General features: G+C 28.7%; 57 protein-coding genes (2 of these 57 running past the window's edge). 25 read left to right on the forward strand and 32 right to left on the reverse strand.

Going from position 1 to position 57,671, the window contains the following annotated elements; translation table 11 throughout:
* The 4 genes from rnr to ACJJVK_RS05255 form a co-directional block, all read left to right on the forward strand.
* Positions 1-228: the 3' portion of a ribonuclease R gene (rnr, locus tag ACJJVK_RS05240; protein ID WP_405563919.1), read on the forward strand. Its footprint begins 1,992 nt before the window's first position; the window shows 228 of its 2,220 coding nt (coding positions 1,993-2,220); its start codon lies off the left edge, out of view; it ends in the stop codon at positions 226-228.
* A 10-nt stretch (positions 229-238) separates the two neighbouring features.
* Positions 239-562 (forward strand): YbjQ family protein, encoded by a 324-nt coding sequence (locus tag ACJJVK_RS05245; RefSeq protein WP_405563922.1) that lies wholly within the window; start codon positions 239-241, stop codon positions 560-562.
* Positions 563-685: 123 nt separating this feature from the next.
* Complete coding sequence (locus ACJJVK_RS05250; RefSeq protein ID WP_405563925.1) at positions 686-1,375, forward strand: head GIN domain-containing protein; 690 nt, start codon at positions 686-688, stop codon at positions 1,373-1,375.
* A 42-nt stretch (positions 1,376-1,417) separates the two neighbouring features.
* Positions 1,418-1,612, forward strand: a complete 195-nt coding sequence (locus ACJJVK_RS05255; RefSeq protein ID WP_289851794.1) for a twin-arginine translocase TatA/TatE family subunit — start codon at positions 1,418-1,420, stop codon at positions 1,610-1,612.
* Between the two features lie 509 nt (positions 1,613-2,121).
* Here the strand turns inward: ACJJVK_RS05255 and ACJJVK_RS05260 are convergent.
* The 4 genes from ACJJVK_RS05260 to gltX all read right to left on the reverse strand — a co-directional run bounded on the left by ACJJVK_RS05260 (position 2,122) and on the right by gltX (position 6,191).
* A complete protein-coding gene (locus tag ACJJVK_RS05260) occupies positions 2,122-2,922 on the reverse strand; it encodes a LytTR family transcriptional regulator DNA-binding domain-containing protein (RefSeq protein WP_405563928.1) in 801 nt (266 codons plus the stop codon).
* 117 nt (positions 2,923-3,039) lie between these two features.
* Complete coding sequence (locus ACJJVK_RS05265) at positions 3,040-3,963, reverse strand: SPFH domain-containing protein (RefSeq protein WP_405563930.1); 924 nt, start codon at positions 3,961-3,963, stop codon at positions 3,040-3,042.
* 161 nt (positions 3,964-4,124) lie between these two features.
* Positions 4,125-4,667, reverse strand: coding sequence for a hypothetical protein (locus tag ACJJVK_RS05270; protein ID WP_405563933.1), 543 nt, complete (start codon positions 4,665-4,667; stop codon positions 4,125-4,127).
* A 3-nt stretch (positions 4,668-4,670) separates the two neighbouring features.
* Positions 4,671-6,191 (reverse strand): glutamate--tRNA ligase, encoded by a 1,521-nt coding sequence (gltX, locus tag ACJJVK_RS05275; protein WP_405563936.1) that lies wholly within the window; start codon positions 6,189-6,191, stop codon positions 4,671-4,673.
* A gap of 103 nt (positions 6,192-6,294) precedes the next feature.
* Between gltX and ACJJVK_RS05280 the strand changes: the two genes are divergently transcribed.
* Positions 6,295-6,819: a hypothetical protein gene (locus tag ACJJVK_RS05280; RefSeq protein WP_405563939.1), complete on the forward strand. Its 525-nt coding sequence runs from the start codon at positions 6,295-6,297 to the stop codon at positions 6,817-6,819.
* Here ACJJVK_RS05280 and ACJJVK_RS05285 read toward each other — a convergent pair.
* On the reverse strand, positions 6,816-7,670 hold the full coding sequence (locus tag ACJJVK_RS05285; protein WP_405563942.1) for a hypothetical protein: 855 nt from the start codon (positions 7,668-7,670) through the stop codon (positions 6,816-6,818). The genes ACJJVK_RS05280 and ACJJVK_RS05285 overlap by 4 nt on opposite strands.
* Before the next feature lie 161 nt (positions 7,671-7,831).
* On the opposite strand from ACJJVK_RS05285, the gene ACJJVK_RS05290 reads away from it, so the two are divergent.
* From ACJJVK_RS05290 to ACJJVK_RS05310, 5 genes are all read left to right on the forward strand, one after another.
* Positions 7,832-11,215, forward strand: coding sequence for a DUF4175 family protein (locus ACJJVK_RS05290; RefSeq protein ID WP_405563944.1), 3,384 nt, complete (start codon positions 7,832-7,834; stop codon positions 11,213-11,215).
* 2 nt (positions 11,216-11,217) lie between these two features.
* Positions 11,218-12,693 carry a hypothetical protein gene (locus ACJJVK_RS05295; RefSeq protein ID WP_405563946.1) on the forward strand — a complete coding sequence of 492 codons (1,476 nt, stop codon included), beginning with the start codon at positions 11,218-11,220 and terminating at the stop codon, positions 12,691-12,693.
* Positions 12,690-13,112: an rRNA maturation RNase YbeY gene (ybeY, locus tag ACJJVK_RS05300; protein WP_405563948.1), complete on the forward strand. Its 423-nt coding sequence runs from the start codon at positions 12,690-12,692 to the stop codon at positions 13,110-13,112. The genes ACJJVK_RS05295 and ybeY overlap by 4 nt, the downstream gene beginning before the upstream one ends.
* Positions 13,113-13,141: 29 nt before the next feature.
* The gene (mnmG, locus tag ACJJVK_RS05305; RefSeq protein ID WP_405563951.1) at positions 13,142-15,019 is read left to right on the forward strand and encodes a tRNA uridine-5-carboxymethylaminomethyl(34) synthesis enzyme MnmG; all 1,878 of its coding nucleotides are present in this window, start codon (positions 13,142-13,144) and stop codon (positions 15,017-15,019) included.
* 113 nt (positions 15,020-15,132) lie between these two features.
* On the forward strand, positions 15,133-15,990 hold the full coding sequence (locus tag ACJJVK_RS05310; protein ID WP_405563952.1) for a class I SAM-dependent methyltransferase: 858 nt from the start codon (positions 15,133-15,135) through the stop codon (positions 15,988-15,990).
* A 144-nt stretch (positions 15,991-16,134) separates the two neighbouring features.
* Here ACJJVK_RS05310 and ACJJVK_RS05315 read toward each other — a convergent pair whose 3' ends face one another.
* The 6 genes from ACJJVK_RS05315 to panB all read right to left on the reverse strand — a co-directional run bounded on the left by ACJJVK_RS05315 (position 16,135) and on the right by panB (position 19,905).
* Positions 16,135-16,533, reverse strand: coding sequence for a DoxX family protein (locus tag ACJJVK_RS05315; protein WP_405563955.1), 399 nt, complete (start codon positions 16,531-16,533; stop codon positions 16,135-16,137).
* Positions 16,534-16,537: 4 nt separating this feature from the next.
* Positions 16,538-16,897, reverse strand: a complete 360-nt coding sequence (locus ACJJVK_RS05320; RefSeq protein WP_215994503.1) for a hypothetical protein — start codon at positions 16,895-16,897, stop codon at positions 16,538-16,540.
* Between the two features lie 38 nt (positions 16,898-16,935).
* Positions 16,936-17,322: a VOC family protein gene (locus ACJJVK_RS05325; protein ID WP_405563957.1), complete on the reverse strand. Its 387-nt coding sequence runs from the start codon at positions 17,320-17,322 to the stop codon at positions 16,936-16,938.
* Between the two features lie 3 nt (positions 17,323-17,325).
* On the reverse strand, positions 17,326-17,784 hold the full coding sequence (locus tag ACJJVK_RS05330) for a DUF1801 domain-containing protein (RefSeq protein WP_405563959.1): 459 nt from the start codon (positions 17,782-17,784) through the stop codon (positions 17,326-17,328).
* Positions 17,785-17,808: 24 nt separating this feature from the next.
* Positions 17,809-18,747: a 2-hydroxyacid dehydrogenase gene (locus ACJJVK_RS05335; RefSeq protein WP_405563962.1), complete on the reverse strand. Its 939-nt coding sequence runs from the start codon at positions 18,745-18,747 to the stop codon at positions 17,809-17,811.
* 339 nt (positions 18,748-19,086) lie between these two features.
* Positions 19,087-19,905: a 3-methyl-2-oxobutanoate hydroxymethyltransferase gene (panB, locus tag ACJJVK_RS05340; RefSeq protein WP_215994507.1), complete on the reverse strand. Its 819-nt coding sequence runs from the start codon at positions 19,903-19,905 to the stop codon at positions 19,087-19,089.
* A gap of 137 nt (positions 19,906-20,042) precedes the next feature.
* Between panB and ACJJVK_RS05345 the strand changes: the two genes are divergently transcribed.
* The 4 genes from ACJJVK_RS05345 (at position 20,043) to ACJJVK_RS05360 (ending at position 22,158) form a co-directional block, all read left to right on the forward strand.
* On the forward strand, positions 20,043-20,522 hold the full coding sequence (locus ACJJVK_RS05345) for a nuclear transport factor 2 family protein (protein ID WP_405563965.1): 480 nt from the start codon (positions 20,043-20,045) through the stop codon (positions 20,520-20,522).
* Between the two features lie 28 nt (positions 20,523-20,550).
* The gene (locus ACJJVK_RS05350) at positions 20,551-21,117 is read left to right on the forward strand and encodes a sigma-70 family RNA polymerase sigma factor (protein ID WP_215994509.1); all 567 of its coding nucleotides are present in this window, start codon (positions 20,551-20,553) and stop codon (positions 21,115-21,117) included.
* Positions 21,118-21,120: 3 nt separating this feature from the next.
* The gene (locus ACJJVK_RS05355; protein ID WP_215994510.1) at positions 21,121-21,384 is read left to right on the forward strand and encodes a hypothetical protein; all 264 of its coding nucleotides are present in this window, start codon (positions 21,121-21,123) and stop codon (positions 21,382-21,384) included.
* 132 nt (positions 21,385-21,516) lie between these two features.
* Entirely contained in the window at positions 21,517-22,158 is a 642-nt protein-coding gene (locus ACJJVK_RS05360) for an O-methyltransferase (RefSeq protein WP_405563969.1), read from the forward strand.
* A 1-nt stretch (position 22,159) separates the two neighbouring features.
* Here ACJJVK_RS05360 and ACJJVK_RS05365 read toward each other — a convergent pair whose 3' ends face one another.
* Positions 22,160-22,441: a twin-arginine translocase TatA/TatE family subunit gene (locus tag ACJJVK_RS05365; protein WP_215994512.1), complete on the reverse strand. Its 282-nt coding sequence runs from the start codon at positions 22,439-22,441 to the stop codon at positions 22,160-22,162.
* A 270-nt stretch (positions 22,442-22,711) separates the two neighbouring features.
* On the opposite strand from ACJJVK_RS05365, the gene ACJJVK_RS05370 reads away from it, so the two are divergent.
* Positions 22,712-23,209 (forward strand): hypothetical protein, encoded by a 498-nt coding sequence (locus tag ACJJVK_RS05370; protein WP_405563971.1) that lies wholly within the window; start codon positions 22,712-22,714, stop codon positions 23,207-23,209.
* Positions 23,210-23,351: 142 nt separating this feature from the next.
* On the opposite strand, the gene ACJJVK_RS05375 is transcribed toward ACJJVK_RS05370, so the two are convergent.
* Positions 23,352-23,813: an RNA methyltransferase gene (locus ACJJVK_RS05375; protein WP_405563973.1), complete on the reverse strand. Its 462-nt coding sequence runs from the start codon at positions 23,811-23,813 to the stop codon at positions 23,352-23,354.
* Positions 23,813-26,386, reverse strand: coding sequence for a DNA mismatch repair protein MutS (gene mutS / locus ACJJVK_RS05380; RefSeq protein ID WP_405568314.1), 2,574 nt, complete (start codon positions 26,384-26,386; stop codon positions 23,813-23,815). Before mutS ends, ACJJVK_RS05375 begins: the two co-directional genes overlap by 1 nt.
* Before the next feature lie 124 nt (positions 26,387-26,510).
* On the opposite strand from mutS, the gene ACJJVK_RS05385 reads away from it, so the two are divergent.
* The gene (locus ACJJVK_RS05385) at positions 26,511-27,044 is read left to right on the forward strand and encodes a TrmH family RNA methyltransferase (protein WP_405563975.1); all 534 of its coding nucleotides are present in this window, start codon (positions 26,511-26,513) and stop codon (positions 27,042-27,044) included.
* 126 nt (positions 27,045-27,170) lie between these two features.
* On the opposite strand, the gene mgtE is transcribed toward ACJJVK_RS05385, so the two are convergent.
* The 5 genes from mgtE to ACJJVK_RS05410 all read right to left on the reverse strand — a co-directional run bounded on the left by mgtE (position 27,171) and on the right by ACJJVK_RS05410 (position 32,660).
* Positions 27,171-28,520 carry a magnesium transporter gene (mgtE, locus tag ACJJVK_RS05390; RefSeq protein WP_215994517.1) on the reverse strand — a complete coding sequence of 450 codons (1,350 nt, stop codon included), beginning with the start codon at positions 28,518-28,520 and terminating at the stop codon, positions 27,171-27,173.
* The gene (gene rsmA, locus ACJJVK_RS05395) at positions 28,510-29,313 is read right to left on the reverse strand and encodes a 16S rRNA (adenine(1518)-N(6)/adenine(1519)-N(6))-dimethyltransferase RsmA (RefSeq protein ID WP_215994518.1); all 804 of its coding nucleotides are present in this window, start codon (positions 29,311-29,313) and stop codon (positions 28,510-28,512) included. Before rsmA ends, mgtE begins: the two co-directional genes overlap by 11 nt.
* Positions 29,314-29,315: 2 nt before the next feature.
* Positions 29,316-30,437: a tetratricopeptide repeat protein gene (locus ACJJVK_RS05400; protein WP_405563978.1), complete on the reverse strand. Its 1,122-nt coding sequence runs from the start codon at positions 30,435-30,437 to the stop codon at positions 29,316-29,318.
* 12 nt (positions 30,438-30,449) lie between these two features.
* Positions 30,450-30,779, reverse strand: a complete 330-nt coding sequence (locus ACJJVK_RS05405; RefSeq protein ID WP_215994520.1) for a DUF4286 family protein — start codon at positions 30,777-30,779, stop codon at positions 30,450-30,452.
* 72 nt (positions 30,780-30,851) lie between these two features.
* Positions 30,852-32,660, reverse strand: a complete 1,809-nt coding sequence (locus tag ACJJVK_RS05410) for a tetratricopeptide repeat protein (RefSeq protein WP_405563981.1) — start codon at positions 32,658-32,660, stop codon at positions 30,852-30,854.
* A gap of 126 nt (positions 32,661-32,786) precedes the next feature.
* Here ACJJVK_RS05410 and ACJJVK_RS05415 point away from each other — a divergent pair, with 126 nt between their 5' ends.
* Entirely contained in the window at positions 32,787-32,930 is a 144-nt protein-coding gene (locus tag ACJJVK_RS05415; protein ID WP_215994522.1) for a hypothetical protein, read from the forward strand.
* A gap of 60 nt (positions 32,931-32,990) precedes the next feature.
* On the opposite strand, the gene serS is transcribed toward ACJJVK_RS05415, so the two are convergent.
* Both serS and ACJJVK_RS05425 read right to left on the reverse strand, forming a co-directional pair.
* A complete protein-coding gene (gene serS / locus ACJJVK_RS05420; protein ID WP_405563984.1) occupies positions 32,991-34,265 on the reverse strand; it encodes a serine--tRNA ligase in 1,275 nt (424 codons plus the stop codon).
* 91 nt (positions 34,266-34,356) lie between these two features.
* A complete protein-coding gene (locus ACJJVK_RS05425) occupies positions 34,357-35,325 on the reverse strand; it encodes a bifunctional riboflavin kinase/FAD synthetase (protein WP_405563987.1) in 969 nt (322 codons plus the stop codon).
* Positions 35,326-35,514: 189 nt separating this feature from the next.
* On the opposite strand from ACJJVK_RS05425, the gene ACJJVK_RS05430 reads away from it, so the two are divergent.
* The gene (locus tag ACJJVK_RS05430) at positions 35,515-38,313 is read left to right on the forward strand and encodes a TonB-dependent receptor (RefSeq protein ID WP_215994525.1); all 2,799 of its coding nucleotides are present in this window, start codon (positions 35,515-35,517) and stop codon (positions 38,311-38,313) included.
* A 19-nt stretch (positions 38,314-38,332) separates the two neighbouring features.
* Positions 38,333-39,832, forward strand: a complete 1,500-nt coding sequence (locus tag ACJJVK_RS05435) for a G-D-S-L family lipolytic protein (protein WP_405563990.1) — start codon at positions 38,333-38,335, stop codon at positions 39,830-39,832.
* A 59-nt stretch (positions 39,833-39,891) separates the two neighbouring features.
* Here the strand turns inward: ACJJVK_RS05435 and ACJJVK_RS05440 are convergent, their stop codons facing one another.
* On the reverse strand, positions 39,892-41,106 hold the full coding sequence (locus ACJJVK_RS05440; protein ID WP_405563992.1) for an aminotransferase class V-fold PLP-dependent enzyme: 1,215 nt from the start codon (positions 41,104-41,106) through the stop codon (positions 39,892-39,894).
* A 99-nt stretch (positions 41,107-41,205) separates the two neighbouring features.
* Here ACJJVK_RS05440 and ACJJVK_RS05445 point away from each other — a divergent pair, with 99 nt between their 5' ends.
* From ACJJVK_RS05445 to ACJJVK_RS05465, 5 genes are all read left to right on the forward strand, one after another.
* Positions 41,206-42,525 (forward strand): serine hydrolase domain-containing protein, encoded by a 1,320-nt coding sequence (locus ACJJVK_RS05445; protein ID WP_405563994.1) that lies wholly within the window; start codon positions 41,206-41,208, stop codon positions 42,523-42,525.
* A gap of 819 nt (positions 42,526-43,344) precedes the next feature.
* Positions 43,345-44,706: a PcfJ domain-containing protein gene (locus ACJJVK_RS05450; protein ID WP_405563996.1), complete on the forward strand. Its 1,362-nt coding sequence runs from the start codon at positions 43,345-43,347 to the stop codon at positions 44,704-44,706.
* A 57-nt stretch (positions 44,707-44,763) separates the two neighbouring features.
* Positions 44,764-45,456 carry a peptide chain release factor H gene (gene prfH, locus ACJJVK_RS05455; RefSeq protein ID WP_405563998.1) on the forward strand — a complete coding sequence of 231 codons (693 nt, stop codon included), beginning with the start codon at positions 44,764-44,766 and terminating at the stop codon, positions 45,454-45,456.
* A 1-nt stretch (position 45,457) separates the two neighbouring features.
* Positions 45,458-45,988: a tetratricopeptide repeat protein gene (locus ACJJVK_RS05460; protein WP_405564001.1), complete on the forward strand. Its 531-nt coding sequence runs from the start codon at positions 45,458-45,460 to the stop codon at positions 45,986-45,988.
* A gap of 1 nt (position 45,989) precedes the next feature.
* Positions 45,990-47,381, forward strand: a complete 1,392-nt coding sequence (locus ACJJVK_RS05465; RefSeq protein ID WP_405564004.1) for an RtcB family protein — start codon at positions 45,990-45,992, stop codon at positions 47,379-47,381.
* Positions 47,382-47,431: 50 nt separating this feature from the next.
* On the opposite strand, the gene ACJJVK_RS05470 is transcribed toward ACJJVK_RS05465, so the two are convergent.
* The 7 genes from ACJJVK_RS05470 to tyrS form a co-directional block, all read right to left on the reverse strand.
* A complete protein-coding gene (locus tag ACJJVK_RS05470; RefSeq protein ID WP_405564007.1) occupies positions 47,432-47,635 on the reverse strand; it encodes a hypothetical protein in 204 nt (67 codons plus the stop codon).
* 88 nt (positions 47,636-47,723) lie between these two features.
* The gene (gene sufD / locus ACJJVK_RS05475) at positions 47,724-49,040 is read right to left on the reverse strand and encodes a Fe-S cluster assembly protein SufD (RefSeq protein WP_405564010.1); all 1,317 of its coding nucleotides are present in this window, start codon (positions 49,038-49,040) and stop codon (positions 47,724-47,726) included.
* A gap of 80 nt (positions 49,041-49,120) precedes the next feature.
* Positions 49,121-49,870 (reverse strand): Fe-S cluster assembly ATPase SufC, encoded by a 750-nt coding sequence (gene sufC / locus ACJJVK_RS05480; RefSeq protein ID WP_215994539.1) that lies wholly within the window; start codon positions 49,868-49,870, stop codon positions 49,121-49,123.
* 62 nt (positions 49,871-49,932) lie between these two features.
* A complete protein-coding gene (gene sufB / locus ACJJVK_RS05485; protein WP_215994540.1) occupies positions 49,933-51,381 on the reverse strand; it encodes a Fe-S cluster assembly protein SufB in 1,449 nt (482 codons plus the stop codon).
* 48 nt (positions 51,382-51,429) lie between these two features.
* On the reverse strand, positions 51,430-51,759 hold the full coding sequence (locus ACJJVK_RS05490; RefSeq protein WP_215994541.1) for an iron-sulfur cluster assembly accessory protein: 330 nt from the start codon (positions 51,757-51,759) through the stop codon (positions 51,430-51,432).
* A 105-nt stretch (positions 51,760-51,864) separates the two neighbouring features.
* Positions 51,865-52,881 (reverse strand): cytochrome-c peroxidase, encoded by a 1,017-nt coding sequence (locus tag ACJJVK_RS05495; protein ID WP_405564013.1) that lies wholly within the window; start codon positions 52,879-52,881, stop codon positions 51,865-51,867.
* A 121-nt stretch (positions 52,882-53,002) separates the two neighbouring features.
* The gene (gene tyrS, locus ACJJVK_RS05500) at positions 53,003-54,295 is read right to left on the reverse strand and encodes a tyrosine--tRNA ligase (protein WP_405564016.1); all 1,293 of its coding nucleotides are present in this window, start codon (positions 54,293-54,295) and stop codon (positions 53,003-53,005) included.
* A 62-nt stretch (positions 54,296-54,357) separates the two neighbouring features.
* Between tyrS and ACJJVK_RS05505 the strand changes: the two genes are divergently transcribed.
* Complete coding sequence (locus tag ACJJVK_RS05505; protein WP_405564019.1) at positions 54,358-55,356, forward strand: NAD-dependent epimerase/dehydratase family protein; 999 nt, start codon at positions 54,358-54,360, stop codon at positions 55,354-55,356.
* Here the strand turns inward: ACJJVK_RS05505 and ACJJVK_RS05510 are convergent.
* The 3 genes in view from ACJJVK_RS05510 to ACJJVK_RS05520 are tightly spaced (at most 7 nt apart) and all read right to left on the reverse strand, a layout consistent with a single transcriptional unit that may run on beyond the window.
* Positions 55,349-55,819 (reverse strand): DUF4296 domain-containing protein, encoded by a 471-nt coding sequence (locus ACJJVK_RS05510; protein WP_405564021.1) that lies wholly within the window; start codon positions 55,817-55,819, stop codon positions 55,349-55,351. The two genes, ACJJVK_RS05505 and ACJJVK_RS05510, sit on opposite strands and share 8 nt — an antisense overlap.
* 2 nt (positions 55,820-55,821) lie before the next feature.
* The gene (locus ACJJVK_RS05515; RefSeq protein ID WP_405564024.1) at positions 55,822-57,159 is read right to left on the reverse strand and encodes a dihydroorotase; all 1,338 of its coding nucleotides are present in this window, start codon (positions 57,157-57,159) and stop codon (positions 55,822-55,824) included.
* Positions 57,160-57,166: 7 nt separating this feature from the next.
* Positions 57,167-57,671 carry the 3' portion of a polyprenol monophosphomannose synthase gene (locus ACJJVK_RS05520; protein WP_405564027.1) on the reverse strand. 215 nt of this gene lie beyond the right edge of the window, so 505 of the gene's 720 nt are visible here — the last part of the coding sequence; the start codon falls outside the window, past its right edge — the gene reads right to left on this strand; its stop codon occupies positions 57,167-57,169.

Raw genomic sequence — 57,671 nt, forward strand, 5'->3', positions numbered from 1 at the left:
GGAGTTACTGAATGGGGAATTTATGTAGAAATTTCAGCAAACAAATGCGAAGGAATGGTTAGAATTAGAGATATAAAAAGTGATTATTATATTTTTGATGAAGAGCAATATGCAATTGTAGGTCAGTCTACTAAACATTTATATCAATTAGGTGATGATGTAAAAGTACAAGTTAAAAAGACAGATTTAGAACGTAAACACTTAGATTTTAACTTGATTGAAGATTAAATAAAATATTATGATATTAACAACAACACCCAATATAGAAAACTTTAAAATAATAGATTATTTAGGTATTGTAACAGGTTCTGCTTACGATTCTAGTTATACTTCTAATGGAACAAAATTGTCTTTTAAAGATATGTTTAGTATGTCTAAATATTATGAAAAATATACTTTAGGATTAGAGTCTATAAAAGAAAAAGCTTTTCAAAATTTAAAAGATAATGCTACAAAATTAGGTGCAAATGCTGTTGTAGGTATTCAATTAGATGTAGAACCACTTGCAAATTCATCAACTTTATTAGTATCTATAACAGGCACAGCAGTTAAAGTAGCTTAAAAATTTAGCAAGAATTATTTACATTCTCACGTTAATTTTTAATCTTTACCACAATAAATAAAACAAAATGTCTTTATAGTGGTATGCTTATTGATTTAAGTACATTAATCAAACCTAAATAAAATGAAAAAAATAATATTTATATGTGTTTTAATGATGAGCTTATCATTTGTAGCACAATCTACAGTAAACAAAAAATTAGGAGATTTTTCTACTCTAAAAGTTTATAATGGTATAGAATTAGAGTTAATAAAATCTAACGAGTCTAAAATAGAAATTACAGGTCTAAAATCTGAAAAAGTTAAAATAAAGAACGTTAACAACACTTTAAAAATTTCTTTACCTTTCTCTTTAAAACCAGAAAATAATGCAGCAAATGGAGAGGTTTTAGTAAAATTATACTATTCTAAAAGTATTGATACTATAGATGCTAATGAAGGGGCTACAATTACTGGTAAAGAAATTAATCAAAATCATTTAGAAGTAAAATCGCAAGAAAGAGCATTTGTAAATTTAGTGGTAAAAGTGAAACATTTAGAAGTTAAAACATCTTCTGGAGGTATTATTAAATTATCTGGTACAACAAAAAACCAAACTGTAGATGTAGATTTATACGGAATTTATAATGGTTTTGATTTAAAAGCTACAGCAAACTCAACCGTAAAAGCGGGTACAGGAGCAAAAGCAGAAATTTTAGCTGGAGAAACTTTAAATGCAAAAGTAAGTTTTGGAGGTTCAATATTTTACAAAGGAAATCCTGAAGTGTTAAAAGACAAAAAAGTAATAGGCGGTATTATACAAAAAAGAGATTAATAGAATCCTTTTTGTATCTTTGTTATATTAAAATTTAGAAAAATGAATACTTTAAATATATATTTATTAGGAATGCCTAGTGGAGGTTCTTGGATTATTATTGCAATTGCAATTTTACTATTGTTTGGTGGTAAAAAAATTCCTGAGCTAATGAAAGGTTTAGGTGGTGGTATAAAAGAGTTTAAAAAGGCTACTAAAGATGAAGAAAAAGAAGAACAACTAGAAGAAAAAAAGTAAAATAACATAGACGTTATATAAAGTAAAAGCTCTGTTTGCATGCAAACAGAGCTTTTTGTTTTAAATTAAAAAAATCCCCCAATATTTTAATTTAATAGTTTTACAAATATAATTTATTATATTGATAAATCTACAAAATGTTCTGAATTATAAGGTTTTAAGTAGTGAAATTGTTTTTTATTATTAAATATTTGTTATTGATTAATTATTAAAATTTTGATATTATAAAATATTTGTAGTAATAATATTATATTCAATAATAAATCATTTATAAAATTATTAACACTGTAATATTTAAGTGTTTTTTTATTTTATTAATAATATACAATCTTTAAAAATAAATGCTCAATTTGATGATTCAAATTGAGCTTTATTTTTCTAATGATAATTGTCCCCCAACAATTACCATTATAATTTCATACTTCAAAAGTAATTTTTTTTATTTATATAATATTAAAAAAAGCCCTTAAAGGGTTGTATAATGGGGTTTTGGGATAAATGGGAAGGTATTATTCTATTAATTTTTCTAAATCTTTTTTCTTAATACTTCTAGAAACAGGAATTTTAATATCTATTTTATCAGAAATTAAAAAATAACCTCTTGCATTACCAGATATAGATTTAATATGTTTGGTATTTACTATAAAAGATTTATGACATTTAAAAATATTAGGATATTCTTGTATTTGCTTAAGTATTTTAGATAGAGTGTTTCTTAAAACAATTTCTTTTATTCCTTTATTTGTATTTACAAAAAAGCTAGCATAATTACCTGCAATTGTTATGTAAACTAAATCAGCTATTTCAATGCTTATATTTTCTTTATTATTCTCAGAATATATAATTATGCTTTCTTCTTTTTTAGTAAAAACACGCTTCTTTCTTTTAAATCGAATTACTCTTTCGTTTACGATAACAAAAAATAGCATAGATATAAGTGCAAGACTAGACGAATACTTATAAAACAATCCAAAACTTAACTTTATTAAATTAAATTCATCTTTATAAATTCCGCTAAAAAACCACAAAATATAACTGTAAATAAATAAAAAACAAAAAAGTACAATTAGAAAAGTAGCTACAGATAATTTTTTATAATTTGTTTTATCTAAAATTAATAAAAGTAAAAAGGGTACTAGAAAGGTTAAAGAACTTATAACTAAACTATAACCAAATAAAGTTTCTTTTAAAACATCTAAATTAAAAGGTTTAAATAGGTTTAAAAAGATAAAAACAAATACTCCATGTAATGCTGTTATGGCAAGTTTGTTATTAATATAAGGTTCTAGATTAAGCTTTCTTTTGAACAATTTTATAATAGGATTAATCAAAGGGGTAAAATTTTAATTAAAAAGGATAAACTAAGTTATAAAAAAAAGCGCAAAATAATCATTTTGCGCTTTTTTAGTTTTGTTTAAATATCTTTTTTAATCAATCTTTTTAGGTTTTGCATTTTTCATAGCCTCACCAATTTGATTACTAGCTGTAAAACTTGCAACCATATCATTTAACATTTGGCTACCAGCTTGTGGCGAGTTTGGTAGTAATATTAAATTACTGTTAGTTTCTTGACCTATAGATTGTAAAGTATCATAATGTTGTGTTACAACAATTAATGCAGATGCTTCTTGGCTATTGATACCTACTTTGTTTAAAACCTCTACAGACTCTTCTAAACCACGTGCAATTTCACGTCTTTGGTCTGCTATACCTTGCCCTTGTAAACGTTTACTTTCTGCCTCAGCTTTTGCACGTTCTACAATTAAAATACGTTGTGCATCACCTTCAAATTGTGCAGCAATTTTTTCACGCTCAGAAGCATTAATTCTGTTCATAGATTCTTTTACTTGCGCATCTGGATCTATATCAGTTACTAATGTCTTAATAATATCAAAACCATAATCAGACATGGCATCATTTAATTCAGATTTAACAGCAATTGCAATATCATCTTTTTTTACAAATACATCGTCTAATTTCATTTTTGGCACTTCTGCTCTTACTACATCAAAAACATAAGATGTTATTTGATCATGAGGATAATCTAACTTATAAAAAGCATCGTAAACCTTATCATAAATAACTTTGTATTGTACAGATACTTTAAGTTTTACAAATACATCATCTAAAGTTTTAGTTTCTATAATTACATCTAATTGCTGAATTTTTAAACTTAATCTACCAGCAATTCTATCTATTAAAGGAATTTTAAAACGAAGACCAGATTGTCTTATGGCATTAAATTTACCAAATCGTTCTACAATAGCTGATGTTTGTTGTTTAACTGTAAATATTGATGCGAAAATAACAACTGCAATCAATACAATTATTACTGGAAAAATAGAAATCATAGTTAGTAGTTTTAAAGTTAATAATCAATTTAATGTAAAGATACTTATTAGAGTATTATCTATAAGACGCAATTTTTTAAAATTGTTACATTTTGTAATATTAATCAATAAAAAACCCTAAAAATGATCATTTTTAGGGCTATTTTGTTTTAAAAATTGAATTATTCCTTTTTCTCTTTTGGAAACACTTTATAGATTTTTCTATTGTATTTAATCCATTTTTTATACTGTTTTTCTGATAAAAGAGCCTTTATAGATTTATCTAATTCTTTATCTTCTTTTTTTAAAGTATCAGAAATAGGTTTTAAATTACTTGCCATTTCTAATCTAACTTTTGTTTGATTAGAAAAATCACCAGTTTTTGCCACATTTTTTTGATAATTATCTATCATTTCTTTGGTGCTTTTTAAAGTAAAACTATTAATTCTTCTAATATCTTTTATTTCTTTATTGTAAGTAGTTAAAAGGCTAGAAAACTTTTTACCTTCATCAGAAGATAATTTTATGCCAGATTTTTTAGCTGCTTTTTCTATATCATAAATCACAATTCCTAAATATCTTTCTATTTTAAAATCTGGGTCTGCAGGTTTATCAGGTGTTTGCATCATTTGGTTTTGACCCTGATTTCTCATACCATTGTTGTTATACTGGCTATAACTTTGTAGTGTTGTAAAAATAAAAATTGCGATGATATATTTTTTCATTTTTTATAATTTTTCTATTGCATTTTTTAACCTTAAAATAGTTTCCTCTTTACCAATCATTGCAATAATATCGAATAAATGTGGGCCTGCTAATTTACCTACTAAACATAAACGTAAAGGTTGCATTACTTTGCTGTAACCAATTTCTTTGCTAGTAATCCATTCTTTAATTTCTTTTTCTGTATTTTTTGATGAAAAATCTTCAATTTTAGCAACTACAGTAATTAATTCTTTCATTAAATCTGTAGTTCCTTCTTTCCAACTTTTCTTTACAGATTTTGCATCATATTCTTGTGGTGTTTCAAAAAAGAAAATAGCTAATCCTAAAAAATCATCAACAAAAACAGCTCTTTCTTTTACAGTAGAAACTATTTTTTTAACATCTTCTATGTTTTTATTAATCCCTTTTTTCTCTAAAATTGGCATAAATAAATTTGCTAATTCTGCATCATCTTTGGTTTGCATATATTGTTGCTGAAACCACTTTGTTTTATCAAGATTAAATTTTGCACCAGCTTTATTAACACGTTCAAAATCAAATTTTTGAGTTAATTCTTCTAAAGAAAAAATTTCTTGTTGTGTTCCAGGGTTCCATCCCAAAAAGGCCAACATATTTATAAAAGCATCAGCAAAATAACCATCTTCTTTATAGCCTCTAGAAACATCACCTGTTTCTTCATTTGTATATTCTAGAGGAAACACAGGAAAACCTAATTTATCTCCATCCCTTTTACTTAACTTTCCTTTACCAATTGGTTTTAAAATTAATGGCAAATGTGCAAAATCTGGAACTTCCCAATCAAAAGCTCTGTATAATAATACATGTAAAGGCATAGATGGTAACCATTCTTCACCTCTAATTACGTGACTAATTTCCATTAAATGATCATCAACAATATTTGCTAAATGATAGGTTGGCATTCCATCAGATTTAAATAAAACCTTATCATCTAATGTGTTTGTTTTAATAGTAATTCTTCCTCTAATTTCATCTTGCATATACAAAATTTCACTTTCTGGAATTTTAAAACGAATTACATATTTATCACCAGCATCAATTCTTTTTTGTACTTCTTCTTCAGATAATACTAAAGAGTTTACAAGTTTACCTTCTTGTCTATTTTGCCAGTTATAGATAAACATTTTCCCTTTAGAGGCATTAAAATCTCTCTGAGCAGTTAACTCTTCTGGAGTGTCAAAAGCATAATAAGCTTTACCTTTTTCTAGTAAAATATCTGCATATTTTTTGTAAATATCTTTACGTTCAGATTGTCTATATGGTCCAAATTTTTCGTTTTTTCCAGGTCCTTCATCAAAAGGAATATTACACCATTTTAAAGCGTCTATTATATATTGCTCTGCATTAGCAACATAACGTGTTTGGTCTGTGTCTTCTATTCTTAAAATAAAAGTACCATTGTGTTTTTTGGCAAATAAATAATTATATAAGGCAGTTCTTACACCTCCAATATGTAAAGGTCCTGTAGGACTTGGTGCAAAACGCACACGAACATTAGATTCCATTTTTTTTGTTTTAAAGCTGCAAAGATAGTTTTTCTGTTAGATAAGAGAAATTAGAGGTAAGAAAAATAATAATGTATTATTAAGAAAACCATATCTTTATTATATGAAAGAGATTATAATTAAATCTATAGAAGATAAATTAGGTTGGTCAGAAAGATCATTTATAAAAATGAGTGATAAAAAGGCTGACTATTTAGAAATTCAAGATTGTTTTTGGAGTTTTTTATCATCTACGCAACAAGTTAGATTTTACTTCTCAAAATATATTCATCATATGAATAGTGATTTGTCTAATAAAAAGAAAAGTGAATTAGTCAAAAAGAATCTTGATAATTGGAAAAAAAACTCTTTGATTAAAGAAGAAGTTTTAAGTTGGAACTTATTAAATGAATTAAGAAATGAAGATACACATGATGAATCCGTTATAACTAATTATGAAATTAAAGATTTTAAGCTTTCTGATGGAAATGGAAATTTAATTTCTGATGGTAGAGGTGTTATATTATCTTTTGGTGTATCTGGTTATTATGTAAGATATAAAAATAAAGATTATGAAATAATAGACTTATCAAAAAATGGTTTAGAAAGTTCAAAAAAATTATTAGAATATTTAGAAAATAAACTTTAAAACTTCTTATAAACACCAACAGTTAATGCTACTTGCTTAGCAACATTGTTGCCAAAAAATGCAGCTGGTAAACTTGCTGTAACACCAAAATCTTTTGTGAATTCTCTTATTGCTTTTACACCAACAACTCCATATTCTTGATCGTTTACATATAAAGAAGTTACCAAATTTTTATCAGGTAAATTAATATCTCCGTCTTTAAAAGATTTCTCAATATCTAAAAAACCAATTAACCAAAATTTATTTCCTAGTTTTTTACCATATTCTCCACCAATTTTAAAGTTGTTAGAATAATTATTGGTTCTAATTTTTGCACCAATAAAAGATTGCAAATAAGAATTAGTAAAACTTTTACCTGCTAAAAATAGGGGAGTTAAAGTAAAAGCATCATAGCTAGTTCTTATACCCGAATTTTTATAAAAAGTACTTGTATTTGTTTCTAAAGAAAATTGCCCAGATAACAACCAATCTTTTTTATAGAAATTATGTTTTAGGTTAATTTCAATATTTCCTAAAGCAGTTTTAGTTTCATTTATTGTTTGTGAACAATCTCCAAAACAATCTATTGCAGGATCTAGATATTTTAAATTGTTTATTGAAATTAATTTTAAAGGTGCATTTACAATTAGAGTTGTGTTATTTGTTAAACCATATTCTGTATAGAATTGCAAAGTATTATCGGATATTTCTCCATTTATTGCATAATCAGGATCACCAAAAAAGTTATCATAATTAGCTATAGTTGTAAAAGAAAGTTGTGTGTAAAATTTTCCTTTTTCTTGTGTCCAAGGTCCCTGAGCAAATATAGAAATACTTAAAAGTAGAAATACAATTTTGGTAAGCTTTAGCATAAGTTTAGTTTTTAATATTTAGTTAGTAGAAAACCATTTTAAATACTTACAAGGGTTTCTTTTTATAAGATACATAATTTTGATATTGGTTGCGTAAATAATTGTTTTAACAATTATTTTGTGGATGATCTTGTCAAATACATTATTTTTATTAGTTGATTATGAAAGCATTCGAAAACATACAGCACAAATTAAATCAGTTTACACGAAAATTTTACACAAGTGAATTGATAAAAGGAATAATTCTATTTTTTTCATTAGGTTTTTTATATTTCTTTTTTACGCTTTTTTTAGAATTTTTTTTGTGGCTAAAACCAACTGCTAGAACTATTTTGTTTTGGGTGTTTATAATTGTAGAAGTTTTTTTACTGATAAAATTTATTGCCATTCCTATTTTTAAATTGATAGGTTTTAGAAAAGGAATTTCTTTAGAAGAATCTTCAAAAATTATAGGTGCTCATTTTCCAGAAGTAGGGGATAAGCTGTTAAATGTTTTACAACTTAAAGAAAATGCAAAACAATCTGATTTAATTTTAGCGAGTATTAATCAAAAATCTGAAGAACTAAATCCTATTCCTTTTGTAAAAGCAATAGATTTTAAACATAATTCTAAATATTTAAAATATGCAATTGTACCTATATTAATTTATGTAATAAGTTTATTTACTATTTCAAATGGTTCTTTAACTCAGAGTTTAGATCGTGTAGTAAATTACAGAACTGCTTACAATCCTCCAGCACCATTTTTATTCTCAATTGCTAATCAAAGTTTACAAGTTTTACAAGGAAAATCAATTACAATTAACGCGAATACAATAGGAAATGTTAGTCCAAATGAAGCAAAAATAATTTATAATAATCAACAATATTATTTGCAAAATAATGGTAATTCATCTTTCTCATATACTTTTACAGATGTTCAAGAGCCCATTAATTTTTATGTTGAAGCAAATGGAATTCAATCTCAAGATTATAAGATTGAAGTTATAGGCACACCAACAATTCACAACATTTCATTAGATTTAAAATATCCAAAATATTTAGGAAGGAGAAATGAAACCATTCAAAATTCAGGAAATTTAATTGTTCCTGAAGGCACAAATATTACTTGGTTGGTTCAAACTAATCAAACAGATAGTTTGGCTTTCATCAATAAAAATAAAAGTGATTCTTTTTCTAAAGTTTCTACTGATAATTTTGAGTATAAAAAACAAGTTAGAAATGCTTTAATTTATCAAATTTCATCATCAAACAAAAACCTAAAAAATTACGAGAATTTACAATTTTCTGTGGATGTTATTAAGGATGAATTCCCGTTGATTTCTTTAACTTCTAATATTGATAGTATTACAAGAGGCGTTGCTCAATTTGCTGGTCAAATTTCTGATGATTATGGTTTACGTAATTTACAATTGGTTTATTATGATGTAAATAATTCTGATAAAAAAGAGTTATTTAACCTTCAAATAAGCAATCAAAATATACAAAATTTCTTTTATCAATTTCCTGATGGATTAAATTTATCGAAAGGAATTAACTATGAATTATATTTTCAAGTTACTGATAATGATTATGTTAATGGAAATAAATCAACTAAAAGTAAGATTTTTAATTACAGACAACATACTGAAGACGAATTAGAAGATCAACTTTTACAAGAACAAAGAAATACGATTAACGATTTAGAAAATTCTGTTCAAAAACAAAAAAAGCAACAAGAACAATTAGAAAATATTCAACAAGAATTACAGAATAAAAAAAGTATTAATTGGAACGATAAAAAGAAAGTAGAAAGTTTTATTAAGCGTCAAGAACAGTATAAAAAAATGATGCAAAGACAAACTGATCAACTTCAAGAAAACTTAGATGAAAAGCAAGAAAAAAATGAATCTTTACAAGAAAAAAAGGAAGATTTAAAAGAACGAATTAAGGAACTTAAAAAGTTAGAAAAGCAACAAAAATTGTTGGATGAAATTCAGAAAATGGCTGATAAACTTAATAAAGAAGATCTTGTAAAAAAGGCCAAAGAATTAGCACAACAAAATAAACAACAACAGCGTAGTTTAGAGAAAACTTTAGAAATGGTAAAACGTTTTTATGTTGAACAAAAAACTATGCAAATTGCAAATAAAATAGAAGAGTTATCTAAAAAGCAAACAGATTTAGAAAAGGAAGAAAATGGTAGTTTAGAAGAACAAAAAGACATCAAAAAAGAATTCGAAGATATTAAAGAAGAATTGGAAGAACTCAATAAAGACAATGAAAATTTAAAAGATCCAATGGAGTTGCCAGATGTTGACGAAGAGAAAGAAGATATAGATAAAGAACTTAAAAAATCTGAAGAAAATTTAGAACAACAAAACTCAAAACAAGCAAAACAAAGTCAGAAGCAATCATCACAAAAAATGAAAAAGATGAGTGCAAAAATGCAAAAATCTATGATGGATATGCAAAGTGAATCTATGGAAGAAAATATGGAAGACCTGCGTAAAATTTTAGAAAACTTAGTTATTTTTTCTTTTCAACAAGAACAATTAATGGACAAGTTTACAGAAACATCTACAACACATCCAGACTTTGGTAAAGACTTAAAAAAGCAAAATGAAATAAAAAGATATTTTGAACATATAGATGATAGTTTGTATGTTTTAGCAATGCGTGTTCCTAAAATTTCAACTAAAATTCAAGATGATCTTTCTTCTGCACATTACAATTTAGATCAATCTTTATATAATTTTTCTGAAAATAGATTTAATAACGGAATTTCTAATCAACGTTATGTAATGACAGCTACTAATAATTTGGCAGATTATTTAAGTAATATTTTAAATAATATGAAGAACAGTATGTCAATGAAAATGGGAAAAGGAAAACCAGGAAAAGGACAAGGTTTTAGTTTACCAGATTTAATTAAAAAGCAGGAAGGCTTATCTGAGAAGATGAAAGATGGAATGAAAAAGGGTGATGAAAAGGGTAAAGGTAAAGAAGGTAATAAACCAGATGAAAATGGTAAGCCAGGAGAAAAAGGAAAGAAGGGTAGTAGTGGAAAAGGAAGTAAACCAGGTGAAGGTAAAAACGGACAAAAAAATGGAGAAGGAGAAGGTTCTAATGATGATTTAGATGGTGAATTGTATGAAATCTTTAAACAACAATCTCAATTAAGAGAAGAATTGCAGAATGCAATTAAAGAAAGTGAAAACGGAATAGAAGGAGGAAATGGAAATGCAAAAAAAGCATTAAAATCTATGGAAGAATTAGAAAATGATATTCTAGAAAAAGGTTTTAACGAAGCAACACTTCAAAAAATGCAAAATTTAAATTACGAATTATTAAAACTTGATAAAGCTGCTTTAGAACAAGGTAAAGATAAAAAACTTAAATCAAATACAAATCAAAAAGAAACTCAAAGAAACAAAGTAAAAGCGCTTAAATTTAAACAGCAGTTCTACAATCAAATAGAAATATTAAATAGACAATCCTTACCTTTGCAGCAAAATTATAAAAATAAGGTCAGAGAGTATTTCTCTGATCCTAAAAATGATTAGTAATGAAAAAAGTAATTATTGTATTTTTCTTTTGTGCTTTTACAAGTTTAGTAAATGCAAATATTAATGTTTTTAACGAAATAACAATACCAAAAGAATTTAAAACAGAAAACACTTTTTCTGGTGATTTATCAGACAAAGATTCTTTTCATTTAATTTTTGCAAAAAATAAAAAAACAAAAAACTATAAAGTTTTCTCATATCTATTTGATGGTAATACCTCTGTTGAATTACCAAGTTTAATAAATGAAAAATCTTATGGAGTAGTTTCTTTTCATCAAAAAAATAATATTTTATCTTTATTGTTAAGCTACAAAATAAAAAAGGAGTCTTTCGTTAAAACAGTACATTATAATCTTAAAACTAAAGAAAAAAAAGAGTTTGAAGCTGTTTCTCATAATGATTTTATGACATCAATTAGAAAAAAAGATCAATCTATTTTAATTTATAAAACAGATGATGCTTTTATAGTTTCTTCTTTTGTTGGTAACAATAAACCAAATTCTAAAGAGTTAGCTTTAGATAAAGATTCAGACGTAAAAAGATTTTTTAAAAATGAATCTGTTACTTCAATAAAAACAGATGAGTTTGTGGCAAATGGTTCTACTAATAAAGTTCGTTTGTATTTTGAAAATAATACACTTTTTTTCACTCGAGATTCTGATGAACCTTTTAACTTTAACGTTGGTGGAATTCCTTTAAACAATAAAAAAGCAAATATTACTGAATTACTAAAATTCAATTTGAGTGAATCAACATTAAAACCTGTTTTTTTTACTTTTGAAAATGCAAATGGAGAGAAGTTTAAAAAAGCAACTTCTTTTTTTACTAAAGATAAACTCTTTCAATTGGCACTTTCTAAAAAAGCTGGGTTTATTAATATTGCTGATGTAAATACAGGTAAATCTTTAAATGTAATTGCTTTTGATGAATTACTTTCTAATAAAATTAAAGGAAATCCAGAATTTCAAGGAATAGAAAAGTTTTTAAAAAATGCAGGTAAAAATAAATACAATGCTACAATAACTGCTAATAAAACTAAATCAGATAAAATTAGAGTTAGGGTAGATTATGTAGATATTTCATACAACTATAATTACAATTGGTGGTGGCATCACCAACAGTTTATGTGGCATATGCAACAACACCAAATGCAAATGATACAACAGAATATTCAAAGAAATATACCTTCAGGTTTTGGCCCAAGAGTTGTTGATGATTATGTGTTTGAAAATGCTATAATTTTAAAAGAAAAACGTTTTTTTGAATTATTAATAGATTTAAATGGAGATCTTATAAATGAAGAATTACCAGAAACTATTTACAAAGAAATTGATAAAAAAGAATATATAGACAAACTAGATGAAATCTCCACTTATTCTAATGAATCTAGTTGTTTCTTAAAAGATAGTTTTCGCTTTATTGCTTATGATAAAAAGAATAAAAAATTTGTAATTCAAACAAATACTATAAAATGATAACGTTTAATTATGAAACAGAATTCAATTTAAAATACGAGAAAATTTTAGAAAATTGGATTAATAATATTGTTATTGATAAAGGTTTTGAAATTGGTGAAATCAATTATATTTTCTGTGATGATGTTTATCTCCATAAATTAAATGTTGAGTTTTTACAACACGATACTTTAACTGATGTTATCAGTTTTGATAATTCTTTAGGTAAGCTTATTAATGGGGATATTTATATTTCTATAGAGAGAGTAGAAGATAATGCAAAAGATTTTAAGGTTTCTTTTGATGATGAATTACACAGAGTAATGATTCATGGTGTTCTACATTATATGGGTTTCAAAGATAAATCCGAAGAAGAAAAAAAAGAAATGAGAAGTGAAGAAAACAAAGCTTTGTCAATATATAATCTAGAAAAAAAATAAAAAGTTTCACGTGGAACTATTATAAAAAAATGAGTTTATTTTCAACAACATACGATGTCATTGTAGTAGGTGGAGGGCATGCAGGAAGTGAAGCTGCTGCTGCTGCTGCAAATATGGGTGCACACACTTTATTAATTACAATGAACTTGCAAAACATTGCACAAATGAGTTGTAATCCTGCAATGGGTGGAATTGCAAAAGGACAAATAGTAAGAGAAATTGATGCTTTAGGAGGTTATAGTGCAATAGTTACAGATAAGACAGCTATTCAGTTTAAAATGCTAAATAAATCCAAAGGACCTGCTATGTGGAGTCCAAGAGCTCAATCAGATAGAATGCAGTTTGCAGAAGCTTGGAGAACGATGTTAGAGCAAACTGAAAACGTAGATTTTTATCAAGATTCTGTAAATGGTTTATTGTTTGATGATGATAAAATTATAGGTGTAAAAACTGCTCTAGGTTTAGAAATAAAAGCAAAGACGGTTGTAATAACTGCTGGTACTTTTTTAAATGGATTAATCCATATTGGAGAGAAAACATTTGGAGGTGGTAGAGCAGGAGAAGGAGCTTCTACAGGAATAACAGAAGATTTAGTTGCAAAAGGTTTTGAATCTGGTAGAATGAAAACAGGAACACCACCAAGAGTAGATGGTAGATCTTTAGATTATTCTAAAATGTTAGAACAACCAGGAGATGAAAATACTGAGAAATTTTCTTATTTACCAGTAACTAAAAATTTGGTAAAACAACGATCTTGCTACTTAACGTATACCAATTTAAAAGTACATGAATTATTAAAAGAAGGTTTTGATAGATCACCAATGTTTAATGGTAGAATCAAATCTACAGGACCTAGATATTGCCCTTCAGTAGAAGATAAAATTAATCGTTTTGCAACTAAAGAAAGACATCAAATATTTGTAGAACCAGAAGGATGGACAACTTGCGAAATGTATGTAAATGGGTTTTCAACTTCTTTACCAGAAGATATTCAAGATAAAGCTATAAGAGCTATAGAAGGTTTTAAAAATGTAAAGTTTTTAAGATATGGTTATGCAATAGAATATGATTATTTTCCACCAACGCAATTAAAACATTCTTTAGAAACTAAGTTGATTAAAAACTTATTCTTTGCAGGTCAGATTAATGGTACAACAGGTTATGAAGAAGCGGCTGCTCAAGGATTAATGGCAGGTGTAAATGCAGCTTTAAAGGTGCAAGAAAAAGAGCCTTTTATCTTAAAAAGAAATGAAGCTTATATTGGTGTTTTAGTAGATGATTTAATTACAAAAGGTACAGAAGAGCCTTATAGAATGTTTACCTCTAGAGCTGAATATAGAACCTTATTAAGACAAGATAATGCAGATTTAAGATTAACGCCTAAAGCTTTTGGACTTGGTTTAGCTTCTAAAGAAAGAATGGATCGTGTTTTGGAAAAGCAAAGAAAAACAGATTTATTAATTCAGTTTTTAGAAAAAACAAGTGTTAAGCAAGAGGAAATAAATCCTATTTTAGAAGCTAAAAATTTAGCATTAGTAAATCAGTCTATGAAGCTTTTTAAAATTGCTGCTAGACCTCAATTAAATTTTTCTGATTTTAAGAATGTTGAAAAACTAAGTGTTTTTTTATCAGATAATGCTATTGATAAAGAAGTAATAGAACAAGCTGAAATACATTTAAAATATTCTGGTTATATAGCTAAAGAAAAGAATAATGCTGATAAGTTAAATCGATTAGAAAATGTAATGATTCCTTCTAGTTTTAATTATCAAAAAGTAAAATCTTTATCTTTTGAAGCTAGAGAAAAATTAAGTAAAATTCAACCAACTTCAATTTCTCAAGCAAGTAGAATTAGTGGAGTTTCACCAAGTGATATTTCAGTTTTATTAGTTTATATGGGTAGGTAATTTATCTGTAATTTTATAGATGTTCCTCGTGGAACAAATTAAAATTTATTACAAGGATAACACAATATTTAATTCCTGCTTAGGCAGGAATTTCAATTTTAAGATGATTAGAAATGAATAGCAAAATTGATTTTTATAAAGATTTAAAACCTTTTTTAGATTGTAAGGATTTCACAGTTTCTGGTGAAGTTTATCAGGTAAAAAAGAATGAGGAGTTTGATATGTTAGTTACAGTTCCTGTTCCTGAAAATTTAGGAGATTATTATAAAAGCGAAGATTATATTTCGCATACAGATTCTAAAAAATCTTTATTTGATAAAGTGTATCAATCTGTAAAAAACATCACCTTAAAAAGAAAACTAAAATTGATTAATTCTTTTAATACTTCTTCAAAAAATATTTTAGATGTAGGTGCAGGTACAGGAGATTTTTTAAAAGTTTGTGCAACTAATTCTTGGAATGTTTTTGGATCAGAACCAGATCTTGGAGCAAGAAATATTGCTTTAAAAAAAGGAATTTCTTTAGAAGAAGATTTATCAAAATTCAATAATAATCAATTTGATGTAATTACTCTTTGGCATGTTTTAGAACATGTAGAAAATTTAGAAGAGTATATTTCAACTTTAAATAATTTACTTACTAAAAATGGTAAATTGATTATTGCTGTGCCAAATTATAAAAGTTACGATGCAAAACATTATCAACAATTTTGGGCTGCTTTTGATGTGCCTAGACATTTATGGCATTTTTCTCAAACATCAATTGCTAAATTATTCTCAAAAGAAAATATGATTGTAGAAAAAAGTTTACCAATGAAGTTTGATGCTTATTATGTTTCTTTGTTAAGTGAAAAATATAAATCTGGTGCTATGAAACCAATTTCCGCATTTTTAAAAGGATTCAAATCGAATTTAAGTGCAAAAAGCACAAATGAGTATTCTTCTTTAATATATGTACTTAAAAAGAAGTAAAAACGGGTTTTAAATAGTTTAAAATTTAATTTATTTTTAAAACAGTAGAAATACCTTGGTAAAAAAATAAAAGCCCTTAAAACTTAAGTTTTAAGGGCTTTTTATATAGTTAAATATTATAGTGAATTTATAAATTAATAGATTTTAGTTATTTAATAAATATACACCTAAAAGGTTAATGATAAAATAGACACCTAAGCTCATTGCACCTGGATAATCTTTTGCAAGACGTTGCCCAATGAGCATAAAAATTAAACTGATTGCAGAAAGCTCTAAACCTAGTAAAGCAATTTCTTTTGTTTCAGAATTATAAATTTGATAAATTCCTATCATCATTAAAATAGATGCAATTATTTCTATAACTAAAAGTATCGCTAATAATAAAGGAACAATATTTTTTAAAGGCGAGTTTTTAAAATGATCTTTAATAAAAGAAACATTGCCTTTCCAATCAAACAACTTTTCAACAGAAGATAGAAAAAATGTTATTATTAAAAATAAGAGAATTAAAACTTCTGTTGGATAGTTGGATAAAAACTTCATCTAATTATTTACTAGTAATCTTCTTTAAGAAGTTTTTTACTTTTGCAGTAGCTTCCTTAATTTCTTCTTGAGCATCTTCTGCAAAATCAGCTAAATGTTCTGCAGCTTCATGTGCAAATTCTGATCCTTTTTCAGATATAATATCAAAAGCTTCTTTTGCATCATCTGTAAATTCAGTTGCCTTTTGTTTTACTTTTTCTATGTTTTCATCAGTAAAAGTTTCACTGATTTTTTCTTTAGCACCATCAATTACATTTTTAGCACCGTCTTTAATTTTAGAGGTACTATCTTGTGTGTTTTCGCTAAAATTTTGTGCGCTTTGTTGAATTGGTTTACGGTATAAATTACCTTTTTTATATAACATAATAATCTGATTTATAGTTAATTAATTACTTATTAAATTTATTTAAAAGCCTGATCTACAGGTTCCCAAAGTTCTATTTTATTACCTTCGTTATCTAAAATCCAGCCGAATTTACCGTATTCAAATTCTTGTATTTCACCTACAATAGTAACACCTTCTTTTTTTAATTCTGATAACAATTCTACTAAATTTTCGACTCTATAATTAAACATAAAGTCTTTTTTTGATGGTTCAAAATAATCTGTTTTTTTGGCAAAAGGGCTCCATTGAGTAGAAGCGTCATTGCCTTGTTTGTCTTTCCACCAAAAGGTAGAACCCCAATCATCAGTATTAAAACCTAAGTGCTTTTTGTACCAATCTTTTGCTGCTTTTGGATCTTCAGATTTAAAAAATAAACCACCAATTCCTGTAACTCTATTTTTCATTTTTTATTTCTTTTTTATAGTAGTTTCGTATGTATTTACCCAATCGTCTACAGATATTTTACGAACTAATTCTGCAATTAATTCATAAGGAATTTCATCCATTTTTTTAAAACGCACACAACTTTTACCCATATCTAATTTACGTTTACAATGTTTTGGATATTCTGCAACAAACCAATCGTAAATTTTTTGGTTAGCATAAATGCCTGAATGATAAAAGTTAACAGAGTTTTTTTGTGATGCAAAACTCATAAAAGGTAAAGGTTCTTTTGGGTTGCAATGATAACCATCTGGATAAATAGAATGAGGTACAAAATAGCTGATAAAGTTATATTGCATACCTTCTTCAAAACCATCAGGTAAGTTGTCTTTTATGGTTTTTCTTAATTTGTGTAAAGTTTCTTTTCGTTCTTCTGGAACTTGAGAAATATAATTTTCTGGTGAATTTGCTTTGTATTGCATAACATCATTTTTGATGACAACAAGTTAACAAAATTTTGCTTGTATTTTATCAACAATTGTTTGTGCCAATCTTTCTTTACTTTCAACAGTCCAGCCAGCAACATGAGGAGATAAAAGCACATTCTCTGAATTGATTAAGTATTGAAAAGCTTCTGGCATTTTATCATCAGAAAATAAGTTTTCGAAAGACGATTTTTCATATTCTAAAACATCTAATCCAGCACCTAAAATTTTATTTGATTTTAAAGCATCAACTAAATCTTTGGTAACTACAGATATTCCACGTGCAGTATTTATCAACCAAAAATTCTTTTTAAAATTCTTGATAAAATCTGCATTTATCATATTTTTAGTAAGCTCAGTTTGTGGAGTGTGTAAACTTAAAACATCAGCTTTAGCTTGTAATTCTGATAAAGGAACTTGTTTACAATTAGCATCACCAACATTAGGTTTTATGTCATAACAAATTACATCAACATCAAAACCACGTAATTTTTTTGCGAAAGATTTACCCATATTTCCATAACCAATTAAGCCAACAGTTCTTCCATCAAGTTCAATTCCTCTATTATCTTCACGCAACCATTTTCCGTTTCTAACTTCTTTATCAGCTTTATTTAACTTGTTAAAAAGAGATAAAAGCATTCCTAAAGAATGCTCGCCAACAGCATTTCTATTTCCTTCTGGAGCAGCAATTAACGCAATGTTTTTTGATGCTGCATAATCGCAATCTATATTTTCTAAACCAGCACCAACTCTACCAATAAATTTTAGGTTTGTGGCTTTGTCTAAAAAAGATTTATCAATTTTAAATCGACTTCTTATGATAAAACCATCATACAAATGAATTTTAGCTTCTATTTCTTGTTTTGATGAAGTATAGTCTTCATCATTTGTAAAACCTAAATCATTCAATTGATTTATTAATAAAGCATGATTTGAATCTAAGTGTAGAATTTTCATATACAGATTATTAGATAGTTGGACTTTTAGATTTTTAGAGTGGAACTAAATTTTGATAGCATTTATTTAATCCATTTTGTAATCAGTAAAAATAGAGCCATTAATGGCAAAATATAATAAATCATAAAGCTAAAAACTTTTAAGACTAAATCAAATAACGGAATTAAATCTTTATTTAATTTAAAAATAAAATTACGAACATATTTTTTCAGAAAAATTACATATAAGAATGCAATAAAAAGAGAGAATAAAATATATAGAGTGAAATAAATTTTTTCAGAAATATCCATTAGTTATTCTAGATTTATTTCCTTCCCTTTGGGAAGGTTAGGATGGGCCTTAATACTGCTCTTTATCACTAGGGAAATCTCCAGACTTTACATCTTGAACATAACTTTTAAAAGCGCCAGTCATATCTGCAAATAAATCTAAATACCTACGCAAAAACCTTGGGTTAAATTCGTGAGTCATACCAATCATATCATGGGTAACTAAAACCTGACCATCAACACCATTTCCTGCACCAATTCCAATAACTGGTATAGAAATAGCTTCTGCAACTTTTTGTGCCAAAGCAGCAGGTACTTTTTCTAAAACAATTGCAAAACAACCTATTTTTTCTAACATTAAGGCATCTTGCATTAATTTTTCTGCTTCCTGTTCTTCTTTTGCTCTTACTGTATAAGTACCAAATTTATAGATAGATTGTGGCGTTAACCCTAAATGACCCATTACAGGGATTCCTGCATTTAAAATACGTTTTATAGACTCTTTTATTTCTTTACCACCTTCTAATTTAATAGAATGTGCACCAGATTCTTTCATAATTCTAATTGCAGAACGTAAAGCTTCTTTTGGATCTGATTGATAACTACCAAAAGGTAAATCTACAACAACTAAACAATGCTCTATACCTCTAATTACAGAACTTGCATGGTAAATCATTTGATCTAAAGTAATAGGTAAAGTAGTTTCATGACCAGCCATAACATTAGAGGCAGAATCACCAACTAAAAGTACATCTAAACCTGCTTTATCTAAAATTTTTGCCATGGTATAATCGTAAGCTGTTAGCATAGAAATTTTCTCTCCATTTGCTTTCATATCTACCAATGATTTTACAGTAATTCTTTTGTACTGTTTTTTTCCTAATGACATATTATTTAAATTTTAGACTTTGGTAAAAGTAATAAATAAAACAGATGTTTAGCCAGTTAATATTTCGTTAATAAAGTTTTCTTAACTATTGTTATTCAATATTTTAATTAAATTTATAATTTTAAATTAAATTTATAATGCATAAAATTATTACTTATTTAGTAATTCTTATTTTTTCTGTAACCATTTCTGCTCAACAAAAATCAGAAGAAACTGCTGTTAAAAAAGTAATAGAAACTTTTTTTGAAGGTTTGCATAAAGGTGATAGTACCTTGCTTAAAAGTACTTTGCATAAGAACATTAAAATACAAACAACATCTACCAATAAAGAAGGTGTACATATATTAAAAACAGATACTAAAGAAAAATTGTTAATATCTGTTGCAAATAAGAAACTAGAAGATATTTATTTAGAAAAACTACTTTCTATTGATATTAAAATTGATGAAAATTTAGCTTCTGTATGGACACCTTATGAGTTTTATTTTAATGGAAAATTTAGTCATTGTGGAGCCAATTCTTTTCAATTATTTAACAATAATGGCAATTGGGAAATTATTTATTTGGTAGATATGCGAAGAAGAGAAAATTGTAAAGCCTTAAAAGAAAAAAAATAGCATTATATTTGGTCTTTTAAAATTTAAAATGCCTCAAACAGAAGTTACTTTAACACCAGATAAATGGATAGACAATTATGCAGATTACCTGTTTAATTATGCTGTTGTACGTGTTAATAACAGTGATTTAGCAAAAGATTTGGTACAAGAAACATTTTTTGCAGGGCTTAAATCTGCTAAGAATTTTCAAGGAAAATCTACAGAAAGAACCTGGTTGGTTTCTATTTTAAAAAGAAAAGTAATAGATCATTACAGAAAAATTAATTCTAAAAAAGGACAAGCTGAAGTTAGAATGAATTTTTATAGTGATGGAGAAAATGAAGGAAGTTGGCTAGAAGAAAGAGTACCACAAAGTTGGGATAATGCTTCTGAAAAAACAATAGAAAATGAAGAGTTAAGAAGCCAAATAGACGTTTGTATAGATAATTTACCTGATAAATATGGAATGGTTTTTAGAATGAAAACCATTCAAGAATTTGAAACAGAAGAAATTTGTAAGGAGTTAGATATTTCAGCGTCAAATTTATGGGTTATCATACACAGAGCCAGAACACAATTAAGGAAGTGTATGGAAGATAACTGGTTTAATAATTAAGATATGTTTAAAAAATTTATTTTAACTTGCGATGAAGCAACTACCATTTGTGACAAAAATCAATATGGTGAAGCTACATTTTTAGAAAAAGTTAAATTAAACCTTCACTTTTTAAGTTGTAGAATCTGTTTTAAATACACAAAACAGAATATGAAATTGACTAAAATTTATAAAAGTCATTCTAAAAGCTGCAAAAGTTTAAAACACTGTATGAGTGAAGAGGATAAATTAGCACTAAAAGAGCAATTAAAAAATATTAAAGTATAGAAGAAGTTTTTTTTCGGTTTTCTCAAAACCGTATTTTTGATTTTTTGTTAGATTGACGGAATTTATAGAGATATAGATTCCGTTTTTTTATATTTTTGAAAGCTTATTTATTACCTGTAAACCATTTATTAAATGCATTTTTTACCAGAAAAAATAGACAACTATGTTGTAAACCATTCACAACAAGAACCTATAATTTTAAAAGAATTAAGTAAAGAAACTTGGCAAAAGGTTTTAAATCCTAGAATGTTAAGTGGTGCTTTTCAAGGTAGAGTATTGTCTATGCTATCAAAGTTAATTCAACCAAAAACCATTTTAGAAATTGGTACATATACAGGTTATTCTACTTTATGTCTGGTAGAAGGTTTATCAACAAAAGGTAAAATAATTACTATTGATAAAAATGAAGAACTAGAAACTTTACAAAATAAGTATTTCGAAAAATCGGGTTTTAGAAATCAAATAACACAGATTGTTGGAGATGCCACAAAAATTATCCCAGAGATAAAAGAGAATTTCGATTTGGTTTTTATTGATGCAGATAAATCGAATTACATCAATTACTTTCATTTAATTATTGATAAAATGAATCCTGGAGGAATTATTTTATCTGATAATGTATTATGGAGTGGTAAAGTTGTAGAAACTTTAAACCCTAAAGATACTGACACAAAAATACTTTTAGAGTATAATGCTTTACTAAATAATGATGATAGAATTGAAACAGTTTTATTACCAATAAGAGATGGCTTAACTGTAAGTAGAGTAAAATAACCTACATATTTCTTTTAATAGGCCCAGTTAAATCGTCGATATTTTCTTTAACACCTTTAATTTCTTTGTTAATATTTTTGGCAATATCAGTATCAACACCATACTCTTTAGAGCTGTTATTAATTTCTTGCTTAATATCATTTGTAGCATCTTTTACTTGACGCATGCCTTTACCTAAACCTCTAGCAATTTCAGGAATTTTGTCTGCACCAAAAACCATTACTACTATTAATAGAATAATAAAAACCTCTGGAGCACCAATAAATAAGAAATGTATGTTCATAACTATTGCAAAGATAATGGTTATTACTTTAGATTTTTAAAAAAAATTATATTAAAAATTGCTTTTATTTCGCATTTTTACAGTCCTTTTTTAAATTATTTTTAAATTTTATTTTTAATTTCACCCATTATTAATTGTTTAAGTGGTTTAAAAACAATTATTTAAGTTTGTTTTAGCTTTACTTTTTATTAACGTTTTTTTTACTTTAGCTCATTTGCATATATTATAAAAAAGTGTAACTTTGCTACAGTAACCCTTAAACCCCTTATAATGAAACCCCTAAAAAAAGTCGCAGCGTTAGCTGTGGTATTAATTGGTATATTATCATTTAATACAATTGAAAACTCTCCTGTAAAACCAGCACTAGATTTAAACGAATTAGACATAGCTAAAATTTTAGAAAAGCAACAATCTGAATGCAGACCAGATTGCGATTTTATGTTTAATGTAGAAACACAACTAATTAAAAAAATTAGAGGTGGTAATAATATAAATGCCAAAGTTTATATTACAGAGAAATCTACAGGTAGAACTAGTTTACTTTCTCAAGAAAACATTCAGATTAAAAAATACAAAGATGCAATTGCTATAGAAGGTCTTGTTTCTGGTGATAACTTTAAAAACACAATTTTAGAAAATGGTGATAAAGTTATTAGTAACTCTGGAGACCAACAATATGCTTTTGATGAGCTAATAAAAAATGAAGCAATTTATAATAGCTACATCAATGCTACTAACGAATTATTAAGATTAAAGAGGTCTATTTAGAAAATATTTGATTACCCCTAAAACACCCCTAGAATCTAAAACCTAAAGGCTATATGCTTTTAGGTTTTATTTTTTTATAAACTTTAATATTCTATAAATGAAATTGACAATATTATAAATAGCAAAAAAGAGGAAAGACTTATTATAAGTTAAGATTTATTTTAGTTTGTCTATCATACATTACAATGCTACCAGCTACAGCAACATTTAAGCTTAATTCAGATTTAAATTTTACTAAATGATGCGATTTTTCAATAGCTAATTTCGATAATCCATGATCTTCTGCTCCTAGTAAATACACACAACGTTTAGGGTGTTTAAACGATTCTAATTGAACTGATTTTTCATCTAATTCTACACCCACTAACATTGCACCTTTTGGTAAATTATTAAAGAAATCATCGAAGTTTTTATAGTGAAAATAAGGCATTGCACCAGTTGCTTTATGAGTATCACAAGCTTGTTTTGCATATCTATTACCAATAGTAAAAATATAACTTGCACTCATATTTTGGGCAGATCTCCAAAGAACACCTAAGTTTTCAGGCGTTTTTCCATTTTGAATTCCTATTCCAAAAAAGCCTTGTTCTAAATTATTTACCATTATTTTTTTACCAACATTCTCTTAATCTCATTTAACTTCATTAGAGCTTCAATTGGTGTTAAAGTATCAATGTTTGTAGATAAAATTTCGTCTCTTAAATTTTCTAATAAAGGATCATCTAACTGAAAAAAGCTAAGTTGCATTTCTTCATGCTGTGTTTGTTTTAAAGCATCCTTTACTTCATCATTTTTATTATTTTTTTCTAATTGTGCTAGTATTTTATTGGCTCTGTGAATCACCATATTTGGCATTCCAGCCAATTTTGCAACGTGAATTCCAAAACTATGATTAGAACCACCAGAAACTAATTTACGTAAGAAAATAATGTTGTCTTCCAACTCTTTTACAGATACATTAAAGTTTTTAATGCGCTCAAAAGTTGTGGTCATTTCATTCAATTCATGATAATGTGTGGCAAATAATGTTTTTGCTTTTGATGGATGTTCGTGCAAGAACTCAGAAATTGCCCAGGCAATAGAAATACCATCATAAGTAGAGGTTCCTCTACCAATTTCATCTAACAAAATTAAACTGCGCTCAGAAACGTTATTTAATATAGATGCAGTTTCGTTCATTTCTACCATAAACGTAGATTCGCCCATAGAAATATTATCACTAGCACCAACTCTTGTAAAAATCTTATCTACAATTCCGATTTTTGCATTTTGAGCAGGCACATAACTTCCCATTTGCGCCAATAAAACAATCAAAGCAGTTTGTCTTAAAATAGCTGATTTACCAGACATATTTGGCCCAGTAATCATAATAATTTGTTGCTGATTTCTGTTTAAAACAACATCATTAGCAATATAAGTTTGATCAATAGGAAGTTGTTTTTCAATTACAGGATGCCTACCGTTTTTAATATCTAAATCTGTACTTTCATCCATAATTGGGCGTACATAATTGTTATCTACAGCCAATACAGAAAAAGATAATAAACAATCTATTTTTGCAATGATTTGAGCGTTTTCTTGCACAACATCAACAAACTGAATAATGTATTGCAATAGTTTAGAGAAAATTTCTTGTTCTAATTTTGCAATTTTTTCTTCTGCTCCTAAAATTTTGGTTTCGTATTCTTTAAGCTCTTCAGTAATATATCTTTCAGCAGAAACTAAGGTTTGTTTTCTAACCCATTGTTCAGGAACTTTGTCTTTATGTGTGTTTCTAACTTCTATGTAATAGCCAAAAACATTATTGAACGCAATTTTTAAACTGGTAATTCCTGTTGCTTCAGTTTCACGAGCTAACATATCATCTAAAAACTGTTTTCCTGATGATGAAATTGCACGTAAATCATCTAATTCTTGATGTACATTGTTGGCAATTGCATTTCCTTTATTGATGTTTACAGGAGCATCATCAAATAAAGTTTCAGAAATTTTAGTAATTAAGTCTTCGCAAGTATGTAATTGTTTTCCAAGTTGCTGAACTGCTTTGTTTTTACTTTTTTCAGCCTCACTTTTTATGGGCAAAATAGCTTTTAAAGAATCTTTTAAAAGTACAATTTCTCTTGGTGAAGCTTTGCCAGTTGCAACTTTTGAAATGAGTCTTTCTAAATCTGAAATTTGTTTTAGCTGATAGGTTACAGTTTGAGAAAATTCATCAGAATCTATAAAAAACTTTACCAATTCATGACGATTTTTAATTTCATCAATATTTTTTAAAGGCAAAGCCAACCAACGTTTTAAAAGTCTTCCACCCATAGGTGAAATAGTTTTATCAATAACATCTAAAAGCGTAACTGCATTTACAGAATTTGGATTGTACAATTCTAAATTACGCACCGTAAAACGATCCATCCAAACATAATTATCTTCAGCAATTCTGCTGATATTTTGAATGTGTTTTAACTGATTATGTTGTGTTTCTGATAAATAATACAATACTGCACCAGCAGCAATAATTCCGTTTTTTAAATCTTGAACACCAAATCCTTTAAGCGTTTTTACTTCAAAATGATTTTGTAAAGTTTCGTTAGCATATTCTTTTTGAAAAACCCAATCGTCTAAATAAAAAGTGTAATATCTATTTTCAAAAAGTTCTAAGAATTTTTGTTTGTTTTGTTTCTGAACTAAAACCTCACTTGGGTTGAAATTCTGCAGTAATTTATCAATATATTCTGCTGTTCCTTGAGCAACTAAATATTCGCCAGTAGAAACATCAAGAAATGAAATTCCGAGTTGTTTTTTATCAAAATGAACAGCAGCTAAAAAGTTATTGGTTTTGCTTTGTAAAACTTCATCATTTAAAGAAACTCCAGGAGTAACCAATTCTGTAACTCCACGTTTTACAATGGTTTTGGTCATTTTTGGATCTTCTAACTGATCGCAAATGGCAACACGCATTCCTGCTTTTACTAACTTTGGTAAATAGGTATTTAAAGAATGATGAGGGAAACCAGCCAAAGCTGTTTCAGAATCTGAACCTGCACCACGTTTTGTAAGGGTAATTCCTAAAACTTGAGCTGCTTTTTTAGCATCATCACCAAAAGTTTCGTAGAAATCTCCAACACGAAAAAGCAACATAGCATCAGGATATTTTGTCTTGATTGTATTGTACTGTTTCATTAAAGGAGTTACCTTTTTCGCTTTCTGTTTTGCCAAGTTTTTGGAAATTTTCAATTAGTTTTGCGAAGGTAAAAATTAGTAAGCAGTTTACAGTAGCAGTTTGCAGTGAACTTATTCACAAGATATGAGGAAATTAAAAAATAATGAGTTAGGTAGAATTTCGGTTAATGAATTTAAAGCGGTTGAAAAAACACCAATTATTGTGGTTTTAGACAACATTAGAAGTTTAAATAATATTGGTTCTGTGTTTAGAACTAGTGATGCTTTTTTGATTGAAAAAATCTATTTGTGTGGTATTTGTGCAACTCCGCCAAACAAAGACATTCATAAAACGGCTTTGGGTGCTACAGAATCTGTAGATTGGGAATATGCTGAAAGTACACTTTCAGTTGTTCAAAATTTACAAGATTCAAAAGTTAAAGTTTTGGCCATTGAACAAGCTGAAAACTCTACAAAATTAGATGCTTTTTTGCCTGAAAAGAATCAGAAATATGCAATTGTAATGGGTAATGAAGTAAAAGGAGTACAACAAGAAGTGGTAAATGCCAGCGATTTTTGTATTGAAATTCCGCAATTGGGCACCAAACATTCTTTAAATATTTCTGTAACTACTGGTGTTGTAATTTGGGATTTGTTTACGAAGATTAGAAGTTTATAATCTTGAGCTTTTATCTAAAAACAAAAAGTTAACAAACAAGTTTAGCCCAGTTTGAATGGGATGTTTGAGCTCTTTTTGTTTTTACAAAAAAGCGAGTAATGAAAGCTGGAAATAGCTTCTAAAAAACTAAATTCCTAAAATCATTTTTGCAATCATAAAGTAAATTAAAATTCCGAAAATATCGTTAGATGTTGTAATAAATGGCCCAGTTGCAATTGCAGGATCTATGCCTCTTTTATCTAAGAATAAAGGCACAAAAGTACCAATTAAACCAGCTACAATAATTACAATAACTAAAGAGCTAGAAATGGCTAAGGCTGTGTTTATTTTACCTTCGTAAACCCAAACAAATAGAAAAAGAAAAATGGCTAGAATAATTCCGTTTAAAGCAGCTAATAACATTTCTTTTATTAACCTGCTGTTAATGCTTCCTTTTACATCGTCGTTGGCTAAACCTTGCACAATAATTGCTGATGATTGTACACCAACATTACCAGCCATTGCAGCAATTAAAGGTGTAAAAAAGAATAATGATGCGTATTTTTCGAAAACACCTTGAAAACCTTCCATAATTATAAAGGCTCCAATACCACCAATTAAACCTAGAAATAACCAAGGTAAACGTGCTTTTGTAAGGTCTAGAATACTATCATCAGAATCTACATCTTGCGTTAAACCTGCTGCTAATTGATAATCTTTGTCTGCTTCTTCTTTTAAAACATCAACAATATCATCAATGGTAATTCTACCTAATAAAACGTTGTTGTCATCTACAACTGGTATGGCTTCTAAATCATATTTTGCCATAATTTTGGCTACTTCTTCATCATCTTCGTGCACGTTTACAGCATCTACTTTTGTTTTTAAAATATCTGCAATATGTTGGTCTGATTTGGCAATAATTAAGTCTTTTAAAGACAATCTACCTACCAATTTATCTTCTTTATCAACAACGTAAATAGAATGAACTCTTGTAACGTCTTTGGCTTGACCACGAATTCTTCGCATACAACCAGCAACTGTCCAAGTTTCATAAACCTTTACCAATTCTTTTGCCATTAATGCACCAGCAGTATCTTCTCCATAAGAAAGTAATTCCTTAATATCTGCTGCTAATTCATCATCATCTATGGCTTTTATTACACGTTCTTGGCGCTCTTCTGAAAGTTCTCCAATAATATCTGCTGCATCATCAGAATCCATTTCACCTACTTCATCTGCAATTTCTTGTGCAGATAAATTTTCAAGAATTTTCTCACGAATATCATCCTCTAATTCTGTAAGAATTTCAGATGTTTTTTCGCTATCTAATAGCTTGATTATATAAATAGCTTCTTCGAAATTTACTTCATCTAAAACTTCTGCAACATCTGCATAATGCACCTCCTTAAACAATTTGGTAATTGCAGCATCGTTGTTGGTTTTAATAAGTGTGGAAAGGTTTTCTAGAAATTCGTCAGTGATTTCAAATACCATTTTCTGCGAGTTTTTGCGTGAGTGAAATAAACTCCAAAACCGATAATTGTTCTGGTCTTCGCGCAAAGATAGGGTCTTCTTTTAAAGTATCCGAAAGTTTAAAGGACTTTAAACTGGTACGTAACATTTTTCTTCTTTGATTAAAAGCAGTTTTAACCACTCTAAAAAATAATTTTTCGTCCACAGGTAAAGAATAATCTTTTTTTCTGATAAGACGAATTACACCAGAATCTACTTTAGGTGGTGGATTAAATACAGTTGGTGGTACTGTAAAAAGATATTCTACATCAAAAAAAGCTTGTGTTAAAACAGATAGAATTCCGTAGACTTTAGAACCTTCTTTTTCTGCAATTCTTTTAGCTACTTCTTTTTGAAACATACCAGCAAATTCTGGTACATAATCTCTGTATTCTATGGCTTTAAAAACAATTTGAGTAGAAATATTATATGGAAAATTACCAATAATGGCTACTTGTTTTTTATTAAAAATATCTTCGATATTTTGTTTTAAAAAATCGCCTTCTATAATCGCAAATTTTTCTTTGGATGTATTTAAGTTGAGGTGTTCTACAGGAAAAACATCTTTTAAATAAGCAACAGATTCTCTATCTAATTCTAAAACAGTAGTTTTCACTTTTTTCTGTAAAAGATATTTGGTTAAAACACCCATTCCTGGACCAATTTCTAAGACGTTATCATATCCTTTTTCAGTTAAAGCATCTGCAATATCTTTTGCAATGGTTTCATCTGTTAAAAAATGCTGACCTAAATGTTTTTTTGCTTTAACACTCATTTTTATGACTTTAGTTTTAAAATTATTTTTTGAGCTACCTCATTTTTTGGATTCAACTCTAGTGATTTTTTATAAGCTTTTATAGCATTTAAAGTATCGCCAATCTTTAATAAACTTTCTCCATAACTATCATACGTATTCCAAGCTTTTGGATATAATTCTATGTTAAGTTTAAATATCTTTACAGCTTTTTCTTTTTGATTTGCATTAAGATATGCATAACCCAAAGAATTAATATAGTTTTCTGAAATTGTGTAAATAGAATTATTTTTGTCTTGTTTTTTTACAATTTCTATAACTTCATCTATAGATTTACCATCTTTTAATAGCTTTTCTAGTTTTATCTTTTGGTCAATTACTCTATCAATAGAAGGATAAGGGTTTTTAAGTTTATTATTTATTAAGTTAAATAACACATTAATTTCATTTAACATTGTTTCAAACCCTCTTACTTGATCAATTTCTGTTATGTTTTTTAAATTATAAGCAGCATTTACAATTAAAGCAATTTCATCTAAATTAGCTTCTACATTTAAATTTTTAAAAATACTTTTTTGTCCAATTTCTTTTTGAGTTAAAATAACATTGGGTGTAAAACCTAGTTTTGTAGCTTCTATAAGTCCTTTTGCAAAATTATCATAATTACCAGAGGTTATACTTATAAAAACATTTTGTTCGTTCTTTAGATCTATTAATTTATTTCTAATTTTTTCTGGCATTAATTTAATATCACCTGTAGATTGTAAGGTTTCAATAGTGTTGGTATTAAATTTTAAATAAGGGTAATAGTAATTTAGTTTAAGTTGGCTAAGCACAAGTGCTTTTAAATTTTTTTGTTTAGCAAAATTTGCCCTATACGTTTTATAAAGATCAATATTAACGTTTAAATTTTTAATTTCTGTTTTTAAATATTGATGATCTTTACTTAAATCTTGAAGAATTTGATTATAGTAAGTTTCTCTAATTTCGTCTTTTTTATTGTTTTCATTTATATTATTGATTTGTAACGCAATTAAAATTCCGATTACAACCAAAATAATTTCTCCTAAAGCATAAAAGAAATAACTTTTAAATTTATTTTCTTTTAAGAGTTTTTGACGAATTTTTCTAAAAAACTTAATCATCTATTTTAAAGGTTAATTACTAACGTTTGTAGGATAAAATTCTTTTATCAACTTTAATTCAGTTCTAAAAGCTAACATTTTATTGCCAAATTTTTTTGCAATTTCTATGCGTAAATCGTCTGCATCTTCATTGTAATAATCTTCTAAATCTTCTCTGGTTTCTGCTGTATATTGCACAGAATAGGTTTTGCCACCCATTTCTTCATCAACCAAAACTTGGGTAAATTTAGCCGATTGAAATTTACCTGTATTTAAAACATCTAAAATATGATTTTCCATCCAAGTTAACCATTCATCATGAACAGCATCATCTATATTTATAGTTACGTTGTATATGTACATAGTTCGTTTTTAGTAATGGTTTTTGTTGGTGGTTTAGTTGTTGTTTTAAAAAATCAAGCTAAAAAGCACAAACTAAATTGTGTCTCCTCTTAATTTACGATATTTTTTTCGAGCATCAACTAAATAAATACTAGAAGGATGATCGAAAATTATTTTCTGATAATATTCTTGTGCTTTTTCAGTATCATTTAGCTTTTCGTTGTACGTTTCTGCCATTAAAAAATAAACATCGTCTGTTAAAAAACCTTGATTATCTGCAGCAATAATTTTTTCTAAGCTCGCAATTGCTTCTAAATATTTTTCTTGTTTAATCAATAATTTTGCTTGTAACAAAAGTACATCATCATAAATTACCTCTCCAGGGATTAAACCATTAATTAATATTTCTTTGGATGAAAATAAGTTGTCTATCTCTTTTAATGCTTCTGCATTTTTATTTTGATAAGACAGCAATTCTGCTTTTGCCAATTGTTTTAAACCAGAAGGAATAGAATCTACAGGTTCGTTATCTGTAATTTTTAAAAATAAATCTACAGCATCATTAGCAATTAATTGTGTTGTAGAGCTTTTTAAGACTTTTAATTGTGCTTTTGCCCAATCGAAATCGCCTTTAAAATAGCTGGTTTGTGCTACTTTAAAACGTGCTTGTTGTGCTAATTCAGATCCTTTTAATTGGGTTTGAATTTGAGAAAAGTAAATTAAGGCCTTGTTAAATTGTCCTCTAAAAACCAAGACATCACCTAATTTTAGTTTGATGCTTCCTTTATCAAATTTAGATTTAGAAAAAGTTAACGCTTCTTTTAAAATTAAAGTTGCTTTTTCTGGTTGATTTTTTTGAAAGGTTAAAAAATCTGCATAAGTTACTTGTAAATCTATAGTTTGCTGATTTTTACCAAACTGTTTAAATAACGCTTGAAATAATTTTTCAGTGTTTGGGTTTTTTGTTGCAGCAGCAATTTTTGCTAAGTATAAATTAGCTTCAATTTTTTCTTCTTTTAAGAACGAATTTTTATCAATGAAATTAAAACAATTTTCAGAAGCTTCGTAATCTTTATTATCAAAAGCTAGTTTACCTAGACTAAAAATTTCAGATAAATCTGATGCACTTCTTTGGTACAATGCTTTTTCTTGAATTAAGGCTTTTCCATAATCTTTTTGTTGGGCAAATAACCAACTTAACAGCATGTTCCATTCGTCTTTTGGCTTGCTTGCAGCTTTTCTTAATAAGGTTTTTCTGAATAAAATATTGGTTTCATTTTCAGCATCATCAGTGATGTATTTGCTAGCATATCTCTGAATTAGGTTTAAATAATTTTCGTTTTTATCAACTAAATTTATGTACGACTCAAACATTAACTTAAAATCACCTTTTTCTCCATAAATCTGTGCTATTTGAAAATTGTAATTTGAATTTTCATTACTTTCCATGGCTTTTTCATATGCTAAAATAGCATAGTCTAAAAGGTTATAATCTTTAAAAAGACGACCTATAATGCCTCCATAAGCACCATTAGAATTTAATGAAGCTATTGCTTTTTCGTAGTTGGTTTTTGCAATTTCTTTAAGGTGTTGTTTTTCGAAATTATATCCTAAAAAAACATATAAAAAACTCTGAGTTGGGTTTTCTTTTAGTTTGTTTTTTAGTAGGTTTTCAGCAGTTTCAAATTTATCAGTCTCTTGATAACAAGTAATTAATCGATTTAAATAAGTGGTGTTAAAAGAACTTTTTTCGTATAATTTTTGATAAATCTGTGTCGCTTTTTCATATTCTCCTTGTCTAAAATAAGTTTCTGCTAAGAAAAAATTATTCTGATCTTCTTTTTGCTGACCAAAAGAAAAACAGCTAATTACTAGGAAAATGGTGAACAAAAGGTGCTTCATACAATTCAAAGATAATTAACATAAATGTTAATTTTATATTAAACCCATCATATTTCTGACAATTCTTGTAACGTTTTGGCACGAAAGTTGTCTTTATGGTATACAACCAATTAAAAAACTAATATTATGAACGAGCTAACCAACAAATACGAGAACGCAAAACAAGACTCAATTGAGTTTATGAAAAACGGACAAATAAGTGCTTATTTCAATGCGCTTTTAGAAATGAATAAATACAAAAGATTAATGCTAGCAGTAGCTTTAAACTAATAAATAATTTATCAGTTTTCAGTTTACAATCAGTTTTTACTGAATATTGCCAACTTAAATCTATTTAATTTTATCAAAACCAGTATAAGGAATCAAGACTTCCGGAACTTGAATTCCATCTTCTGTTTGATAATTCTCTAAAATTCCAGCCAAAACACGTGGTAAAGCTAAAGAGCTACCATTTAAGGTGTGCGCTAATTCACTTTTACCTTCTTTATTTTTAAAACGTAGTTTTAATCTATTTGCCTGAAAAGTTTCAAAATTAGAGGCAGAACTGATTTCTAACCATCTGTCTTGTGCAGTAGAAAACAATTCAAAATCGAATGTTAATGCAGATGTAAAACCTGTATCTCCACCACACAAACGTAAAATTCTATAAGGTAATTTAAGTTCTCTTAAAATATCTTTAATGTGCTCAACCATTCCATCTAAAGCTTTGTAAGAATTTTCTGGATGTTCTACTCTTACAATTTCTACTTTATCAAATTGATGCAATCTGTTTAAACCACGAACATGAGCACCATAACTACCAGCTTCACGTCTAAAACAAGGTGTGTAACCAGTTAAAGTGATTGGAAAATCTGATTCTTGCACTAAATCTCCACGAAAAATATTAGTTATTGGCACTTCTGCAGTAGGTATTAAATACAAATCATCTATGGTAGAATGATACATTTGTCCATCTTTATCTGGCAATTGCCCAGTTGCAGTTGCAGAAGCCGTATTTACCAAATGTGGCACTTGCACTTCTGTATAACCAGCAGCTGTATTTTTATCTAAAAAATAATTGATTAAAGCACGTTGTAATCTTGCACCTTTACCTTTATAAACAGGAAAACCTGCACCAGAAATTTTGGTACCCAATTCAAAATCAATAATATCGTATTTTTTTGCTAATTCCCAATGAGGAAGTGCATTATCACCTAAATCAGGAATAATACCTTCACTAAAAATGTTTTCATTATCCTCTTCAGAAGTACCCGCTTTTACAGAAGCGTGTGGAATATTTGGTATTTGATATAAAAGCGCTTGTAACTCATCAGCATAAACTGTTAGTTTTTCAGACAATTCTTTAGAACTTTCTTTTAATTCACCAGTTTTAGCTTTTAAAACATTGGCTTCTTGTGCTTTTCCACTTTTGTACAGATATCCAATTTCTTTGGATATTTTATTAGATTCTGCTAAAGTGTTATCTAGTTCAACCTGAGTTGCTCTTCTGTTTTCATCCGCAGTTAAAACTTGTTCAATAATTGTTTCAGCATCAGCAAAATTACGTTTTGCCAAACCTTCTAAAACAGTTGCTTTGTTTTCTCTAATAAAGTGTACTTGTAACATTTTCTGTAGAAATTTAAAACAGCAAATATATAATATAATTGCCATGAATACACGAATAATAATCGATCTTAATTTCTAAAAAAGAGAAATTTTAGCACGATAGATTTTTCCCATTTAGGGAATTAAAGGGGCTTATTTTTTTAATATAATTTCGTGTAGTTTCTTCATCTTTTTTAAGTTGCTGAATTAACAAATCTAAAGATTCAAATTTTTCTTCATCACGTAAAAAGTAAATCAATTCTATAGTTAAGTTTTTATCGTACAAATCTTCATTAAAATCAAGAAAATGCACCTCAATAGTTTGATGATTTCCATCCACAGTAGGTCTATTACCAATATTCATCATTCCAAAAACAGTTTTTTCATCAATTAAAGATTTAACCACATAAACACCTGTTTTAGGTATTAATTTGTAGGTTTCTTTAACATCTATATTTGCTGTTGGGTAGCCAATTTTTCCACCTAATTGTTTGCCATTAACTACGTTTCCATTTAGCATAAAGTAATATCCTAAATAATTATTGGCAGTTTTTAGGTTACCTTCGTGTAAAGCGCGTCTAATCTTTGTAGAACTTACAGAAACATCATCTATGTCTTGTGCAGGAATTTCTTCGACTTTAAAATCATATAAATGACTATATTCTGTTAGTTGAGTAATATTACCCTCTCTATTTTTTCCAAAATGATGATCGTAACCAATAATTAATTTAGAAATATTTAATTGATTTACTAAAATATCTCTTACAAATTCTAAAGCAGAAGTTCTAGAAAATTCTCTGCTAAAAGGATGAATTATCAAATAATCTAAACCTGTTTTTTCTAACAAAAAAGCACGCTCTTCTATGGTGTTAATCAACTCAATAGATGCATCTTTTTGTAACACCATTCTTGGGTGAGGAAAAAAGGTAAGTAGTACTGATTTTTTATTCGCTTTTTTAGCCTCTAAAACTAGTTTTTCAATTATTTTTTGATGACCATAATGTACACCATCAAAGGTACCAATTGTAACAAAAGTTTGTGTTGTAGAGGTAAAATTTAATATGTCTTGTACTATTTTCAAAAACAAAAATTTATATTACAAATGTACAATATTGCAAAGTGAAAAAAGCAAATAAAAAATTTGTTTTAATGTGCTTATATGATAATTAATGTAGAGCGAATTTGTTAAAATGATAAAATATTTAACGATTTATTCAGAAATTCAAAAAAAATCGTATTTTGCATATTAGTTAACAAATTAATTCAAATTATGATAAAAAAGATTTTACTTATTGCGTTTATAGCTTTTGGTAGTTTAGCAATGGTGGGTCAAACCACTGTTACTGGGACAGTTAAAGACGCAAAAACAGGAGAAACACTTCCTGGAGCAAACATTAAAATTTCTAGAAAAGCAGTAGGTACAACTACAGATTTTGATGGTAATTTTTCGCTTAAAGTTACAGATACTCCTCCTTTTACAATAGAAATTTCTATGTTAGGTTTTCAAAAAGTAAATGTAGAGATTACAAAAAACAATCAAAAAGTAGAAGTTAGTTTAACAGAAAACGAAACTTCTTTAGATGAAATTGTTGTTTCTGCATCAAGAACACCAGAACGTATTATGGAGTCTCCAGTTACTGTAGAAAGAATGGATAGTAGAGCTATTAAAAATACTTCTGCACCTTCTTTTTATGATGGTTTAGAAAACTTAAAAGGGGTAGATGTTAATACAAATAGTTTAACTTTTAAGTCTGTAAATACTCGTGGTTTTGCAACATTTGCAAACACACGTTTTATGCAGTTGGTAGATGGTATGGACAATTCATCACCAGCTTTAAATTTTGCATTAGGTAATTTATTGGGTATGTCTGAGTTAGACGTAAAAACTGTAGAATTACTTCCTGGAGCATCTTCTGCACTTTATGGAGCAAATGCCTTTAATGGTATTATGTTTATGACTAGTAAAAGTCCTTTCGATGATCAAGGAATTAGTATTTCTTTAAAAACTGGATTAACAAGTCAAGAAGCAGCAGGAGACAATTCTTACACAGATTTTAATTTAAGAATGGCACATGCTTTTTCAGAAAAATTTGCGGCTAAAGTTACTTTTTCTGCTTTAGATGGTACAGAATGGTATGCTACAGATTATAGAAATACATCTAATGGTAAGTACATTGCTGGAGATAGAAATTCTGATAGAAATTACGATGGTTTAAATGTTTATGGAGATGAGGTTTCTACAAACATAAATGGTGTTGCTCAAGCCTTAGAAACTTTAGGAGTTTTACCAAGTGGTGCAGCTGCATTAGTACCAAGTGAAAATATTAGTAGAACTGGTTATGATGAAAAAGATTTAATGACCTATAATGCAGAGAGCATTAAGGTTGGTGCGTCTCTTAATTATAGACCTTTTGGTAACGATCGTTTAGAGATTATTTGGAACTCGAAAGTTGGTATAGGTAACACTATTTATCAAGGTTTAAACAGATATAATATTACCAACTTTTTAATGGAACAACACAAATTAGAATTTAGAGGTAAAAACTTTTTTGTTAGAGGGTATTTAACAAGTGAAGATGCTGGAGATTCTTTTGATACTCGTTTTGCAGCAATTAACATCAACAGAGAATGGAAAGATGATAATACTTGGTTTGGTGAATATGTAGGTGCTTATGCTTTAGGTACTTTAGGAGGTTTAACTTCGGATGAAGCACATGCTGTGGCAAGACAAACAGCAGAAACAGGTAGGTATGAGCCTGGTACTCCAGAATTTAAAGCTGCTTTTGATAAAGTTACTTCAGATCCAGACTTAGTTACAGGTTCTAAATTTCAAGATCAAACAAAATTATATCACGCAGATGCAAATTACAACTTTCAAGATGTTGTAGATTGGGCAGAGGTACAAGTTGGTGGTTCTTATAGAAGATATTCTTTAAATTCAATGGGAAGTATTTTTACAGATTACGATGGGCCAATTGATTATGATGAATATGGTGTATATTCTCAAATGCAAAAGAAATTTTTAGAAGAAGATCGTTTAAAATTAACAGCTTCATTACGTTATGATAAAGCACAAAATTTTGATGGGAACTTTTCTCCAAGAATTTCTTTAGCTTTTGCAGCAGGCGAAAATAAAAACCAAAATTTTAGAGCTTCTTTTCAAACAGGTTTTAGAAATCCAACAACACAAGATCAATACATTGGGTTAAATGCAGGTAGTGCTTATTTAGTAGGTTCTGCACCAGACAATTTAGATCGTTATTCTACTCCAGCTATTACTTTAAGTGGTGTAGGACAAGCTACAACAGGCTCTACAACAGCTACAATTGTGGGTAGAGCAGCTTACGAAAATGCATTTTCTTTAGCTTCTGTTTTAGCTGGGGCTCCTGAAGTTGCGCAAACAGGTTTAGTAAAACCAGAAAAAGTAACCGCTTATGAAGTAGGGTATAGAGGTTTAGTAAATACAGGAGAATCTAATATAACAGTAGATTTAAGTGCTTACTATAATAGTTATGAAGATTTTATTTCATCTAAAAATGTTATTGTTCCTTTATATGGTCAAGTTGGTGATAATACGCTTTCTTTATTAGCATTACAAAATGGAGATAGAGCTGTATTTTCTGCATATACTAATTCTGCTGCAGATATTAGTTCTTATGGTGCTTCTATTGGTTTAAATACAAAAGTTTTAAACGGATTTAGTTTAGGTTTAAATTATACTTATGCTAAATTTGATTTCGATCAATCTACAGACCCAGATTTTGAAGCAGGTTTTAATACTCCAGAACATAAAGTAAAAGTTCAATTTGGTAAAACTGATTTATTTGAGAACTTTGGCTTTAATGTTAACTTAAGATGGCAAGATGAGTATTTATGGGAATCTAGTTTTCACGATACAGTAATAGAAGATAGAACAGTTTTAGATGCTCAAGTAAATTATACTATTCCAAAATGGAAATCAGTAGTAAAATTAGGAGGTGCTAATTTAACAGGTCAAGAATACTTTAGTGCACCAGGTGTTGGAGCTATTGGTTCTCAGTACTATATTTCTTGGACATTTAATAACTAAAAAATAATTAAGATACTTTATGAAAAATTTTAAATATATAGGTTTGTTTGTTTTATCATTAAGCATTGCTTCTTGTGATGTTAATAATGATTTAGATGCCATACCAGAAGAAGTTGCAGCAGAAGTTGCATTAAACACTAATGGATTAGATTTTTCTTCTTACGTTTCTATAGGAGCATCATTTACAGCAGGTTTTACAGATAATGCGCTTTTTATAGCTGCTCAAGAAAACTCTTTTCCTAACATTTTAGCGAGTAAGTTTGGTACTACTTTTAATCAACCATTAATGAATGATAATATTGGTGGTTTATTATATGGTGGAACTCAAATACAAGCATCAAGATTTTATTTTGATGGATCAGGACCTGCAACTTTACCAGCAACACCTACCACAGAAACTACAAATGTTATAACAAGTAGTATCAATAATTATGGAATTCCAGGTGCTAAAAGTTTTCATTTTGTAGCTTCTGGTTATGGTAGCTTACAAGGAGTGCCATTACAATTGGCAAACCCTTATTTCGCAAGAATTGCCTCTAGTGCTTCTGCAACAGTTTTAGGTGATGCTATGGCTCAAGCTCCAACGTTTTTCACATTATCAGAAATAGGAGGAAATGATGTTTTAGGTTATGCTCTTTCTGGTGGTTCTGGAGTAGATCAAACAGGTAATTACGACCCTTCTACTTATGGTACTTCAGATATTACAGATCCAGTAGTTTTTGCAAATGTATTTAATACAATGATTGCTACATTAACAGCTAATGGAGCAAAAGGAGTTGTTGCAAATGTACCTTATATCACAAATTTAGCTAATTTTACAACAGTAACTCACAATGTTATTCCTTTAGATGCTACAACAGCAGCAACAGTAAATGGAGCTTATGCAGCTTATAATGGAGGTTTGCAATTAGCTTTTTCTTATGGCTTAATTTCTGCAGATGAAGTAGCTAAAAGAACTATAAATTTTACAGCATCTGAAACTAATGCTGTAGTTATTGAAGATGAATATTTAACAGACTTATCGAGTTTAGGTTTACCAAATTACAGACAAGGTACTGCAGATGATTTATTTGTACTTGCAGGGGCATCTTTTATAGGTACAGAAGCAGTTGCAGGCAATCCTTTAACAGTTAATGGAGTTGCTATACCATTAGCAGATCAATGGGTAATTACACCAGAAGAACAAGCTGCTATTAAAACAGCAACAGATGCATATAATACAACAATTGCTGGTATTGCTTCTGCAAATCCAAACATTGCTTTAGTAGATTTTAAAGCCATATTAGAAGAAGCGTCTAATGGAATTGCTTTTGATGATTATACGTTAACTACAAGTCTTGTTACAGGTGGTTTAATTAGTTTAGATGGTGTGCACTTAACAGCTAGAGGATATGCTTTAATGGCAAATAAAATTTTAGCAGTTATGGATGCAGAATTTGGTTCTAATTTTACATCTGCTACAGGAGGTTTGGCAGTTGCAGGAGATTATCCTACAAACTACTCTCCAGAGTTAAGATAAAAATTACTTAATAGTTATACATAAAAAAGGTTGAGAAATTTTTCTCAACCTTTTTTTATTTATGAAAGCATCATTTTTGCTCTTTTAACTCCTTCAACTAGAATATCAATTTCTTTTTTTGTGTTGTAAAAAGAAAAAGATGCTCTTATTGTTCCAGGTATTTTATAATAATCCATAATAGGTTGCGCACAATGATGCCCAGTTCTTACAGCAATGCCTAATTTATCTAGAATTGCACCAATATCATAAGGATGAATAGCATCAACATTAAAAGAAATAACTGCTGTTTTTTCTGCTGATGTTCCGAAAATCTTTAAACCATCAATTTTTAATAATTCTGATGTTCCATATTCTAAAAGCTCATTTTCATATTTTGCAATAGCATCAAAACCAACAGAATTCATATAATCAATTGCAGCTCCAAATGCAATTCCACCACAAATATTAGGTGTTCCTGCTTCAAATTTATGAGGCAAACCTGCATAAGTAGTTTTTTCAAAAGAAACTGTAGCAATCATTTCTCCTCCACCTTGATAAGGAGGTAATTTCTCTAACCATTCTTGTTTTCCATACAACATTCCAACTCCTGTTGGGCCACATAATTTATGAGCAGAAGCCACATAAAAATCAACATTTAAGGCTTGTACATCTGGTTTTATATGTGGTGTTGCTTGTGCACCATCTATTAAAACAGCAGCACCAATGTTATGTGCAGCTTCTATAATTTCTTCTATAGGATTTACTGTTCCTAAGGCATTAGAAACGTGATTTGAGAAAACTAATTTTGTGTTATCATTCAATAATTTATGATAAGTTTCCATATCTAAACTACCTTCGTCAGTCATAGGAATCACCTTTAAAATAGCTCCAGTTTTTTCGCATAACATTTGCCAAGGCACAATATTAGAATGATGTTCTAAGGCAGAAACAATAATTTCATCGCCTTTATTCAAAAGAGATGAAAATCCTGATGCAACCATATTTATGCTATGTGTTGTACCCGAAGTTAAAATGATTTCATAAGCTTCTTTGGCATTAAAATGTTTTTGTACTTTAATACGTGCTTCTTCGTATTTGTCTGTTGCTTCTTGACTTAAAGTATGCACACCTCTGTGGATGTTAGAATTGTAATTACTATAGTAATCTACAATAGTATCAATTACAATTTGTGGAGTTTGTGAAGTAGCAGCATTATCAAAATAAACCAAAGGTTTTCCGTGAACAGTTCTTTTTAGAATTGGGAAATCTTCTCTAATTTTATCAACATTAAACATAAAAATCAATTTAAGTTACAAAGATAAACCTCTATTTTTTAAACCTCTAAAAAAGGCAATATGATTTTCTTATTTTTACATCACTAAACTCTTCTAAATATGAAAATTTTTAAACGAATTCTACTTTTATTATGCATTGTAGTTATTATCGCTGTTTTTTTTAATTACCCAAAATTGAATATAATTGCAGGATATTCAGCAAAAAATACAGCTTCATCAGTGTTTTTAGCCAATCGATCTTTAGAATTTACAGATAAAACAGACAATAATTTTTCGCCAATAAACTTAGCTACAGATTTAGTTAAAAAGGATAAAAATATCGCAAGTTCATCTGTTTTTAATCTATTAACAAGAAAAGCGATTTACAAAGAGGGTTTAGGGGCTGTTTTAACGTTAACTAAAGAGGATGAAACTGAAGCTTATTTAGTGCCTAAAAGGGCAAAATCAGATAATATTACGCCTTACCCTTATGGAAATGCTGAACAGAAAGACACCGTTTTTGCAAACATTAATTATGATAAATTAAACCAAACAGTTGCGTCTGTTTTCGGTAAAAATCAATCAAGAGCTGTAGTTGTTATTTATAAAGATCAAATTATTGCAGAAAAATATGCAGATGGTTTTACCAAAGATTCTAGAATTTTAGGCTGGTCTATGACCAAAAGTATTATGAGTACAGTTTTCGGAGTTATGCAACATCAAAATAAATTAAAAATTACAGATAAAGCACCAATTGATTCTTGGCAAAATGACGAACGTAAAAACATAAGCATTCATAATTTATTACAGATGAATTCTGGTTTAGAATGGGACGAAAATTATAACGAAATTTCTGATGTTACTAAAATGCTCTTTTTAGAAAGAGATATGACTAAAATGCAAGCAGAAAAGCCCTTAACAGGTAAAATAAATGCATCTTGGAACTATTCTTCTGGAACTTCGAACTTGTTATCTGGCATTGTTAGAAATCAGTTTAAAACGCATCAAGAATACCTAGATTATTGGTATTCGGATTTAATTGATAAAATTGGAATGAATTCTATGGTTTTAGAAACTGATTTGGCTGGCAATTATGTAGCATCTTCTTATGCTTGGGCAACTCCAAGAGATTGGGGTAAATTCGGTTTATTATACTTGCATAATGGTAACTGGAATGGAACCCAAATTTTTGCAGAAGATTGGTCAGACTATGTTGCAACACCAACACTAACATCTAATGGATCTTATGGCGCTCAATTTTGGCTAAATGCAGAAGGGCAAATGAAAGATGTACCTAAAAACATGTATTTTGCAGATGGTTATCAAGGACAAAGAGTCTATGTTTTACCAGATCAAGACTTGGTAATTGTTAGAATGGCATTATCTTGGATGGAAGAAAACAAGTTTTTAAAAGGTGTTTTAGAAAGTATTAAACAATAGTTTCTTTAATTTTTTGCATATTTGCAACTCAAAATAGTAGAAATAAATCAATTTTTAGCTTATGAATATATTTAATCAACATAAAAAAGGACGCTTTTTGCGACTATTTAAAGGTATATTCTAGATAGAAATTTTAAATAATATTGTAAAAACGTCCAAAATTCATTTTTTGGACGTTTTTTTTTGAAATTAATTTAGATGCTGATAAAAAGTGTAAGTAGTAATTACATATCACAACTTCAAAGAGTTATCTAAACTCACCATTTCCGATTTAATTCGGACAGGAAATCTATTGCTTAAAGTTTAATTAAAATACTGATAATCAGTTAAATAAACTTAAATTTTTCTTGTGTAAATCAAAAATACGTTTTAGGTTTGCACCGCAATCAAAAATAAAATTTGATAAAGCAAAAACAATTATAACAACTGATTCATTTCAGAATAAACACGAAGTATATGTTAAATAACAGATTTCACAAAAACATACAAAGAGAACTGAGTTCTTTTTATGGTTTACTTCGCGACTTTTATAATTAGAAATAGCAATCACTATTTAATATGAAAAGTCCGAAGCCTAATTAAAGTTTCGGACTTTTTTTGTCTATCCAAAATTAGTTTATCCAAAGTTCGAAACTAGAACAATAAGATACCTTCTTTTTTAAATAAGGATGTATTAACAGAATACTCAGATAAAATTTTATCCGAAGTTTTCTGAAAGAGAAAGTATTTGCCAAAATTAAATAACCTCTAGCAATTAAAACTATTGGCTAATGAGTTAAGTGGCTTTACAGAGGCATTAATCTAGTAAAGAACTTTAAAATGAAAACGAATTGGAAAACACAAAAAACAACGTACCGTAAAAATAGTTACATAAAGCTTGTAGAAAAAATTTATAAAGCAAAGAACAAGCCAACACGTTATAAAAAAACCATAGAAACAATGCTTCTTGAGTTTTTTGGGAAAACAAGTAAAACCAGAAATATTTGGAAGAGAGAGGTTTTTAAAACACTACTTATCCATGCATATCATCAAAAATGTTATGCGTTACTAAGGGATTATAAAAGTGTTGAGGTTTTGCATAACATAAGTGCTTTTGGTAATAAATTGGTTAGAAATATAGAAGACTGGGAATGTAATAATTTTGATAAAGAAGAACAGTTAAGAGCATTAATTAGACACTGTTTTGCAAATTATGAAACACCCGTTTTTTTAGAAAATTCATTCTTTGGATGTAATAAAAGAGATATGCTTTGGTACATTCAATTAGGCAAAGGTAAAAGTGTAAAATCTTTAACCCAAATGCCAATAAACCTTACTAAAAAAATGGCTCACGATTTTAAAAATGCGCCTGCTTATTTTGATGCAAATGAAGTGTTAAGATATACACAAGCATTAGGTTTTGGTGCCTCTATAAAAACAGCAAAAGTAATTGCTTTCTCTAGTTTATCAGTTATTAATAAAAGAGAAGAAATATTTTGGGCAACAGTAGTTCAGTTTTTTGCAAAAGAAACAAGTTTAAAAACTGTTGATGTAAACGAAATGTTTGATTATTTAGGCTATAAATATAGAGAAAACAAAAGTTTTTCTGTGAAAGGTAGAACACAAAAATCGCTTCTTTTTCAAGCGAATGAATGGAAAAAAAGAGTTTATAGAGATGAAATTGGAGAGGTTTTAAGTTGGAAAGCTTCTGGAATAAAACCATTGAATTTAGAACAAACAGAAAATGGAAAACCAGTAGTTTATAAAACTGTAGAGCTATTAAATTCTATAGCACTTTTTGATGAAGGTAATGCTATGCATCACTGTGTTGCTGAATATGATGAAGATTGTAAATATAATGATATTGCCATCTTTTCTTTACAAAAAGAAAGTATAGGTGACTCTATTACACGTTTAGCAACTATTGAAGTGGGTCTTAAAGCAAGACAAATTTTTGAAGCAAAAGCAAAATACAATGAAAAGCCAAATGTAAAATCTTTAGAATTAATTGATTTGTGGATTAATAACGCACAAATTAAGCAAATGGAAGAGGTTGAACATGAAGTTTATCAACCAAATAACAATGTTAGAGTAGATAATAATGGTGTTTATGTTGCTGATGAAAGTTATGATACAACAACAGTTGTAAAAGTAATCTTTTGGATACTTTATCTTATTGCAAAAGTATTACTGTTTAGTTAATAAAAAGGGAAGATGGTAGATTAAAAAATCATCTTCTCTTTTAAAAGAGAATTAAAAATGAAAACAAAAATAATACAAATATCCGCAGGAAAAGGACCTGTAGAATGTACATATGTAGTAGCAAAAGTGTTAAAAATATTCCTTAAAGAATTGGTAAGCAATAAGATTGATTATACCATTTTAAACAGAGAAACAGGAATTGAAAATGGCACAATACAATCTATAAACATTCAAATTACGGGAAATTACCTTGCCGATTTTACTACAAATTGGTTGGGTACAATTCAATGGATAGGAACATCAACCTTTAGAAAATTTCACAAACGTAAAAATTGGTTTGTTGGCTGTTTTGAGATTGATAATTCATCAACAATAGAAATCAATGAAAATGAAATCAGTTTTCAAGCGATTAGAAGTTCTGGAGCAGGAGGTCAACATGTTAATAAAGTAAGTTCTGCAATTAGAGCAAAACATACAAAAACAGGGTTGCAAGTTTTAGTGATGGACAGCAGATCTCAGCATCAAAATAAAAAAACAGCCATAAAACGTCTGCAAGAAAAAGTAGTTGAGTTTAATAAGGATCAATTGAAAGAGCAAATTAAAAACGAGTGGGAAAATCATCAGCAATTAGAAAGAGGAAATCCTGTAAGAATTTTTAAAGGAAGTGATTTTAAATCAATTCAAAAAAGTAAATCATTTAAGACCAAAAGAAATCAGTTAAAAAATGATTTAAGAAAACAATTAGAATAAAATGGGAACATTAGTAAATAATTATGTGTTTAAAGCATTAGAAAATTATCCTTACGATTTAGAAGAAGTAATGGAAGCTTTAAATTATGCGTTGTCTTATGATGATAAAAATACAATGGCATTAACTTTAATGGGAAGAGTTTATGCAGAAAAATTATTAAAATACGATGAAGCAAAAGTTTATTTTAAACAAGCTTTGGCAGAAAATATATATGCTTTTGAAGTTTACGCACCTTATATAAACACACTTTTATGGAATGAAGATTATAAGGAAGTTGTAGAATTTATCGATTTTGCTTTAACTATAAAGGGTTCAGATAAAGCAGTTTTATACTTAAAAAAGGCGATATTAAAAGAGCAATTAAAAGAATATAAAGAAGCTTTAAGTTGTATAAAAAAAGCAAAAGAGCATACTTATAATTCAGATTTTATGTCTGATATCAATATAGAAAAAGAACGTATTAAGGGGAAAATGCCTAAGAAAAAGAAAGAAAAAACAAATAAAAAAGGTAAAAAAGAAAATGGAAAATAAAATGAAAATCACAGGAAAAGAAATTATTGCCTTAGGTTTTAAACCAGGAAAATGGTTTCCGGAAGCTATAGAATTTATCAATGCAAATGAATTATCAGAAGCTGAAATTATTGTGTATTTAGAGCAATTTAAACCAGCTCCAACAATAGATTTGTTAGAAGAAATTGCTGATTTAAAAATCAATATAAAAGCAGAAAATGAACTAGAAGATATTAATGTGGATGCTGTTATTACATCAATGCAAACCTTAATGAAAACACCGACAATTGTTGGTGGAGCAGTAATGCCTGATGCTTGTCCAACAGGATCTGAAGGGGTAATTCCTGTTGGTGGAGTAGCAGTTGCAAAAAATGCCATTCATCCAGGAATGCATTCTGCAGATATTTGTTGTTCTGTAATGTTAACCGATTTTGGAAAAGCTGATCCTAAAAAAGTTTTAGATGCAGCACATTCTGTTACACATTTTGGTCCTGGAGGTAGAGATAGAAATTCGCAATTTCGTTTTCCTTCGGATTTGTTAGCAGAAATTGAAGCAAATCCGTTTTTGAATAATCAAAAATGTATTTCTGCTGCGAGATCACATCTTGGAACACAAGGAGATGGTAATCATTTTTTGTTTGTGGGTACTTCTAAAAAAACAGGAAATACCATGTTGATTACACATCATGGTTCTAGAGGTTTTGGAGCTAATTTATATAGCAGAGGAATGAAAATTGCAGAACAATTTCGAAAAGAATTGTCTCCACAAACTTTAAAACAAAATGCATGGATTCCTTTTGATACAGAAGAGGGTAAAAATTACTGGGAAGCTTTGCAAATCATTAGAAAATGGACAAAGAAAAACCATGAAGTTTTACATGATGCTACTTTGCATAAATTAGGAATTCAGCAAGAAAATAGGTTTTGGAATGAACATAATTTTGTGTTTAAAGATGGAGATTTGTTTTATCATGCAAAAGGAGCAACTCCTTTAGATGCCAAGTTTATGCCAGATATTACTGGGCCAAGATTAATTCCGTTAAATATGTCTGAGCCTGTATTGATAGTAGAAGGAAAAACAACTGAAAATAATTTAGGTTTTGCACCTCATGGAGCTGGAAGAAATGTGAGCAGAACACAACATAGAAAAAGCAAAACAGGTACTGTTAATGATATTTTTAAAGAAGAAACAAAAGGTTTAGATGTCCGTTTTTTCTCAAAAGAAATTGATATTACTGAATTACCATCAGCATATAAAAATGCTGAAACTGTAAGAAATCAAATGGAAGAGTTTGGCTTAGGAGAAGTTATTGATGAGGTTATGCCTTATGGCTGTATTATGGCTGGTAATTGGCAAAAAAATGCTCCTTGGAGAAATCGAAGGAGACAGGATAAAAAAAGAAAAAAGTTTTAGTTATCAATAAAAAAACCACTCAATTTTGAGTGGTTTTTAATAAATATATTTTAATTTTTTCCTTTTATCAAACTTAAAGCAACTGCAACAATACCTAGAGCTAAAACGATATAAGCATTCGTGTTGTCTTGTGCTTCAACTAAATCTAAATCTCCAATAGAAATTTGGGTTTCTGGCACTACCATTGTATAAATTCCGTAGGCTAATAAAATAACTCCTATAACTAATAATACTGATTTTATTGTTTTGTTCATAATGTATTGGTTTAATGATTTCAATACAAAACTAGCATATAAACTCAGTTTTATTTAGCGCTTTTACAATAATGCTTAACTGATTTGCTTATAAATCAAAACCAATATTAACACCTAATTTCTTAGCAATTAACTTTGTAATTCTAGATTTTACTTCTGGTATTTTTACACTTTCTAAAACGGTATTTGCAAAAGCAAACATTAATAATCCTTTACCTTCTTTTTGCGGAATTCCTCTTTGTTGCATATAAAATAAAGCATCATCATCTAATTGACCAATGGTACAACCATGAGAACATTTTACATCATCAGCAAAAATTTCTAGTTGAGGTTTTGCGTTAATTGTAGCTTTATCACTTACCAAAACATTGTTGTTTTGTTGATAAGCATTGGTTTTCTGAGCTTCTTTATTAACGATTACTTTTCCGTTAAAAACACCTGTAGAACGTTCATCATAAATACCTTTATAATCTTGATGAGATTCGCAATTTGGCTCTATATGATCAACTAAAGTATGATGATCCACATGTTGTTTACCCTCAATAATTGTAACTCCTTTTAAAATAGAATCTATATGTTCTCCATTTTGATAAAAGTTTAAATTATTTCTGGTGATGTTACCACCAAAAGAAAAAGTATGCACAGAAGCAACACTATTTGATTTTTGATTAATGTAAGTATTATCAACCAAAGAAGCGTTTATATCATCATTCTGAATTTTATAAACATCTACAGTAGCACTTTTATCAACAAAAATTTCTGTAACTACGTTAGATAAAACTGCGTTTGATGTTAAACTTTGATGGCGTTCTATAATTTGAACATGTGCATTTTCTTCTACAACAATTAAATTTCTTGGCTGTACCATAGTTGTAATATCTGCACATGTAGAAAAATTAATGATTTGTATTGGCTTTTCTACTTCTACATTTCTTGGAATGTGAATGTAAGCACCTTCTTTTGCAAATGCTGTATTTAAAGATGTTAAATTGTCTTGATTTGCAACTTTATTAAAGTACTTTTCTATAACAGGTTTGTACTTTGGCTTTGCAAAAGCAGCAGACATTAAGCAAACATCTATAGTGTCGTGTGTAGTTTCTGATAAAAACGGACTGTATTTACCATCAATAAAAACAACTTTATATGTGTCTATGTCATGTATAAAATACTTTTTAACATCCGCTAATTCTACAGCTGTACATTTATTAGGAAAAATACTGTAATCTTCTTTTAAAATAGAGTTTAAAGAAGTGTATTTCCAAGCTTCCAACTTTTTGGTAGGGAAACCTAATTTTTCGAAATTTTCTAGTGCTTCTGTTCTAATATCATGAACATCAGAATTGATGTTTATGTCATTCTCAAAAGCTACATATGATGATAGTATTTTATCTTTTAATAATTCCATTGTTGTTCAAAGTTTTAAGTTTAAAATTCAAGATTGACTAACTTTGAATTTAAAATTTTTGAATTTTGAATAAGAGTTAGTTATACTAACTCTTTCTTAATCCAGTCATAACCTTTTGCTTCTAGTTCTAAAGCTAAAGAAGCATCACCTGTTTTTACAATTTTACCATCGTGTAAAACGTGTACAAAATCTGGTACTATATAATCTAATAAACGTTGGTAGTGTGTTATTACAACTACAGCATTGTCTTTAGATTTTAGTTTGTTAACACCATTAGCAACAATACGTAAAGCATCAATATCTAAACCAGAATCAGTTTCATCTAAAATGGCTAATTTTGGCTCTAACATTGCCATCTGAAATATTTCGTTACGTTTCTTTTCTCCACCAGAAAAACCTTCGTTTAAAGAACGCGATAAAAATTTACGGTCTATTTCTAACAATTCAGATTTTTCTCTGATCATTTTTAACATGTCTTTTGCAGGCATGTCTTCTAAACCTTTTGCTTTTCTTGTTTCGTTAATGGCAGTTTTTATAAAGTTGGTTACAGAAACTCCAGGAATTTCTACTGGGTATTGAAATGATAAAAACACACCATTATGAGCTCTTTCTTCAGGAGCTAACTCACTAATATCTTCTCCATTTAACTCAATAACACCATCTGTTACCTCATATTCTTCTTTACCTGCAATTACATTTGCCATAGTACTTTTACCTGCACCATTTGGCCCCATAATTGCGTGAACTTCACCAGCTTTTACTTCTAAATTCAATCCTTTTAAAATTGATTTTTCTTCTATTGAAGCGTGTAAATTGTTGATTTTTAACATCTTTTTTATGCTATTTGCTTTAAGCTTTATGCCTTAAGCTGTTTAATAATTCTTCTAATTTTTTATCCTACAGAACCTTCTAAAGAAATTTCCAATAATTTTTGAGCTTCTACAGCAAATTCCATTGGTAATTTATTTAATACCTCTTTACTAAAACCGTTTACAATTAAAGCGATTGCTTTTTCTGTGTCAATTCCTCTTTGGTTACAGTAAAATAATTGGTCTTCACCAATTTTACTTGTAGTAGCTTCGTGTTCTATTTGAGCTGATTTATTTTTAACTTCTATATAAGGAAATGTGTGTGCACCACAAGCATTACCCATTAATAAAGAATCGCACTGAGAAAAATTACGTGCATTTTCTGCTCTAGAATTTATTTGCACTAAACCTCTATATGAATTTTGAGATTTTCCAGCAGAAATTCCTTTAGAAATAATGGTAGATTTTGTGTTTTTACCAAGATGAATCATCTTAGTTCCTGTGTCTGCTTGCTGATAATGATTGGTAACAGCAATAGAATAAAACTCACCTACAGAATTGTTTCCTTTTAAAATACAAGAAGGATATTTCCAAGTTACAGCAGAACCTGTTTCTACTTGTGTCCAAGAAATTTTTGCGTTTGTTTCGCATAAACCTCTTTTGGTTACAAAGTTAAAAACTCCACCTTTACCATTTTCATCACCAGGAAACCAGTTCTGAACCGTAGAATATTTAATTTCAGCATCGTCCATTGCAATTAATTCTACAACAGCTGCATGCAATTGGTTTTCATCTCTTTGAGGAGCTGTACATCCTTCTAAGTAAGAAACGTAACTACCTTTGTCTGCAACTACTAAAGTTCTTTCAAATTGTCCTGTTCCTCCTTCATTGATTCTAAAATAAGTAGATAGCTCCATAGGACATTTAACGCCTTTAGGAATGTAACAGAAAGATCCATCAGAAAAAACAGCTGAATTTAAAGCTGCGTAAAAGTTGTCTGTTGTTGGTACAACTGTTCCTAAGTATTTTTTCACCAATTCTGGATGTTCTTGAATAGCTTCTGAAATTGGCATAAAAATTATTCCTTTTTCGCCTAATGTTTTCTTAAAAGTAGTAGCTACAGAAACAGAATCCATTACAATATCAACTGCAACATTGGCTAGTTTTTTTTGTTCATCTATAGAAATACCTAATTTCTTAAAAGTTTCTAATAAATCAGGATCAACTTCGTCTAAAGAATTTAATTTTGGTTTCTTTTTTGGTGCAGAATAGTAAGCAATTTCTTGAAAATTAGGTTTAGGGTATTTAACGTTTGCCCAATCTGGCTCAGTCATTTTTTCCCATACTCTAAAAGCTTCAAGTCTCCATTCAGTCATCCATTCTGGCTCGTTTTTCTTTTTAGAAATTGCACGAACTACATCTTCATTTAACCCTTTTGCAAAGGTTTCACTTTCTATATCTGTATAAAAACCATATTCGTACTCTTTGGTTTTTAATTCTAATTCTAAATCGTCTTCAGTATACTTACTCATAATTTTTCTTTTTTACTCCTTCTCTTTGAGAAGGTTGGCATGGGCTTTTTAAAGTGAAAAACTTTCTCCACAACCACAAGTTCTATTTGCATTTGGGTTGTTAAATACAAAACCTTTTCCGTTTAAACCTCCAGAATATTCTAAAGTTGTGCCTACTAAGTATAAAAAACTTTTTTTGTCAACAATAAGTTTTACGTTATTTTCTTCAAAAATTTTATCGTTTTCTTGCTGTGTTTTATCAAAAGTTAGATCGTAAGATAAACCTGAACAACCACCACTTTTAACACCAACTCTCACAAAATCTTTTTGTGCGTCAAAACCATCATCCGTCATTAGTTCAATGACTTTCTTTTTTGCTGTGTCTGAAACTTTTATCATAATTATAATAGATTAATCTAAATTGCCTACAAATATACGATATAAGTCGTAGAAATTAGTACAAACTTTCATTATGAAACCTAATGAAGTAATTGGTTTTATTGATTATTCTTGGAAGTTAGAGTTGTTAACAAATTCGTAATCAGTAAGTGATAATAAAAAAGCTTTTAAATCTGCTTTGTCTTTATCTGATAAACCAACTCCACCTTCACTAACTTTTTTCATTAATGGATCTATGGTAGACGAGCTTTGTAAACCCTCTGAATAATGGTTGATAACTTCTTCTAAAGTAGAAAATCGACCATCATGCATATAGGGTGCTGTAAATATTAGATTTCTAATTGATGGCGATTTAAATTTTCCATTATCAGCAGGATCTCCAGTAATTGCTCCTAAACCTAAATCAGAAAAAACAGTATCTAAACCATTGTTATGAAATTGGTTATCTGTCCATAAAGGATTGTTGTTGCTTCCATGACAATGAAAACAATCTCCTCTAGCTTCATCCATAAAAACATCAAAACCATTTTGTTCTTCAGTTGTTAAAGTAGCTTCACCAATTAAAAATTCATCGAATTTAGAATTACCAGAAATTAAAGTTCTTTCAAATTGTGCAATAGCTTTTACAACTAACACAGAATCTATTGTTGTTGTACCAAATGCTTGATTAAAAAGAGTTACATATTCTGATTTGTTTTGTAGTTTTTGAGCAACATTAACCCAGTTTGCATGTAATTCTATAGGGTTAGAAACGGGTTCTAAAGCTTGGTTTTCAATACCAAATTCTGCTCCATCCCAAGTAAAAAGTTCATCGAAATTCCAAGCCAAATTAAATAAAGGCATTGCATTTCTTGTTCCTGAAATATTATCTATACCAATACTAAATTGCAAGCCATCTGTAAATGCTTTCTGCGGATTATGGCAACTTGCGCAAGATTTGGTTTCATCACCAGAAAGAATTTTATCAAAAAAAAGTTTTTTACCTAAAGCAACCCCTTCTTCTGTTAAAGGGTTGTTAGTTGGTATTATTGGTGCAATTAATTTATCTGCAAATAATTCAGGAATTTCTAAACTATAAGGAATTGGCACGTAAATGTCCTCTTCTTTTGATGAGCAACCCATTAAAAGAAAAAAGGAAAATATGTAAAGCCAATTTTTATGCATCAATCAAAATGAGATTTCTCCATAAAGTCGAAATGACAAATGAATATTTTAATAAAAGTACTGTTTTTAAAAGAAACAGTTATTCTACAATTAATAAGAAATACGTTTTTTTACCTCTTTGTAAAAGCACATATTTATTAGCAATTAAATCGTTTTTAGTAATTGTAAAATTATCGTTTACTTTTTCTTTATTTACAGATATGGCGTTTTCTTTAAGCGCTCTTCTTGCATCTCCATTCGATTTTAAGAAGTTTGTTTTTGCAGCTAAAGCACCAATCATGTCTAAACCATTAGCAACATCATCTGTAGAAACTGTTGCTTGTGGTACACCATCAAAAACATCTAAAAATGTTTGTTCGTCTAACGATTTTAAATCATCAGAAGTAGATTTACCAAAAAGTATAGATGAAGCTTTTAAAGCATTTTCATAAGCCTCTTTACCATGTGTTATGATTGTAACTTCTTCTCCTAATTTCTTTTGTAATAAACGCAAATGTGGATTTTCTTTATGCTCAGCAATTAAACTTTCTATAGTTTCTTTGTCTAAAAAAGTAAATTTTTTGATAAAGTTTTCTGCATCTTCATCAGAAGAATTTAACCAATACTGATAAAATTTATAAGGAGATGTTCTGTCTGCATTTAACCAAACATTACCACCTTCTGTTTTTCCGAATTTAGTACCATCTGCTTTAGTAACCAAAGGCACTGTAATTGCGTAAGCTTTACCTTGCGCTTTTCTACGAATTAATTCTGTACCTGTAGTAATATTTCCCCACTGATCAGAACCACCCATTTGTAGTCTACAATTTTTTTCTTTGTATAAATGGTAAAAATCATAACCTTGAAAAAGTTGGTATGTAAATTCTGTAAAACTCATCCCTACAGAAGATTCTGAGCTTAAACGCTTTTTTACAGAATCTTTAGCCATCATGTAATTTACAGTAATATGTTTACCTGTATCTCTCACAAAATCGATTAGAGAAATGTCTTTCATCCAATCGTAATTGTTAACTAATTCTGCTTTGTTATCTGCATTTGCATCAAAATCTAAAAAGCGCTCTAAATTTTCTTTAACACCTGCAATATTTTTAGCCAAAGTTTCTTCATCAAGCAGATTTCTTTCTGCAGATTTACCTGAAGGATCACCAACCATACCAGTTGCACCACCAATTAAAGCAATTGGGTTATGCCCTGCATTTTGAAAATGTTTTAAAATAAAAATCTGAACCAAACTACCAATATGTAAAGAATCTGCAGTAGGATCAAAGCCAATATAACCAGCTGTTTTATTTTTTAATAAATATTCTTCTGTGTCTGGCATTAAATCATGTAATAATCCACGCCAACGTAATTCTTCTACAAAGTTTGTCATTCTAATCAATTTATCAGTTGGCAAATATAAGTTTATCAACCAAAATATACTAAATTCGTTCTATGATTTTAGTTACTGGAGGTACAGGTTTAGTGGGGTCGCATTTGTTATATCATTTATGTTTAAAGAATGATAAAATTAGAGCAATTTACAGAACAGAATCTTCTTTAGAAAATGTGAAAAAAATCTTTTCTTTTTATACTACTGATGAAGATCTTTATACAAAAATAGAATGGTTTAAGGCAGATATTACTGATGTACCTTCTATGATTCCTGCTTTTGTTAATGTTAAACAAGTATATCATTGTGCAGCATTTATTTCTTTTAATCCTAAGGATTACAGAAAAATGAGAAAAGTAAATATTCATGGAACTGCTATTATTGTAAACCTTTGTATAGATGCAAAAGTTGATAAACTCTGTTTTGTAAGTTCTATAGCTGCAGTTGGAGATTCTTTAAATGGAGGTTTAATTAACGAAGAAAATGAATGGAATAAAGAACAAGATAATAGCGGCTATTCTATTACCAAATTTGGTGCAGAAATGGAAGTTTGGAGAGCTAGCCAAGAAGGTGTTGATGTTGTAATTGTAAACCCAGGTGTAATTTTAGGAAGTGGTTTTTTTAATGTAGGTTCAGGTAAATTATTTAGTCAAGTTTATAATGGGTTTAAGTATTATACAGAAGGTAAAACAGGTTTTGTGTCTGTACAAGATGTTGTAAAACCTATGATTTTACTAATGAACGCAGATGTTAAAAACGAACGTTTTATTCTGGTTGCCGAAAACAAAACGTATAAAGAAATCTTTGATGCTATTGCAGATGCTTTTCATAAAAAACGACCATCAATAAAAATAAAGCCTTGGCAAACTGCTATTTCTTGGAGAATTGCTTGGTTAATTTCAAAATTTACAGGTAAAGAACCTTTGTTGAGTAAATATTCAGCAAAATCTGCACATTCTATTTCAGAATATTCATCAGAAAAAATAGTAAAAACTTTAGATTATAAGTTTAAACCTATAGATATATCTATACAAAAAGTTTGTATAAATTACCTTAATTAGGTCTTAAAGCTCTTAAGATAGCTTCTTTATCTTTTTCTATTATTGTCTGTTTTTTAATTGAATCTTCTTTCTTTTTTATCATTTTTACTTTAGAAATAGAGTCTTTTCTAATTGAATCCATTTCTTTTTTAATGACATTATAATAAGCAACTTGCTTGTCTAGATTGGCTTTAGCATCAGAAAAAATTTCTTTATACAAATCTATTTTAGACATATAATATAAGTTACTACCATTAAAACGAATACTATCTATTTTAAAACGATCATACACAAAAGGCATGTAGTTTATGTTTTTTTCTTGGTTCTTGTTTTTAACAAATTTAGAAGAAGAGGCAATCATCATTTCTTGAACTAAAAGACTCATTGTATCTCTAGGAATTAGGTCTTCTGGTTTCTTAAAAATGGTGTTACTTGTACAAGACCCTAAAAATATAAATAGAAAAATGTAACTTAATTTTTTCATTATTAACGATTAAATGTCAAACGTTTTCCTTTAATATCATTATTAAAAACACCTTTATTATACATTAAATTTCCGTTTACAAAAGTTTGAGTTATGGTTGATGAAAATGTTGTGCCTTCGAAAGGAGACCAACCACATTTGTATAAAATATTGTCTTTAGTAACTGTTTGTGGCTTGTTTGTATCAATTAAAACTAAATCTGCATAATACCCCTCTTTTATAAAGCCGCGTTTTTCTATTTGAAATAATTTTGCAGGGTTATGACTCATTTTTTCAACGGCCTTTTCAATAGGAATTACTCCTTCTTTTACTTTTTCTAAAATGGCAGTTACTGCATGTTGTACTAGTGGGCCTCCACTTGGTGCTTTTGTGTACACATTATCTTTTTCTTCTAAAGTATGTGGTGCATGGTCTGTTGCTAAAACATCAATTCTGTCATCTAACAACGCTTTCCATAAACCTTGTCTGTCTTTTTCTGATTTTACAGCAGGATTCCATTTAATATGTGTTCCTTTTTCTGCATAATCTTTATCTGAAAACCATAAATGATGAATGCAAACTTCTGCTGTAATTTGCTTTTCTTCTAAAGGAATATCGTTTCTAAAAAGGTGTGTTTCTTTTTCTGTTGACAAATGAAAAATATGCAAACGTGCACCAGTTTTTTTTGCTAACTCAATTGCTTTTGATGAAGATAAATAACAAGCTTCTTCACTTCTAATAATTGGATGGTATTTTACAGGAATATCATCACCATATTTCTCTTTATAGTCTTGTGTATTTTTTCTGATAGTTGCTTCGTCTTCACAATGAACAGAAATAATCATTTTTGTTGATGAAAATATTTTTTCTAAAACAGCCTCATTATCAACCAACATATTTCCTGTAGAAGAACCTAAAAACAATTTAATTCCGGCAACTTTTTTAGGATCTGTTTTTAATAATTCTTCTAAATTGTCATTGGTACCACCAAACATAAAAGAATAATTTGCATAAGAATCTTTAGCTGCAATTTTAAATTTATCTTCTAATAAATCTTGTGTTGTAGCTTGTGGTACTGTGTTTGGCATTTCTATAAAAGTAGTAATTCCGCCAGCAACAGCAGCTCTACTTTCTGTAGCAATATTTGCTTTGTGTGTTAAACCAGGTTCTCTAAAATGTACTTGATCATCGATAAAACCAGGAATTAGATACTTGCCTTCGGCATTTATAATTTCGGTGTTTTCATCAACATTAATTTCTGATGAAATTTTTTGAATTATTTCATTTTTAATGAATACATCTGCTTTAAAAGTTTTGTTTTCATTAACAATAGTTGCATTTTTAATTAGAAAAGAGCTCATAATTATTTTATTTTAAACCTTTCAATCTCATTCTGATAACTCCAAATAAAGCTTCAGAAATAATATTACCACTCATTTTTGATGTTCCTAAATCTCTGTCAGTAAAAATTACAGACACTTCTTTTATTTTAAATTTATGTTTCCAAGCTTTAAATTTCATTTCAATTTGAAAGGCATAACCAACAAATTTAATTTTATCAAGATTTATAGTTTCTAAAACTTTACGTTTCCAACAAACAAAACCAGCAGTGGTATCAAACAAAGGTATTCTAGTAATAAAACGAACGTATCTAGATGCAAAATACGAGAGTAGTAAACGCTTAATATCCCAATTTACAACATTTACTTGGTTTTTTACATATCTAGAGCCAACAGAAACATCATTTTTATCAACAGAACATGCGTTGTATAAACGAATTAAATCTTCTGGGTTATGAGAAAAATCGGCATCCATTTCTATAATATATTCATATTTTTTTGATAAAGCCCATTTAAAACCGTGAATGTAGGCA

Source organism: Polaribacter sp. Asnod6-C07, from assembly GCF_045063625.1.
In the GTDB taxonomy this organism is placed as follows: Bacteria; Bacteroidota; Bacteroidia; order Flavobacteriales; family Flavobacteriaceae; genus Polaribacter; species Polaribacter vadi_A.

Coding starts and splice junctions, on each gene's coding strand:
- mgtE (WP_215994517.1), bottom strand. CDS start 28,520: ATGGTATTTGAAATCACTGACGAATTTCTAGAAAACCTTTCCACACTT.
- ACJJVK_RS05335 (WP_405563962.1), bottom strand. CDS start 18,747: ATGAAAATTCTACACTTAGATTCAAATCATGCTTTATTAATAAATCAA.
- tyrS (WP_405564016.1), bottom strand. CDS start 54,295: ATGACAAACTTTGTAGAAGAATTACGTTGGCGTGGATTATTACATGAT.
- rsmA (WP_215994518.1), bottom strand. CDS start 29,313: ATGAGTGTTAAAGCAAAAAAACATTTAGGTCAGCATTTTTTAACAGAT.
- sufD (WP_405564010.1), bottom strand. CDS start 49,040: ATGGAATTATTAAAAGATAAAATACTATCATCATATGTAGCTTTTGAG.
- ACJJVK_RS05490 (WP_215994541.1), bottom strand. CDS start 51,759: ATGATAAAAGTTTCAGACACAGCAAAAAAGAAAGTCATTGAACTAATG.
- ACJJVK_RS05355 (WP_215994510.1), top strand. CDS start 21,121: ATGTTTAAAAAATTTATTTTAACTTGCGATGAAGCAACTACCATTTGT.
- ACJJVK_RS05360 (WP_405563969.1), top strand. CDS start 21,517: ATGCATTTTTTACCAGAAAAAATAGACAACTATGTTGTAAACCATTCA.
- ACJJVK_RS05510 (WP_405564021.1), bottom strand. CDS start 55,819: ATGAAAAAATTAAGTTACATTTTTCTATTTATATTTTTAGGGTCTTGT.
- ACJJVK_RS05415 (WP_215994522.1), top strand. CDS start 32,787: ATGAACGAGCTAACCAACAAATACGAGAACGCAAAACAAGACTCAATT.
- panB (WP_215994507.1), bottom strand. CDS start 19,905: ATGTCATTAGGAAAAAAACAGTACAAAAGAATTACTGTAAAATCATTG.
- mutS (WP_405568314.1), bottom strand. CDS start 26,386: ATGAAACAGTACAATACAATCAAGACAAAATATCCTGATGCTATGTTG.
- ACJJVK_RS05465 (WP_405564004.1), top strand. CDS start 45,990: ATGAAAATCACAGGAAAAGAAATTATTGCCTTAGGTTTTAAACCAGGA.
- ACJJVK_RS05505 (WP_405564019.1), top strand. CDS start 54,358: ATGATTTTAGTTACTGGAGGTACAGGTTTAGTGGGGTCGCATTTGTTA.
- ACJJVK_RS05400 (WP_405563978.1), bottom strand. CDS start 30,437: ATGATTAAGTTTTTTAGAAAAATTCGTCAAAAACTCTTAAAAGAAAAT.
- ACJJVK_RS05325 (WP_405563957.1), bottom strand. CDS start 17,322: ATGAAAAATAGAGTTACAGGAATTGGTGGTTTATTTTTTAAATCTGAA.
- ACJJVK_RS05330 (WP_405563959.1), bottom strand. CDS start 17,784: ATGCAATACAAAGCAAATTCACCAGAAAATTATATTTCTCAAGTTCCA.
- ACJJVK_RS05290 (WP_405563944.1), top strand. CDS start 7,832: ATGAAAGCATTCGAAAACATACAGCACAAATTAAATCAGTTTACACGA.
- ACJJVK_RS05280 (WP_405563939.1), top strand. CDS start 6,295: ATGAAAGAGATTATAATTAAATCTATAGAAGATAAATTAGGTTGGTCA.
- serS (WP_405563984.1), bottom strand. CDS start 34,265: ATGTTACAAGTACACTTTATTAGAGAAAACAAAGCAACTGTTTTAGAA.
- ACJJVK_RS05430 (WP_215994525.1), top strand. CDS start 35,515: ATGATAAAAAAGATTTTACTTATTGCGTTTATAGCTTTTGGTAGTTTA.
- ACJJVK_RS05495 (WP_405564013.1), bottom strand. CDS start 52,881: ATGGGTTGCTCATCAAAAGAAGAGGACATTTACGTGCCAATTCCTTAT.
- ACJJVK_RS05310 (WP_405563952.1), top strand. CDS start 15,133: ATGAATAGCAAAATTGATTTTTATAAAGATTTAAAACCTTTTTTAGAT.
- ACJJVK_RS05440 (WP_405563992.1), bottom strand. CDS start 41,106: ATGTTTAATGTTGATAAAATTAGAGAAGATTTCCCAATTCTAAAAAGA.
- ACJJVK_RS05285 (WP_405563942.1), bottom strand. CDS start 7,670: ATGCTAAAGCTTACCAAAATTGTATTTCTACTTTTAAGTATTTCTATA.
- sufC (WP_215994539.1), bottom strand. CDS start 49,870: ATGTTAAAAATCAACAATTTACACGCTTCAATAGAAGAAAAATCAATT.
- mnmG (WP_405563951.1), top strand. CDS start 13,142: ATGAGTTTATTTTCAACAACATACGATGTCATTGTAGTAGGTGGAGGG.
- ACJJVK_RS05445 (WP_405563994.1), top strand. CDS start 41,206: ATGAAAATTTTTAAACGAATTCTACTTTTATTATGCATTGTAGTTATT.
- ACJJVK_RS05320 (WP_215994503.1), bottom strand. CDS start 16,897: ATGTTATATAAAAAAGGTAATTTATACCGTAAACCAATTCAACAAAGC.
- ybeY (WP_405563948.1), top strand. CDS start 12,690: ATGATAACGTTTAATTATGAAACAGAATTCAATTTAAAATACGAGAAA.
- ACJJVK_RS05370 (WP_405563971.1), top strand. CDS start 22,712: ATGAAACCCCTAAAAAAAGTCGCAGCGTTAGCTGTGGTATTAATTGGT.
- ACJJVK_RS05515 (WP_405564024.1), bottom strand. CDS start 57,159: ATGAGCTCTTTTCTAATTAAAAATGCAACTATTGTTAATGAAAACAAA.
- ACJJVK_RS05375 (WP_405563973.1), bottom strand. CDS start 23,813: ATGGTAAATAATTTAGAACAAGGCTTTTTTGGAATAGGAATTCAAAAT.
- ACJJVK_RS05365 (WP_215994512.1), bottom strand. CDS start 22,441: ATGAACATACATTTCTTATTTATTGGTGCTCCAGAGGTTTTTATTATT.
- ACJJVK_RS05450 (WP_405563996.1), top strand. CDS start 43,345: ATGAAAACGAATTGGAAAACACAAAAAACAACGTACCGTAAAAATAGT.
- ACJJVK_RS05385 (WP_405563975.1), top strand. CDS start 26,511: ATGAGGAAATTAAAAAATAATGAGTTAGGTAGAATTTCGGTTAATGAA.
- ACJJVK_RS05245 (WP_405563922.1), top strand. CDS start 239: ATGATATTAACAACAACACCCAATATAGAAAACTTTAAAATAATAGAT.
- ACJJVK_RS05255 (WP_289851794.1), top strand. CDS start 1,418: ATGAATACTTTAAATATATATTTATTAGGAATGCCTAGTGGAGGTTCT.
- ACJJVK_RS05460 (WP_405564001.1), top strand. CDS start 45,458: ATGGGAACATTAGTAAATAATTATGTGTTTAAAGCATTAGAAAATTAT.
- ACJJVK_RS05405 (WP_215994520.1), bottom strand. CDS start 30,779: ATGTACATATACAACGTAACTATAAATATAGATGATGCTGTTCATGAT.
- sufB (WP_215994540.1), bottom strand. CDS start 51,381: ATGAGTAAGTATACTGAAGACGATTTAGAATTAGAATTAAAAACCAAA.
- ACJJVK_RS05345 (WP_405563965.1), top strand. CDS start 20,043: ATGCATAAAATTATTACTTATTTAGTAATTCTTATTTTTTCTGTAACC.
- ACJJVK_RS05435 (WP_405563990.1), top strand. CDS start 38,333: ATGAAAAATTTTAAATATATAGGTTTGTTTGTTTTATCATTAAGCATT.
- ACJJVK_RS05270 (WP_405563933.1), bottom strand. CDS start 4,667: ATGAAAAAATATATCATCGCAATTTTTATTTTTACAACACTACAAAGT.
- gltX (WP_405563936.1), bottom strand. CDS start 6,191: ATGGAATCTAATGTTCGTGTGCGTTTTGCACCAAGTCCTACAGGACCT.
- ACJJVK_RS05250 (WP_405563925.1), top strand. CDS start 686: ATGAAAAAAATAATATTTATATGTGTTTTAATGATGAGCTTATCATTT.
- ACJJVK_RS05410 (WP_405563981.1), bottom strand. CDS start 32,660: ATGAAGCACCTTTTGTTCACCATTTTCCTAGTAATTAGCTGTTTTTCT.
- ACJJVK_RS05315 (WP_405563955.1), bottom strand. CDS start 16,533: ATGAAGTTTTTATCCAACTATCCAACAGAAGTTTTAATTCTCTTATTT.
- ACJJVK_RS05265 (WP_405563930.1), bottom strand. CDS start 3,963: ATGATTTCTATTTTTCCAGTAATAATTGTATTGATTGCAGTTGTTATT.
- ACJJVK_RS05350 (WP_215994509.1), top strand. CDS start 20,551: ATGCCTCAAACAGAAGTTACTTTAACACCAGATAAATGGATAGACAAT.
- ACJJVK_RS05295 (WP_405563946.1), top strand. CDS start 11,218: ATGAAAAAAGTAATTATTGTATTTTTCTTTTGTGCTTTTACAAGTTTA.
- prfH (WP_405563998.1), top strand. CDS start 44,764: ATGAAAACAAAAATAATACAAATATCCGCAGGAAAAGGACCTGTAGAA.
- ACJJVK_RS05470 (WP_405564007.1), bottom strand. CDS start 47,635: ATGAACAAAACAATAAAATCAGTATTATTAGTTATAGGAGTTATTTTA.